The organism is Pseudomonas sp. HMSC063H08 (assembly GCF_001813645.1).
GTDB lineage: Bacteria > Pseudomonadota > Gammaproteobacteria > Pseudomonadales > Pseudomonadaceae > Pseudomonas > Pseudomonas aeruginosa.
Map to the genome: position 1 here is coordinate 536 of NZ_KV813617.1, position 50,243 is coordinate 50,778.

The following is a 50,243-nucleotide window of genomic DNA, read 5'->3' on the forward strand; positions in this document are numbered from 1 at the left end:
CTGCAGGACGATGTCTATCGGCAGAAGCTGCAGGTGATGTTCGGCAAGGGGTCGGCGCGGGATCTCAACCTGCGCCAGGCTGAGCAGTTGCTGACCGAGTTCAAGCGCCTGGGCTGGCAGCCACAGCCCAGCAAGCGAGCAGCCGGCAAGCCGCACAATTGGCGGCAACTGCCAGCGGAGGTCGAGGTGATCGAGGCTCAACTTACCAACATGGGGCTGCCTTGGAGCTACGCCGATGCGATCGCCAAACGCCAGTTTGGCGTAGCCAAAGTGGCCTGGCTGAAGAAGCCTGAACAGCTCAAAGCAGTGTTGGCTGCCCTGCATGTTGAGCAGGAGAAGCGCGGGCTTTTGGGTAGCGTGGAGGAGTTGCTCAAGCTGCTCGGCGAGCATGATCCAAACTGGAGGGTGGATCTGGAACACCTGCCCAAAGGCTGGGAGCGGCGACGTCCAATTCTCAAGAGCCTGGTCGAAACACTGCGTGCAGCAGCGTCTGCTCGGGGGCTCTTGTAATGCAATTGCAGTGCCCCTGCTGCGGCGAGCAGTTTCCGGTAGAGGCCGGGTTCGCAGATACCGACGGCAAGAGGCTGGCGGCGCTGTTTGCCGGCCTCGATCCGAAACTGGGCCGCGCAATACTCAATTACCTACGCCTGTTCAGTCCAGCCAAACGAGGCCTGCGCATGACGCGCGCCATAAAGCTTGTGGAGGAGCTGCTCAACCTGGTCAATACAGGCACAGTGCAAAAGGATGCCCGCTCCAACGACACCAAGCCGGCTTCGCCACGTCTATGGACCACCGGTATCGAACAGATGATCACCGGCCGCGAGCGCCTGCAACTGCCGCTTGAGAACCACAACTACCTGCGCGCGGTGGTGTGGGGCCTGGCCAGTGATCCAGCGCAGGCTCTGGCCGCTTCCTCAAAGCGGCCGCAGGCCGGTGGACCCAGCACCCAGCAATTGCTCCAAGACCAAGTCGGTCGAATTCAGTCCGATATCGTGTTGGGGCTGATTACTAAAGAGGATGGAGAGCGCCAGATCGCGGCGCTGAAGGGGGGAGCATGAAGCAGAGTTCGATTCTGGCGGAAACTCGCCATGAGCTGCTGGACGACATTGCGGCACATACAGCAACAGTACTGTCTGAACATGGTATTGACGCTGGCCTGGCTGAACAGGCCGGCCATGCGGTAGCTGACCATCTGGCGAACCAGTGGCGTGGCGCCACGCTGTACATCCCCTCCGACTATCGCCACCAGGTTACCAAGCGTGATCTCCAGATTCTCTCCGAGTTCAACGGACGAAACCATCACGCCCTGGCCCGGAAGTACGGACTGACGCCCAGTTCTATATATAAGCTGTTAAAGCGTATTCAGGATCGTAAGTTCGAACGTGACCAGGGCAAACTGGACCTCGGCGACGGCCTGGCTTGACCGGCCGCCGCCTTTTCATCCTTGGAAACTCTTTTTCAAAGCCTATCCCACTAAATCCCTTTCCCTTCCTCTATATCCCACAATTTTCTCGCTTTACCCTTCTGGTTTATCTCACTCTCTCTCATTTTGCTGAAAACAGAGCGCCAGCAGAGCGCACCCCCAGCCTTGCCGTGTCGAGTGCCGAACCATGATGAGGACCCATCCCGTCGCCGATCGTGGCGATCTCCATGCCGACCACCTGGACCTGGCCGCCGCCCGTTCCTGGATGTCGAAGGTCTGCGGGCCGCACCGGCTCGAAGCGGCGAGCCCGGGACTGGTGCAGTTCCAGCACCACGGCAACGTGCTGAAGTCGATGTGCACCACCCTCGGCTACATCGGCTACGGCACCGACGTCACCATCACCGTCGAGGATGCCGCGGCGTTCAACGCCTACAGCCTGAGCCTGCCGCTCAGCGGCGAGCAGGAGCTGTGCCGGGGCGGGCTGCGCCTGCTCTCCGACGTCCGCCGCGGGGTGATCATCGCGCCCAACGAGCGCCAGGAGCTGAGCATCGCCGGGGACTGCCGCAAGCTGCAGGTGGTGATCGACCGCACGGCGATGCGCAAGGTCCTGGAGGAGATGTTGCAGCGGCCGATCGATACGCCCTTGCGCTTCGATCCGGAAATGGATGCCCTGGACGGCGCCTCCGCGTCCTGGTGGCGCACCGTGCGGCACATCAGCGAGGAGATGGCGCGCAGCGAACTCTACGCCCAGGCGTTTTTCAGCAGCGACCTGGAACGCGCGCTGATCAAGGGACTGATCCTGGCCCAGCCGAACAACTACAGCGAGGCCCTGCAGCAGGGCCTTGGCGGGCGCCCGCCGCACTACCTGCTGCGCGCTCGCGAGTTTCTCCAGGCCAACGCCCGCGAGACCCTGAGCCTGGAGGACGTGGAACGCGCCGCCGGGGTCTCGCGGTTCAAGCTGTTCGAGGGCTTCCGTCGCTACTTCGGGGTGTCGCCGATGAGCTACCTGAAGCACTACCGGCTCGCCGCGGTGCGCGAGGAGATCCTCGCCAGCGGCGGCGCCCGCAGCATCTCGACGATCGCCCTGGGCTGGGGCTTCAGCCACCTCGGACGCTTCTCCGTGGACTACCGCAAGCGCTTCGAGGAATCCCCGAGCATGACCCAGCGCCGCGCCGCGCGGCGCTCCTGAGAGGGCGTTCAGGCGTCCTCGCGGCCGATCAGCGCCAGGCAGCGCCGCAGGTGCGGGGAGCCGTCGCCCTGGCGCCGGCTGACGATGATCGGCGAGGTCAGGGAGGCGTCGGCCAGGGCCTGGTAGGCGACGTCGTCGCGGTGCTGCAACTGCACCGAGGCCGGCACCAGGGTCGCGCCGAGTCCGGCGGCGACCAGGCCGATGGCGGTCTGCATCTCGTTGGCCCATTGCGTCACGCGCAGGCTCAGGCCGTGGGTGGCGAACAACGCCAGCACGTGGTCGGCGTAGCTCGGCCGCGGCTGGCCGGGGTAGAGCACGAACGGCTCGCGCGACAGGCGCTCCAGGCTCAGCGGCTGGCCGAGCAACGGGTGGCCGGCGGGCAGGGCGGCGACCAGCGGCTCTTCGCTGAGCACGCTCTGGCGGATCGCCGGGTCGTCGATGCGGATGCGTCCGAAACCGATGTCGATGCGCCCGCTCTTCAGCGCCTCGACCTGTTGCAGGGTGGTCATCTCCAGCAGGCCCAGCTCCAGCTCCGGGTCGCCGCGCAGGTGGCGGATCAGCTCCGGCAGCACGCCATACAGCGCCGAGGGCACGAAGCCGATGCCGAACCACTGGCGCTGGCCCTGGCCGATCCGCCGGGTGCTGTCGCAGATGCTCTCCAGTTGGTCCAGGAGCGTCGCGCTCTGTTCGTGGAAGAAGCGCCCGGCTTCGGTCAGGCGCAGCGGCCGGCCGCGCTCCAGCAGGGCCACCCCGAGCATTTCCTCGAGTTGCTGGATCTGCCGGCTCAGCGGTGGCTGGGCGATGTGCAGTTGCTCGGCGGCGCGGGTGAAGTTGAGGGTCCGGGCCAGCGCCTGGAAGTAGCGCAGGTGACGAAGCTCCATGATACCTCCAGGGTATGGTTCGAGAGGAAGATGATATTGGACCCCAGTGAAGAAGGCGATGAATGCTTGGCCGAAACGACGGCGAAACCTGCTCGGTATCGAGCGAGCCTTGAGCGGCGAACCGTCGAAAACCCGACCGCAACCCTGGTGGACCCCCGAGAATGAGCCAAACCGTGATCCAAAGCCTCGAGTCGATCATCGTCGACCTGCCGACCATCCGCCCGCACAAGCTGGCCATGCACACCATGAACCGGCAGACCCTGGTGATCCTCCGCCTGCGTTGCAGCGACGGCATCGAGGGCCTCGGCGAAGCCACCACCATCGGTGGCCTGGCCTACGGCAGCGAGAGCCCGGAGAGCATCAAGAGCAATCTCGACGCGCATTTCGCTCCGTTGCTGCTGGGCCAGCCGGCGGACAACGTGAATGCCGCGATGCAGCGCCTGGACCGGCACATCAGGGGCAACACCTTCGCCCGCTCGGCGGTCGAGACCGCCTTGCTCGACGCCCATGGCAAGCGCCTCGGCCTGGCCGTCAGCGAACTGCTCGGCGGCCGCCTGCACGACAGCCTGGAGGTGGCCTGGACCCTGGCCAGCGGCGACACCGGCCGCGACATCGAGGAAGCCGAGCGGATGCTCGACCTGCGCCGCCACCGGCACTTCAAGCTGAAGATCGGCGCCGGTGAGGTGGATGCCGACGTGGCCCACGCGATCGCCATCAAGCGCGCCCTTGGCGAGCGCGCCAGCGTGCGGGTGGACGTCAACCAGGCCTGGGACGAAGGCGTTGCCCAGCGTGCCTGCGCGACGCTCGGCGACAACGGCATCGCCCTGATCGAACAGCCCATCGCCCGCCACAACCGCATCGGCCTGGCGCGCCTGAGCAGCCGCGGCGGCGCGCCGATCATGGCCGACGAGGCCATCGAGAGCGTCGAGGATGCCTTCCACCTGGCTCGCGAGGGCGCCGCCCCGGTGTTCGCCCTGAAGATCGCCAAGAACGGCGGACCGCGCGCGGTGCTGCGTAGCGCGGCGATCGCCGAGGCGGCCGGGATCGGCCTGTACGGCGGGACCATGCTCGAGGGCGGCATCGGCACCCTGGCCGCCGCCCACGCCTTCGTCACCCTCGACCGCCTGGCCTGGCACAGCGAACTGTTCGGCCCGTTGTTGCTGACCGAGGACATCCTCCTCGAGTCGCCGCGCTACCAGGATTTCCACTTGCACGTGCCGCGTGCGCCGGGTCTCGGCCTGGCGCTCGACGAGGAGCGCCTGGCGCGCTTCCGCCGGCGCTGAAGCCATTCCGCAGACAGAGGAGAAACGACCGATGCTATTCCACGTGAAGATGACCGTGAAGTTGCCCGTCGACATGGACCCGCAACAGGCCGAGCGGCTCAAGGCCGAGGAGAAGGAAATGGCCCAGCGCCTCCAGCGCGAGGGCAGCTGGCGGCACCTCTGGCGGATCGCCGGGCACTACGCCAACTACAGCCTGTTCGACCTGCCCAGCGTCGAGGCGCTGCACGACACCCTGACCCGGCTGCCGCTGTTTCCCTACATGGACATCGAGATCGACGGGCTTTGCCGGCATCCCTCGTCGATCCATGCCGACGACCGCTGAGATTCCCTTCCCACGCCCGACAACAACAAGCAGAGGCAAACGCCATGACCGTGAAGATTTCCCAGACTGCCGACGTCCAGCGCTTCTTCGAAGAGGCCAGCGGCCAGCTCAACGAACGCGGCGATCCGCGCACCAAGGCCCTGGTGCGGCGCATCCTCGACGACACGGCGAAGTTGATCGAAGAGATGCAGGTCACGCCCGACGAATTCTGGAAAGCGGTGGACTACCTGAACCGCCTGGGCAGCCGCCAGGAGGCCGGCCTGCTGGCCGCCGGGCTGGGCCTGGAGCATTACCTGGACCTGCTGCTCGACGCCCAGGACGCCGAGGCCGGCCTCACCGGCGGCACGCCGCGCACCATCGAAGGGCCGCTGTACGTCGCCGGCGCGCCGCTGAGCGACGGCGAGGCACGGATGGACGACGGCCGCGACCCCGGCACCGTGATGTTCCTCCAGGGCCGCGTCAGCGGTCCCGACGGCCAGCCGCTGGCCGGAGCCATCGTCGACGTCTGGCACGCCAATACCCAAGGCACCTATTCCTACTTCGACAGCAGTCAGTCCGAATACAACCTGCGCCGGCGCATCCGCACCGACGCCGACGGCCGCTACCGTGCGCGCAGCATCGTGCCCTCCGGCTACGGTTGCCCGAGCGACGGCCCGACCCAGGAGCTGCTCGACCGCCTCGGCCGCCACGGCCAGCGGCCGGCGCACATCCACTTCTTCGTCTCGGCGCCCGGCCATCGCCACCTGACCACCCAGATCAACCTGGCGGGCGACCGCTACCTGTGGGACGACTTCGCCTATGCCACCCGCGATGGGCTGATCGGCGACCTGCGCTTCAACGACGACCCCGTCGCGGCCCGCGACCGCGGCGTGGAGGGCGGACGCTTCGCCGAACTGGATTTCGACTTCCAGCTCCAGGCCAGCCCGGCACCCGCCGCCGAGCGCCGCAGCCAGCGGCCGCGGGCATTGCAGGGGTAAGGCGGGGAGCGGGGAGGGCGGCTGGTCGCTGGCGACCATGCCGCCTTCTTCCGCCAGGCGCGACGGCGGATAAAAAAAGGCGCCATGACTGGCGCCTCAGGACTTGTCCAAAGGAGCAACCCAAAAAGGACAAGTGTATTGCTCGGTGAAAGGCTGCTCAGCCGTTGCCGTTCTTGCGCTCGGCGCATTTGCTGCGGTCGGTCTTCTGCGCTTGCGCTTCCAGTTGTTGCTTCTGCAGGCGCTTCTCGCGCAGTTCTTTCTGCGCGGCGCGGAATTCGGCGTTGTACTGCCAGGAGCGTTCGCTGCCGTCCTGGGCCTGGGCAGTGGCGGCGCCGGTCGCCAGCAGGGCGGCCAGCAGCATCGGGATGATCTTCATGGCAAACCTCTCGGGTTGGCTCGTCGCCGGGGCGAGGTATTCGTCCCGTTTGAGCAAAGAGTAAGAGCGGACGGATTACCCGAGGGTGAGTGGAAAATTACGTTTCCGATAACTTCGGCGATGCTCCGTTGCATGGCGGAGGAGTCTGCGCGAAGCGCATTAAGTGCGAGTTAAGATTGCGGAAAAGTAATCCCCGCCTCATGTCTGCGTCATTTCCCCGGATCCAGAATCAGCCTCACGGTCAATGCCGGTTGCGGCAGGACTGCGCGGGGGCGCGATCGACCAGAAGTTCACGCACAGCCAGCGCCGCAAGGCATGGCCGCAGAAGAAAAACAGACATGAACCGATCTGGAGCAATCGCCATGCAAGGGGATGGAAAGAAACGACTGTGGACGCTTCCACTGCTGCTGGGCGCTGGAGTGATGGCCTCGGCCGTCGCCGAGGAGAACGCCGAGCGGAGCAAGGAAGGTTTCATCGAGGGCAGCGAGGTCAACCTGCTGCTGCGCAACTTCTACTTCAACCGCGACTTCCGCAAGGGCCAATCGAGCCCGGCGGGCGGCGGCTATACCGAGGAATGGGTGCAGGGCTTCATGGCCAACTTCTCCTCGGGCTTCACCCAGGGCACGCTGGGCGTCGGCATCGACGCCTTCGCCCAGCTCGGCGTGCGCCTGGACAGCGGCGGCGGGCGTTCCGGCGCCGGCGGTAGCGTCGACCTGCTGCCCTATGACGACCAGGGTCGGCCGCAGGACGACTATTCGCGAGCCGGCGGCGCGGTCAAGCTGCGCTGGTACGGCACCGTGCTGCGGGTCGGCGACGTGTTCCCGGAAACCCCGGTGATCCAGTACGGCAACAGCCGGCTGTTCCCCTCCAGCTTCCGCGGCTTTACCCTGGTCAACGACAGCCTGGCGAAGGGCCTGACCCTGCAGGCCGGCAAGCTGAACTCGATGACCCAGCCGAACAGCACCAGCGGCAGCGACGACTTCTACAGCTTCTACACCGGCCGGCGCATCGACTCGCCGTGGGTCGCCTACGCCGGCGGCGACTACCAGGCCACCGAGCACTGGAGCATCAGCCTCTACGGCAGCCGCCAGAAGGACGCCTGGGACCAGTACTACGCCGGCACCAGCTTCAACTATCCGCTGGACGACAAGCTGTCCCTGCTCGGCGGCGCCAACTACTACAAGGTCAAGGACCAGGGCAGGCAGGTGATGGGCGAACTCGACAACGACATCTGGAGCGTGCGCGGCGGCTTCGCCTACGGTCCGCACCAGGTGCTGCTGTCGTACCAGCGCAACAACGGCGACGACGACTTCGACTACCTGCGCCAGACCGACTCCATCTACCTGGACAACTCGATCCAGTACAGCGACTTCAACTCGCCCAAGGAACGCTCGCTGATGCTCCGCTACGACCTCGACATGGCCGCCTTCGGCGTGCCGGGGCTGAGCTTCATGACCCGCTATGGCAAGGGCTGGGACGCCGATTATTCGAATGCCAACAGCGTCTACATGCGCACCGACGCCAACGGCAACCCGCTGACCAACCAGGGCCGCTGGGAACGCGACGTGGAGGTCAAGTACGTGGTGCAGGGCGGCGCGGCCAAGGACCTGGCGTTCCGCGTGCGCCAGGCCACGGTGCGCTCCGACAGCTTCGAGTCGGACCTCGACGAAGTCCGCCTGATCGTCGAATACCCGCTGCAAGTCCTCTGAAGGCGCGCCGCCGCCCCGTCCGGGGCGGCGCTCTGCGACAGCCCGTTGCTGGCGGCTGCGCGGCGGCGCTGCTACTTTCCTCTGGGTAGGCGGGCCGAAGGGCGGTTCCTGGCCGGGCATGGCTTCGACCTGCCGGTGGGCGCCGCGACCCGAACCTCGGCCACGCCATTCCACCCATGCCGCCCGGGCACCGGCGTGCCCGTGGCAGCCCAGGCTACGGGCGCCGCGTAGCCAGCCAAGCGGGAGTCGACATGGCCTCGTGGACCTTGGTGGACGCCAGTGCGATCGCTGTCCGCCATCCCTACACCTTCTACAAACCGGACGCGGAGACCATCGACCGGGTCGCCGCCGGGGAAAGCGTCAAGCTGATCTTCGCCTTCGATACCGACAACCCCGATGCGCCGCGCGCCGAGCGGCTCTGGGTGACGGTCGAGGGCATCGAGGCGGATGGCGCCTTCAGCGGCCGCCTGGACAACTATCCGCAATACATCCGCGACCTGTCGCTGGGCGAGCGCATCGTCTTCGAGGCGCGGCACATCATCAACACCGAGCACGACCCGCGGGAAACGCCGATCTCGCGCTATGCCCGGCGCTGCTTCGTGACGCGCCGGGTGATAGACGAGGGGAAGGCGGTCGGCTACCTCTACCGCGAGGCGCCGGAAGAGGAAAACGACAGCGGCTGGCGGCTGATGGCCGGCGACGAGTCGGACGACTACATGAATACCGCCGGGACCACCGCCTACGTCAGCCTGGGCTCGGTGCTGAACGCCGACGACAGCATCCTGCCGCTGCTCGACGCGCCGCCGGGACGGGCGTTCGAGCGGCTGGCCGACGGTTCCTTCATCGAGGTGCAGGGGCCGGAGGGTTGAGCCTCAGCCAGGCAGCTCGGCGAGGAAGCGCTCCAGGCGCTCGGCCAGGGCCAGGTAGTCGTCGGGACTGCGGTTGCTGCCCATCTTTCCCGACCTGACCCGCCTGGCGTCGCTGCGCTCGCGCTCGGCGCGGCTGGCGAGGGCCAGGCGCAGGGCGCTGGCCCGCGCCGGCGACTCCTCCAGCAGCGGTCGTGCCATGATCCGCGCGGCGTCGGCGTCGCCGTATTGCAGGGCGAGGAGCACCGTATTCGGGTCGGAGACCGCGCCGAGCCGCAACAGGCGTTCGGCCAGGACCGCATCGAGGTGCGCGGCGCCGATCTGCAGGCTGTCCTGGTGCACCGCGACGCCCTGGTCGAGCAGCCATCCGGCGGCCTCCAGGCGCCCGCGGGCGAGGCAGGCCTCCAGCACGCCGCCGCGTCCGCGCAAGGTCTCGGCGAAGTCGCAGCCGGCATCGCGCAGGCGTTGCAGCAGGTCGATATCGCCGTCTTGCGCAGCTTCGGCCAGGGCCAGTTGACGCAGCCTTGGCTCGGCGGCCAGGCTGCCGTCGGCGAGGGCCGGCCGCCAGTCGAGGATGCGCTGGCGCAGCAGGACTTCCAGGCGGCCCTTCAGCGCCTTGCCGGGCTCCCCGGCGGCCTCCAGGGCGTCCAGCGCTTCCAGTAGCTCGTCGGCCACGCCGCAGGCGTTCTCGGCATCGAACGGATCCTGTTCGAAGGACAACAGGCGGAACAGCCCGCCGACATCGTCGGCCAGGCGCGTCAGCGAATCCTGGTGCAGGCGTCCGGCCCAGGCCGGCGGCAGGCCGTGGCTCCAGGCGATTACCGCGCCATGCTCGGGGCCGGGTTCGACGCAGACGTAGAGCCGCTCCAGGTATTCGAAGCCACCGAACGGCAGGTAGGCCAGCTTGCCGTTCCAGTCGCGGCCTTCTTCTGCCGCGGCTTCCGCCGCCAGCTCGCGCTCGTGTTCGATCCAGCCCCAGAGGTCGTGGTAGCCGTCGCTGTCCGGATAGAACAGTTCGCTGAAAGAGAACGGGTGGCGGTGGCCGTCGTAGTCGACTTCCAGGTCATAGCCGAGGCGCCCGCCGAAACAGGTGCGCCAGAGGCGCAGCAGGTCTTCTGGAATCGGTCCGGCCAGGCCTTCGGCAAGACGCTGGACATGTTCGGCGGACACCGGCGGCTGGGCGTCGTATACCACGCAGCCGTCGAACACGGCCAGGCGATGGGCCAGCAGGAGTTGGCGTTCGGCGGGGGAGAGTTCCATTCTCTGTGGTCCTGTCGATTCGGGGCGGCCACTCTAGCACGGCGAGGGTGCGCGTTCCGCAACGCCTTGGCTATCATGCGCGGCTTTCCATCCGCCCTGGCCGGAGTCCGTCGAACCATGCACACCTTGCAGCAACTGCGCAGCGGCGAACTGGCCGGCGCCACGCGCCTGGACCTGTCCTGCGGCCTGCGCGAGTTCCCCCGGGAAATCTTCGAACTGGCCGACTCCCTGGAGGTGCTCAACCTCAGCGGCAACGCCCTGGACAGCCTGCCGGACGACCTCGGGCGGCTGCATCGTCTCAAGGTGCTGTTCTGTTCCGCCAACGACTTCGCCGAATTGCCGGCGGCGGTGGGCGACTGTCCGGCGCTGAGCATGGTCGGCTTCAAGTCCAACCGCATCGAGCGGGTGCCGGCCGCGGCCCTGCCGCCAGCGCTGCGCTGGCTGATCCTCACCGACAACCGCATCGCCACGCTGCCCGAGGAACTGGGCCGCCGGCCGTTGCAGAAGCTGATGTTGGCCGGCAACCGCCTGGAGGCCTTGCCCGAGAGCATGGCCGCTTGCGAAGGCCTGGAACTGCTGCGGATCGCCGCCAACCGTTTCCAGCGCCTGCCGGCCTGGCTGGCGACGCTGCCGCGCCTGGCCTGGCTGGCCTACGCCGGCAACCCGTTGTGCCGTCTGCCGGCGCTGGCCGACAGCGGCATCGCCGCGCTGGACTGGAGCGAGCTGAGCCTGGAAGGGCTGATCGGCGAAGGAGCCTCCGGGGTCATCCATCGCGCCGGCTGGCGCCAGCCGGACGGCTCGACGCGCACGGTGGCGCTGAAGCTGTTCAAGGGCGAAGTGACCAGCGATGGCACCCCTGCCAGCGAGATGGCCGCCTGCCTGGCGGCGGGGCGCCATGCGCAATTGATCGAGGTGCTCGGCCGGCTCGCCGGGCATCCGCAAGGGCGCGACGGGCTGGTGCTGGAGCTGCTCGACGACGCCTATCGCAACCTGGCGGGGCCGCCGAGCCTGGAGTCCTGTACCCGCGACGTCTATCCGCCGGGACTGCGCTTCGAGCTGGCCACGGCGCTGCGCCTGGCGGCCTCGCTCGCCGGGTTGATGGCCCATCTGCATGGACGCGGCATCAGCCATGGCGACTTCTATGCGCATAACATCCTCTGGCGCGAGGATGGCGCCTGCCTGCTGGGCGATTTCGGCGCCGCGTCCTTCCTCCCGGACGACGCCGTGCTTGCCGGCGCCCTGCGGCGTCTGGAAGTGCGTGCCTTCGCCTGCCTGCTGGAGGAGTTGCTCGAGCGCAGTGAGGCGCTGCCGGGGCAGGCCTCGCTACGTGCGGCGCTGGTCGAGTTGCAGCGACGTTGCGCGCTGCCACGGGTGAGCGAGCGGCCGGACTTCGGCGAGATCCAGGCGATCTTGCGCGACCTTGCCGCTCGCAGCCAGGCGTTTCCTCAAGTTCGATGAATTTGCCCGAGATTGACCGCAGGCTGATAAATATCAACGCAGTTCTAGCGGGCTTGGAGCTAGACTGACAAGTATGTCAGGAACGCGGCCAACGAGGGTAAACATGGATTCCTACGGCGTCACTTTCGCAATCATCGTGCTGGGCATGCTCTTCATCGGCACGGGTTTCACCAAGCGCGACACGCCGTTCGGCCTGTTCCTCATGTGGGTCGGGGTGATCTGCATGCTGGCCATCATCAGCTACCGCATCTATATCGCCACCCATTACTGAAGCGCCACCCGCGCCCGCAATGGCGGGCGCGGAGGTCCGCCGCTCAGTCGCGCGTCTCGCCCATGGCCCGGGCATAGCCGGACGGGGCGAAGCGCAGGGTCACCAGCAACATCGCCACCACGCTCGCCGCGAGCAGCAGCCAGGAGGCCTGGAAGCTGCCGGTGGCGTCGCGCAGCCAGCCGGTCAGGTAGGGCACGATGCCGGTGATGATGAAGCCGATGCCCTGCACGAAGGCCGCCAGGCTTCCCGCCGCACGCGGCTCGTGGAGGTGGTCGAGGGTCAGGGTCAGGCTGAGGGCGAAGCAGGCGCCCAGGCCGTAGCCGATCAACGCCACCCACAGCGCCGCGTGCTGCAGCGGCATCGACAGCAGGCCGCAGAAGCCGCCGAGCTGGACCAGCAGCGCGGCCAGCAGCCAGGGCCGGCGGTCGAGGCGGCGGCGAATCAGCAGCGGCACGCTGAGCGCGGCGAGCACCTGGAAGATGGTCATGATCCCGACCAGCCCGCCGCTGTCCTGGGCGCTCCAGCCGAGCTGGCGGTAGTACACCGGCAACCAGGCCACCATGCTGGTGTAGCCGCCGTTGATCAACCCGAAATACACCGCCAGCAGCCAGCCACGGCGATTGCCGAAGAAGTGCCGGACCGGCCCCTCGCCAGCGCTCGGCAGCACCTCCCTCGGCCGCGCGAACATCCACAGCAGCAGCGCCAGCAGGGCCGGTACGGCCCAGGCGCCGAGGCCGGCCTGCCAGCTGGAGAAGTGTTCGGCGATCCGCGGGCTGAGCACCGCCGCGGTTCCGCCGCCGGCCATCAGCGAGGCCGAGTAGAGGCCCATCGCCGCCGGGACCCGCCTCGGGAACCAGCGCTTGACCACGCCCGGTACCAGCGCCTGGATGATCGCCACGCCGCTGCCGGCCAGCGCGGCACTGGCGATCAGCGCCAGCCCGCTATCCAGTTCCAGGCGCCAGAGGCAGGCCGCGGCGATGGCCAGCAGTCCGCAGACGATGCCGCGGTGCTCGGCCAGCCAGCGCCCGAGCCAGGGCAGCAACAGCGCCACCAGGCCCATGCAGAGCACCGGCAACACCGTCAGCAGCGACGCACCCTGGAAGCCGAGACCGGTGCCGGCGGTGATTTCCTCGAGCAGCGGGCCGATGCCGGTGAGGATCGGTCGCAGGTTGATGCCGAGGCAGAAGATCACCAGCAGGCCGACCCAACTGACCTCCGCCGCGCCGACGCCGGTGGCGGCCTGGCCGCCGGAAGGGATTCGCGCGCTCATGCCTGGCGTTGCCGCCATTGCCGGTACAGACCCTCTTCGCCGGCAGGACGCAGGGCGCGTAGCGGCAGGCTCTGCCGCTGTGGCGGGCGCGCCATCTCGGCGTAGAGCGTGGCCGTGGACAGGCCGAACGCTTCGCCGTCCTCGTTGGAATAGGCGAACCAGGCCGCCTGGATGCCGCAGAGATGCATGGCGGCCAGGCACATCGGGCAGGGATGGCCGCTGGCGTAGATCACGCAACCGTCCAGGCGCGGGCTGCCGAGCGCCTGGCTGGCCTGGCGGATCGCCTGCAGCTCGGCGTGGGCGCTGGGATCGTGGGTCTCGTGGATCTGGTTGACGCCGCGGGCCAGGACCCGCCCGTCGCGCACCAGCACGGCGCCGAACGGGCGGCCGCCGGCCTCGACGTTGGCGCGGGCGAGGGCGATGGCCTCGCGCATGAAGGTTTCATCGGACATGTCTTTCTCCTTCGCTTTCATTGGGCGCCGGCGGCCAGCAGCAGCCGCTCGATCCCGCCCTGGCCGCGCTGGCGGGCGTGGGCCAGCGGGCTGACGCCGTCGGCATCGGCCAGGTTGACGTCGGCGCCGGCGTCGATCAGCAGGCGCACGATCTCCTGGTGGCGCGGACCGCCGTCACTCAGCAGGATCGCCTCGAGCAGCCCGGTCCAGCCGAGCTTGTTGACATGGTTGGGATCGACCCCGGCTTGCAGCAGCGTCTTCACCACTTCCACATGGCCGCGTTCGCAGGCCGGGATCAGCGCGGTGCCGCCATAGCGGTTGGTACTCTTCAGGTCGGCGCCGTGGAGCAGGGTCAGGCGCAGGATTTCCAGGCGGCCCTCGGCGCCGGCCAGCAGATACGGACTGTCGAGCCGGCTGTTCTGCCGGTTGACGTCGGCGCCGGCCTCGATCAACTGGCGCGCCACCGCCAGGTGGTCGTTGGCGGTGGTCAGCAGCAGCGGGGTGCTACCGTCGGCGCTGGGCGCGTCGACCTCGACCTTGCGTTCGAGCAGGCTGGCGACCTGCGCGGTATCGCCGCGACGCGCGGCTTCGAGCAATGCTCCGGCGTCGCTCGCGCCGGCGCCTCCGCTGAATGCTGCGCAGACCAGCATGGCTCCGCTCCTGCATAGATTGGCCAGGGACATGTCGATGGGCTCCGATAGGCGTTGGCGAAAAGTATGGCGTCGATGTCATGTATGCTGAAATTAAATGATGTAATGCCTTTCAGTGGGAGTGTGCATGCTCGATCTGGTCCTGCTCCGTACCTTCGTCAGCGTTGTCGACACCGGCAACTTCACCCGCGCCGGCGAACACCTGCACCTGACCCAGTCCACCGTCAGCCAGCAGGTCATCCGCCTCGAACAGAACCTCGGTTGCCGCCTGCTCGACCGCAGCCAGCGGCAGGTCTTGCCGACCGAGGAAGGCGAGCGCCTGCTTGGCTACGCGCGGCGCCTGCTGCGGCTCTCGGACGAGGCCAGCGAGGCCCTCAGCCCGGCCCATGGCGACGGTGTGCTGCGCCTTGGCGTGCCGGAAGACCTCGCCGGCGAAGTGCTGATGCCGGTGCTGACGCGCTTCACCGAAGAGCGTCCGCGACTGCGCCTGGAGGTCGAGAGCGGTCTCAGCCATCACCTGCTGCGCCTCTATCGCAGCGGCGAGCTGGACCTGCTGCTGGTCAAGCAGTGGGGGGCCGACAGCGACTGCCATGCACGCTGGGCCGAGCCGCTGGGCTGGTTCGGCAGCGCCGCGCGGCCGTTCGGCGAGGGTTCGCCGGAGGAGCCGGTGCCGCTGGTGGTGTTCCCGGTCGGCGCGCTGTATCGCCAGGAGATGATCCATGCCCTGGAGAGCATCGGGCGTCGCTGGCGCATCGGCTATTCCAGCGCCAGCCTGGCCAGCCTGGTGGCCGCGGTCGGCGCCGGACTGGGGGTCAGCCTGCTGCCGCTGGGCTGCGTCGGGCCCGAGCATCGCCTGCTTGGCGCGCAGGCCGGCTTCCCGCCCATCGCTGGCCTGGAGCTGGCGCTCTACGCGCGGCCCGAGCTGGACAGCGCCGGGCGCACCCTCCGCGACCGCCTGCGCGACCTCTGCGATGCACGCCTGGAAGGGTTGCAGGGCGAGCGCTGAGCACTGTCTCCGGGCTATGATCCGGCTCCCTCAGCGAATGGACACGGAAGCCCGCCACATGTCCCGACCCAACCTGCAAGTCGACCTGCTGGTCGAGTCCTTCAACTACAAGGCCTGGTCCGACCGCCGCACCCTCGATGCCATCGCCCGGATCGAGGCCGAGGCGTTCCCGGCCTCGCTGGCCTTCGCCTTGCAACAGCTCAATCACATGGCGATCGTCGAGGAACTGTTCAGGGCGCGCCTGCTGGGCGAGTCGGCGCCCCACCAACAGACCAACAGCGAGGTGGTGCCTGGCTACGACGTCCTGCGTCGCCGGCTGGAGGATTCGGCCGCCTGGTTCGCCGGCTATGTCGCCGAGCTGCCGCTGGAGCGTCGCGGCGAATGGCTGCGCTTCCGCTTCGCCGATGGCCGCGACGGCGGTATGACGCGCCAGGAGATCCTCTTCCATATCGTCAACCATGGCACCTACCATCGCGGCGCCATCGGTCATGCCCTCGACCTGGCGGGCGCGCCCCGGCCGGCGGATACCTACACCCTGTATATCCACTCCGCGCAGCCGGAGCGGCGGGAATAGCCCGCGGCAATGGCCGCCGAGCCTCTACGCCATCGCCGAGAAACGACGTGGGGCTCGACCGAGCGTCCGCCCCGCGCTGCGCATAAAAAAGCCCCGCGACCAGGAGCTGCAATCGCGGGGCTGGAGTGGCCGATTTCCATCGGCCGGGGATAGCCGGTTCAGGCGCTGGGTTGCCAGCCACCGCCGAGGGAGCGGTAGATCGCCACGATGCCGCGGTACAGCTCGACCTCGGCCTGGGCCTGGGCATCTTCGGCGGAGAGTTGCTCGCGTTCGGCGTCCAGCAGCACCAGGAAATCGGTGGTGCCTTCGCGGTAGCGGATCGCCGCCTGTTGCGCGGCGGCGCGGCTGGCTTCCGACTGGCGGACCAGCGAGACCAGGCGCTCCTGGCGCTTGCCATAGTCGCTGAAGGCATTCGCCGATTCTTCCAGGGCCAGCAGCACCTGCTGTTCGTAGCTGGCCAGCGCGGCGTCGGCGTCGGCCTTGGCGCCGCGCAGGCGGGCACGCACGCTGCCGAGGTCGAAGGCGGCCCAACTGATGCTCGGGCCGACGCTCCAGGCGCGGGCGGCGCTTGAGCCGATCTGCGAGCCCCGCCCGGCGGTGAAGCCGAGGAAGCCGCTGAGGCTGACCCGCGGGAACAGGTCGGCGGTGGCCACGCCGACGTCGGCGGTGCTGGCGGCCAGGCGCCGTTCGGCGGCGCGGATGTCCGGTCGGCGGCGCAGCAGCTCGCCGGGATCGCCGATCGGCAGGGCCTTGGTGATCGCCGGCAGGTCGCGCGGCGAAAGGTCCACTGTCAACTCTTCCGGCCGTTGGCCGAGGAGGGTGGCGATACGGTGCCTGGCGCGCTCGGCTTCCGCCTGCAGTTGCGGCACGCTGGCGGCGGTGGCCGCCAGGCGCGCATCGGCGCGCAGTACGTCGAGTTCGGCACCGACCCCGGCGTCGCGCAGTTGCTCGGTGAGCTGGCGCGACTCCTTCTGGTTCTCCAGGTTGCTCAGGGCAATCTTCTCGCGCAGTTGCGCGCCGCGCAGCTGGCCGTAGGCGTCCACCAGCTCGGCGATCAGGCTGACCTGCAGTTGCTGCAGGTCAGCCTCGGCCGCTTCGCTGAGGGCGTCGCTGGACTCCAGCTGACGGCGGATGCGCCCGAACAGGTCAAGCTCCCAGGCGCTATCCAGGCCAAGGTCGTAGCGCTCGCTGTTGACCCGGTCCTCGGTCACTCCCGGTTGCTGGCCCTTGCCGATGTCGGCGCTGGCGCGGCTGGTGACCACCGGGAAGCGATCGTTGGCCACGTCGTCGCGCAGGGCGCGGGCGGCGCGCAGGCGGGCGAAGGCCACGCGTAGGTCGCGGTTGCCGCTCAGCGACTGCTCGACCAGTTGGTTCAGAGTCGGATCGTCGAACTGTTTCCACCACAGGCTTTCGAAGCGACTGCGGTCGTAGGGCTTGCTCGCCGTGGCGTCGATCTTCGCCGCCGCGGTGTCGGGGGTCCGGTAGTCCGGACCCACCGTGCAGGCGCTGAGCGCCAGCAGACTGAACAGACCCAGGGCGGGCGCGAGCCCGCTCCGGATCGACTGCGCGTGAATCATGCATGCACCTCTGGCAGACCTTTGTCGTTGGCGGCGCGGCGCGCTTCGCGGTTCTCCACGAAGCGGCGGATGAGGACGTAGAACACCGGCGTCAGCAGCAGGCCGAAGAAGGTCACCCCGATCATCCCGGAGAACACCGCCACGCCCATCGCATGGCGCATCTCGGCGCCGGCGCCGGTGGAGATCACCAGCGGCACCACGCCCATGATGAAGGCGATGGACGTCATCAGGATCGGCCGCAGGCGCAGGCGGCAGGCTTCCAGCACCGCGGCGACGCGGTCCATGCCTTCCTCCTGCTTGTCCTTGGCGAACTCGACGATCAGGATCGCGTTCTTGCACGCCAGCCCCACCAGAACGATCAGGCCGATCTGGGTGAAGATGTTGTTGTCGCTGCCGGCCAGGATCACCCCGGTGATCGCCGACAGCAGGGTCATCGGCACGATCAGGATCACCGCCAGCGGCAGGCTCCAGCTCTCGTACTGGGCGGCCAGCACGAGGAAGGCCAGCAGCACGCAGAGCGGGAAGACGAACAGCGCGGTATTGCCGGCGAGGATCTGCTGGTAGGTCAGCTCGGTCCACTCGTAGGTCATGCCGTTGGGCAGTTCCTCCTTCAGCAGCTTCTCGATCGCCGCCTGCGCCTGGCCGGAGCTGTAGCCCGCGGCCGGGGCGCCGTTGAGTTCGGCGGTGATGAAGCCGTTGTAGTGCATCACACGGTCCGGACCGGAGGTGTCGCTGACCTTGATGAAGGACGCCAGCGGGACCATCTCGCCGAGGTTGTTGCGCACCTTCAGCTGGCCGATCTGCTCGGGTTCGAGGCGGAACTGCTGCTCGGCCTGGACGTTGACCTGATAGGTACGGCCGAAGCGGTTGAAGTCGTTCGCGTACAGCGAGCCGAGGTAGACCTGCAGGGTGTCGAAGATGTCGCTGATCGCCACGCCGTGGGTCTTGGCCTTCTCGCGGTCGATGTCGGCGTCGATCTGCGGCACGTTGACCTGGTAGCTGGAGAACACCGAGCTGGGTTCCAGCTCAGGCAGCGCACGGGCCTTGGTGATGATGTTCTGGGTCTGCTTGAACAGCTCCTCGTAGCCCTGGTTGCCACGGTCCTCGATCTGCAGGCGGAAGCCGCCGATGGTCCCCAGCCCCTGTACCGGCGGCGGCGGGAAGATCGCGATGTAGGCGTCCTGGATGTCGGCGTACTTGGCGTTCAACGCGGCGGCGATGGCCCCGGCCGACTGGCTCGGGTCCTTGCGCTCGTCGAACGGCTTCAGCGGGGTGAACACGATGCCGCTGTTCGGGCTGTTGGTGAAGCCGTTGATCGACAGGCCGGGGAAGGCCACCGAGTCCGCCACGCCGGGCTGCGCCAGGGCGATCTCGGACATCTGCTTGATCACCGCCTCGGTACGGTCCAGGCTGGCCGCATCGGGCAACTGGGCGAAGGCCACCAGGTACTGCTTGTCCTGCTGCGGGACGAAACCGGTCGGCGTGCTGGAGAAGCCGAAGTAGGTCAGCACCATCAACCCGCCGTAGACCAGCAGGGCGATCGAGCTGCCGCGCAGGACCCGGTTCACCGTGCCGACGTAGCCATGGCTGGCGCGGTCGAAGAAACGGTTGAACGGACGGAACAGCCAACTGCCGAGGAGCTTGTCGAGGAACACCGAGAAGCGGTCCTTCGGCTCGTGGTGGCCCTTGAGCAGGACCGCCGCCAGCGCTGGCGACAGGGTCAGCGAGTTGAACGCCGAGATCACCGTGGAGATCGCGATGGTCAGGGCGAACTGGCGGTAGAACTGCCCGGTAAGGCCGGAGATGAACGCGGTCGGGATGAACACCGCGCAGAGCACCAGCGCCGTGGCAATGATCGGCCCGGTCACCTCGCGCATGGCACGCTTGGTGGCTTCCACCGGCTTGAGGCCGAGGCCGATGTTGCGCTCGACGTTCTCCACCACCACGATGGCGTCGTCCACCACGATGCCGATGGCCAGCACCAGGCCGAACAGCGACAGCGCGTTGAGCGAGAAGCCGAGCATGTGCATCACCGCGAAGGTGCCGATCAGCGACACCGGCACCGCGGCCAGCGGGATGATCGAGGCGCGCCAGGTCTGCAGGAACAGGATCACCACCAGCACCACCAGCACCAGAGCTTCGAACAGGGTGTGCACCACCGCCTCGATGGAGCCGCGGACGAAGATGGTCGGGTCGTAGACGATGGAGTAGTCCATGCCTTGCGGGAAGCTGTGCTTCAGCTCGGCCATCTTCTCCCGCACCAGGTTGGAGATCTCGATGGCGTTCGAGCCGGGACGCTGGAAGATCGGGATCGCCACCGCCGGCTTGTTGTTCAGCAGCGAGCGCAGGGCGTACTGGTTGGAGCCCAGCTCGACCCGGGCGATGTCGCGCAGACGGGTGATCTCGCCGTTGGCGCCGGCGCGGATGATGATGTTCTCGAACTCTTCCTCGGTGACCAGGCGACCCTGGGTGTTGATCGACAACTGGAAGCTGGTATCGCTCGGCGCCGGCGGCGCGCCCAGGGTGCCGGCGGCGACCTGGCGGTTCTGCTCGCGGATGGCGTTGACCACGTCGGTGGCGGTGAGGTTGCGCGAGGCGACCTTGTTCGGGTCCAGCCAGACGCGCAGCGAATAGTCGCCGAGGCCGAACAACTGGACGTCGCCGACGCCGTCGAGGCGGGCCAGTTCGTCCTTCACGTTGAGCACCGCGTAGTTCGACAGGTAGAGCATGTCGTAGCGGTTATCCGGCGAGGTCAGGTGCACGACCATGGTCAGGTCGGGCGAGGCCTTGTCGACGGTGATGCCGAGCCGGGTCACTTCTTCCGGGAGCTTCGGCTCGGTCCGGGTGACGCGGTTCTGCACCTGCACCTGGGCGTTGTCCAGGTCGGTGCCGAGGGCGAAGGTGATGGTCAGGGTCAGCTTGCCGTCGGAGGTCGACTGGGAGGACATGTAGAGCATGTTCTCCACCCCGGTGATCGCCTGTTCCAGGGGAGAGGCGACGGTCTCGCCGATGACTTTCGGGTTGGCGCCGGGGAAGTTGGCGCGGACCACGACGGTCGGCGGCACCACTTCCGGGTATTCGCTGATGGGTAGCTGGAACAGGGAGATGGCGCCGCCGATCAGGATCAGCAGCGACAGCACCGCGGCGAAGATCGGCCGCTGGATGAAGAATTGGGAGAAATTCATCGGTTCTTCCTATCGCCGCGCTCAGCCGCGCGGCTCGTTGCGAGTGGCGTTGTCCTTGGACGCCGCCACCTTCGGTGGTTCGCTGTCGCCGACCGACTGCCGCAGGCGCGCGAGGGTGGCCAGGGTGTCGGCGCTGGCCATCTCGACCTTCTGCGGATCCACCTGCATGCCCGGGCGGACCCGCTGCAGGCCATTCACGACGATCCGGTCGCCCTTGCTCAGGCCGCTGCGGACGATGCGCAGGCCCTCCAGCTTCGGTCCCATCTCGACGGTGCGGTAGACGGTCTTGTTGTCGCCATCCAGGACCAGCACGAACTTCTTGCCCAGGTCGGTGCCGACCGCTTCGTCCTTGATCAGGGTGGCGGCGTAGGTCTTGCTGCCGACCAGCTTCAGGCGCACGTAGAGGCCGGGGGTGAACTCGCCCTTGGCGTTGTCGAACACGGCGCGGCCGCGGATGGTGCCGGTACGCGGGTTGACCTGGTTGTCGAGGAAGTCCAGCCGGCCCAGGTGCGGGTTGCCGTCCTCGCTGCTCAGGCCGAGGTACACCGGGCTCTCGCTGCGCGTGTCGCGACCGGCCTGGCGGGCCAGCTCGACGTACTTGAGGAACACGCGCTCGTCGGCGTCGAAGTAGGCGTAGACCTTGTCGGTGCTGACCAGGGTGGTGAGCAGGGTCTCCCCGGAGTTGACCAGGTTGCCGGCGGTGACCTCGGCGCGGCTGACGCGACCGTCGATCGGCGCGGTGATCCGGGTGAAGCTCAGGTTCAGGCGTGCCGCGTCCAGTTGCGCCTGGGTCGCGGCGACCGCCGCCTTGGCTTCCTGGGCGGCGGTGGTGCGGGCGTCGGCGAGTTCCGCGGAGATCGCGTTGCTGGCGCGCAGGCGTTCGCCGCGCTGGGCTTCGTTGACGCTCCGCGCCTGGGCCGCGCGGGCCTGTTGCAGCTGGGCTTCGAGGCGCTTGACCTCGGCCTCGAACGGGCGCGGGTCGATCTGGAACAGCAGGTCGCCTTTCTTCACCAGGGCGCCTTCATGGAAGGCCACGCGGTCGATGTAGCCCGATACCCGCGGGCGCAGCTCCACCGACTCCGGGGCCTCCAGGCGGCCGGTGAATTCGTCCCACTCGTTCAGCGGTTGTTCGATGACTTCGGCGACGCTGACCTTGGGCGCCGCCATGCCTTGGGTGGTTTCCGGGGCCTTGCCGCAGGCGCTCAGGACCAGTACGGCCGCGAGTGCGAGGGGGTAGCGCCAGGAGAAGTGGGATGACTGTTCCATGCTTGACTCCGCCAGTCGGTTTTTCGGGATTGGCGAAGTCTGCGGGCTGCTCCGGCAGGGAACTAATCGAACGATGAGATTTTGATTATCACGAACAGTGATACATGGTTTTTCGTTTTCTGTAACAGTCGATGGTTATGGACAGTGCTTTCGATGGAATAAGCCACAGGCTCGCGGTGCGCGATCGATTTCCCCGTTGCGACGCCTCGTGCAGGTAGCCGCCGGAGGGCTCAGAGACTGTCCGGATCGCCGATGAACATGCTGATCCGCGAGCGCAGCCAGCGTTCCGCCGGGTCGTTGTCCTGGGCGCCGCGCCAGGCCATCGACAGTTCGAAGGCGCGGGTCTCGAACGGCGGGTCCTCGGCGCGCAGGCCGCCGGCGGCGATCAGCGCCTGGGCGGCGTAGTCGGGCACGGTGGCGATGATGTCGGTGCCGGCGAGGAGGGTGCCGAGGCCGTTGAACTGCGGCACCGCCAGGACCACCTTGCGCTTGCGGCCGAATTTCTCCAGTTCCTCGTCGACGAAGCCGCTGAGGTCGCCGGCGAAGGACACCAGCGCGTGCGGTCGCGCGCAGTAGTCGTCGAGGGTCAGCTGGCCGGGCGCGGAGTCGGCGCGGAGGATCTTCGGCTTGCTGCGGCGCACGGTCTTGCGCTTGGCGTTGGCCGGCAGTTCGTCGGTGTAGCTGACGCCCACCGAGATCTCCCCCGAGGCCAGCAGGTTCGGCATCAATAGATAGTTGGCGCGGCGCACGACGAGGACGATCCCCGGCGCCTCCGCGCGCAGGCGGCGGAGCAGGGGCGGCAACAGGCCAAACTCGACGTCGTCGGAAAGGCCGATGCGGAACACCGCGGTGCTGGTCGCCGGATCGAACTCGCTGGCGCGGCTCATGGCGGTGGAGATGGAGTCCAGCGCCGGCGACAGGTGGGCGAAGATTTCCTGGGCTCGCGCGGTGGGCTCCATGCTGCGTCCGGTACGGACGAACAGCGGGTCGTCGAACAGCGTGCGCAGGCGCGACAGCGCGGCACTGATGGCCGGCTGGCCGAGGAACAGTTTCTCTGCGGCGCGGGTCACGCTGCGTTCGTGCATCAGGGTCTCGAACACGATCAGCAGGTTCAGATCGACGCGGCGCAGGTCGTTTCGGTTCATGGCGTTCCTCGTTTCCAGGGGCTAGAGGCTGCAACCGCGGGGGCTCGCCGTCAAGCCTTGCGTGCGAGACGGGGCGGGGCCTGGCGAGGTGCCGGAGGGGCATAGGATCACTGACAGGCATAGCCATTATCAATAACGACGGGTGGTTTTGTCAGGCATGGGCGGATACAGTCACAACCCATGAGGTTATTCACCCCGTGATGCACTGCAGAGGTTTGCGATGTCCCGAGTGATCCGTTTTCATCAGTTTGGCCCGCCAGAGGTCCTCAAATGCGAAGAGCTGCCGACCCCGGCGCCGGCCGCAGGGGAAGTCCTGGTGCGTGTCCAGGCGATCGGCGTGAGCTGGAAGGATGTGCTCTGGCGTCAGAACCTGGCCCCGGAGCAGGCTGCGCTGCCGTCCGGTCTCGGCTTCGAGCTGGCCGGCGAGGTGCTGGCGGCCGGCGCCGGCGTCGGCGACCTGCCGCTGGGTTCCCGCGTGGCCAGTTTCCCCGCCCATACCCCCGATCATTATCCGGCCTATGGCGACGTGGTGCTGATGCCACGCGCGGCCCTGGCGGTCTACCCCGAGGTACTCACCCCGGTGGAGGCCAGCGTCTACTACACCGGCCTGCTGGTGGCCTATTTCGGCCTGGTCGACCTGGCCGGGTTGAAGGCCGGGCAGACCGTGCTGATCACCGAGGCGGCGCGCATGTACGGACCGGTCTCGATCCAGTTGGCCAAGGCTCTCGGCGCGCGGGTGATCGCTTCCACCAAGTCCGCCGAGGAGCGCGAGTTCCTCCGCGAGCAGGGCGCCGACAAGGTGGTGGTGACCGACGAGCAGGACCTGGTCCTGGAAGTCGAGCGCTTCACCGAGGGCAAGGGCGTCAATGTCATCCTCGACGAATTGGGCGGCCCGCAGATGACCCTGCTCGGCGATGTCTCCGCCACCCGCGGCAAGCTGGTGCTGTATGGCTGCAACGGCGGCAACGAGTCGGCGTTCCCGGCCTGCGCCGCGTTCAAGAAGCACCTGCAGTTCTACCGCCACTGCCTGATGGATTTCACCGGTCATCCGGAGATGGGCCTGGAACGCAACGACGAGTCGGTGAGCAAGGCCCTCGCGCACATCGAGCAACTGACCCGCGATCGCCTGCTCAAGCCGGTGGTCGACCGGGTATTCGAGTTCGACCAGGTGGTCGAGGCGCATCGCTACATGGAAACCTGTCCGAAGCGTGGCCGGGTGGTGATCCACGTCGCCGATTGAGGACGACCCGCAGCGAAAGAGCCCGGCCAGCGAGCCGGGCTTTTTCGTGGGCGCGGTTTCAGATCCACAGATCGTTGACGGCCGTCCGCTCGCCGCCCTGGTCGCCGGTGTTGCGCACGCCGCAGGGCTCCACCAGGAGCATGCGCACCTCGCCCTCGGCGAACGGCTTGTGCTCCACGCCGCGCGGCACCACATACATCTCGCCGGGGCCCAGGTGCACCGCGCCGTCGCGGAAATCGATGCGCAGGCGACCGGCGAGGACGATGAAGGTCTCGTCGGTGTCGGCGTGGCTGTGCCAGACGAAGTCGCCTTCGATCTTCACCAGCTTGAACTGGTAGTCGTTCATCTGGGCGATCACCCTGGGTTGCCAGCGGTCGTCGAACAGGGCGAGCTTGGCGGCGAAGTTGATCGCTTGGGTTGTGCTGGTGGACATCGGTGCGCTCCGGTGGTTGGTCTCTGGCGCCAGGGTAGGCGGCTACGGAGCGGGCGGTCTTGGATGATCGTGCAACCTGGCTAGGCGCGGCCGAGCATACGCAGCCAGCGTGCCGGCGGCAGGCCGTAGCTCTGGCCGAAATGGCGGGTCATGTGGCTCTGGTCTGTGAAACCGGCGGCAAGCGCGGCTTCGGCCAGCGTCTGGCCGCCGAGCATCAGCCGGCGGGCGATGTCCAGCCGGCGCTGGATCAGGTAGCGGTAGGGGCTGGTGCCGAACAGCGCGCGGAAATCGCGCGACAGGCTCCAGCGTTCGCGCTGGGCGACCTGCGCCAGTTCGTCGAGGCTCAGCGGGCGCTCCAGGTGCGCGTGGATGTACTGCCGGGCGCGCTCGGCGGCGACGAAGTCGAAGTGGCGCCTGCCGCGCGCCCGGTTGCCGGCCACGGCGTCGAGGGCGTGGGCCAGTTCGAACAGGGCGTCCTGTTCTTCCAGCGGCTCCAGCGGGGTATCCATGGCCTGTAGCAGGGCCCGGCTGGCGGCGATCAGGCGCGGGTCGTCGGACAAGCCCCCGCGCACGAACGGCAGCGGCCGGCCGCCGAGGGCCTGCTGGATCAGCGCCGGCTCGACGTAGAGCATCCGGTAGCGGAACCCTTCCTGGCTGCCGGCCTCGCCGTCGTGCAGCTCGTCGGGATGCAGCACCAGGCAGCCGCCCGGCAGGCTGTGGCGCTGGCTGCGGCGATAGCGGAAGCTCTGCACCCCGGCCAGGGTCTGGCCGATGGCATAGGTGTCGTGGCGATGCGGATCGTAGCCGTGGCCGGCGAAGTAAGCCTCGATGCGTTCCACCGCACCGTGTTGCGGGGCGCGTCGAACCCAGTCGCGGGGCGTATTGGCGTGGCTCATGGGGAAAGGCTCGTGGCGCGGAAGGTTCAGGCTAGCGCTTCGTTGGCGCGACTGGAATAGCCGGACGGCGTCTCGCCGAATACTGCGCGGAAGGCACTGGCGAAGCTGCTCGGGCTTTCGTAGCCGAGCGACCAGGCGATCTCGCCGACCGCCTGGCCCGCTGCCAGCCGTTCGACGGCCGCGTGCAGTCGCGCCAGTTGCCGCCATTGCGCGAAGCTCATGCCGGTCTCGGCGCCGAACAGCCGGCTCAGGCTACGGCTGCTGAGGCCCGCCCAGCGTGCCCATTCGGCCGCCGGCCGCGGATCGCCGGGGTTGGCCAGCAATGCCTCGGCGATCCTGCGCAGGCGCGAATCCCCCGGATAGGGCAGGCGGGTCCGCTGGGGCACGGCGTGGCGCAGCTCGTCCAGCAGCACGCGCAGCAGGTTCTCGCGTTCGGTGTTCCAGGCGGAGCCGGTCGGCCAGCGGGTGGCGCGTTCGACGATCAGCGCCACGAAAGCCGAGCAGGCGAGCACGCCGGGGTGCCGGGGCAGGTCGCGGCAGTGTTCGGCGGCGAGGTAGGCGCTCCAGCCTGCCAGGCTGCCGTGGGAGTGCGCCGAGTGTGGGTGACCCGGTGGGATCCAGGCGATCTGGCGCGGAGGCAGGGCCTGGCGGCCATGCTCGTCCTCGACCACCAGAAGGCCGCGCTCCAGGCAGTAGAGCTGGCCGCAGGCATGGCGGTGGGAGGCCGTGCGGCTGGCTGCGCGGTCGATGCGCAGGGCGAAGAGCGGGACGGGCAGGGGTTCCGGAAGCATTTGGCGGAAAAACGACGATGATTGGCTTGGAATGGATAATAGGCCATTCGACTGAGGATGTAGCCTGGCGGCTCATCATTCTTGCCTGGAGCACGCCATGAAGGCCGAAGACATCCTTCCCGACCGACAGGACCGCATCCGCCTGGGCGGCGTGGAGATACGCAAGGGCAGCGTCGGCGCGTTCATCGCCAACGCCCGGCTGCTGCTTGAGGAGGAACTGCCCGCGGCGCAACGGCGGCAGGCTGAAGAAGACCTGCGCGCCTTGCTGCCGGCGATCCGGGCACTGGGGCTGCTGGAACTCTTCGAACTGCGCGACGCGCGACTGCGGACGCTGGTGGCGGATTGGGAAAACGCCGCTGGCCGCTCCTGAGAGCGGCACACGGGCACTGGAGGTATCAGTCGTCGATGCAGCTTTCGATCAGGCGTTGCAGGGCTTCGCGCTCACTGACCGGCGTGCGCATCGGCATGTGCGCGAGGCTGCCGTCGCGGCGCTCGATGATGTACTCGGTCTCGAAGTGCAGGGTGCAATCCTCGAGGCTCACATAGGTGACGCCATAGGTCGGGGCCTTGCGGGAGCGGGCTGAGAGCATGGATGCCTCCTTGGGCTCATTTCTTCTCGCTGGTCGGCGCGGGCGCGCTGGCCTGAACCGGGCGAGTAGGGGTCACTGCATTGCTGTAGAACGCGGAAGCGGCGAAGTAGCTGGCGAGGGCGCTGAAGCTGGACATGATCGGTTCTCCTGGGGAAGGGTGGGCGTCTGCCCTTGGAGAGCATGTTTGCCCAGCGGGAGAACCGGCAGAAGTAAAAAGCCTGCATGGTGTATATCGAGCGCGGTGATGGATCAAGCGACCCCCTCCAGCCTTGCGACTGTTCGCCGGTGTTACCATATGACGTGTTTTTTTCTCAGGAATTCCCATGGCCAAGCGTGGACGCCCCTGCGGCTTCGATCGTGAACAGGCATTGCGCCGGGCGCTCGACGTGTTCTGGGAGGCCGGCTACGAAGGCGCGACCATGGCCGCGCTGAAGGAGGCCATGGGTGGCATCTGCGCGCCGAGCATGTATGCCGCCTATGGTTCCAAGGAGGCGCTGTTCCGTTCGGCGGTGGAACTCTACCTGAGCCAGGAGTGCCAGCTTTCCAAGGGCGCCTTCGCCCTGCCGACGGCGCGCGAGTCGATCGCCGCGCTGCTGGAAAGCGCCGCCGTCAGCTACACCACCGAAGGCAAGCCGCGCGGTTGCCTGGTCGACCTCAGCACGACCAATTTCTCGCCGGCCAACAAAGGCGTCGAAGACTACCTGCGCGATCACCGGCGGCGCGCCGCGCGCCTGCTGCGCGAGCGTTTCGCACGAGGCGTGGCCGACGGCGACGTGCCGGCCGGAGCCGATCTCGACGCGCTCACCAGTTTCTACAGCAGCGTGCTTCAGGGCCTGTCGATCCAGGCCCGCGACGGCGCCAGCCGCCAGCAGTTGCTGGCCATCGGCCGCTGCGCGATGGCGGCCTGGGATTCCCTGCTGGCGGTCGAGGCCGCCTGACGCCACAGCGCGCCTTGACTGGAAAAAGCCCATGGATTCTCCGTGGGCAAAAACTATAACGCGTGATATAGAATTGATCCAAACCCCGGGCGAGGTCCTTCCGCGCGTGTCTCGCGCCCCGGCCATCGCCCGCTGCCGATTGGAGCTTTCATGACAACGCTTGCTGATATTCCCCTGTCCATGCTCGACCTGGTGCCGGTGCGCACCGGCGGCAGCGTGGCCGAAGCCCTGCACAACTCCCTGGACCTGGCGCGCCATGTGGAGCGCCTGGGCTTCAACCGTTTCTGGCTGGCCGAGCACCACAACATGGATGGCATCGCCAGCTCCGCCACCGCGCTGCTGATCGGCCATATCGCCGGCGGCACCTCGCGGATCCGCGTCGGCTCGGGTGGGGTGATGCTGCCGAACCATGCGCCGCTGGTGGTGGCGGAAAACTTCGGCACCCTGGAGACGCTCTACCCGGGCCGCATCGACCTCGGCCTTGGCCGCGCCCCCGGCGCCGACCAGGCGACCATGCGCGCCTTGCGTCGCGACCGCCTGGGCAACGGCGACGACTTCCCCGAGCAGGTCGCCGAGCTGGAAATGCTGCTCGGCCCGCGCCGTTCCCAGCAGAGCCTGCTGGCGGTGCCGGGCGAGGGTACCCAGGTGCCGATCTGGCTACTCGGTTCGAGCCTGTTCAGCGCTCACCTGGCGGCGCAGAAAGGCTTGCCCTATGCCTTCGCTTCGCATTTCGCACCGCGTTACCTGCACGAGGCGCTGCGCATCTACCGCAGCAACTTCCAGCCCTCGGCGGTACTCGACAAACCTTACGCGATGATCGGCGTGCCGCTGATCGCCGCACCTACCGACGAAGAGGCCGAGTTCCTCGCCACTACCGCCTTCCAGCGCGTGCTGGCGCTGATCCGCGGCGAGAGCCTGAAACAGAAGCCGCCGGTGGAAAGTATGGCGCCGTTGTGGCTGCCCCACGAGCAGGATGCGGTCGGCAGCTTCTTCGGCCTGGCGGTGATCGGCGGTCCGGAGAAGGTTCGTGCGCGTCTGGAGATCCTCCTGGAGCAGACCGGCGCCGACGAGCTTATCTTCACCAGCGACTTCTACGAGCACGCCCATCGGCTGCGCTCTTGCGAAATCGTCGCGGAGCTGAAAGGGGCGTGATCCGGGGCCTGTAGGGAAAATGATGTAGACCTGCGTGCGGTAGGGTCTTTCGGCGATAGGTTTTTTGGTTCTAAACTTAGAACTAAAAACAATAAGTCAGAGAGGAACCCTGCCATGCCGGTTGCACACCGACTGCTGTTTTCATTGACCGCCTTGCTGGCGGCGACGGCCCAGGCCGCCGTCGACGGCCAGAAACTCTATACCCAGGGCGGCGCCAACCCGGCCGCCGCGGCCTGCGTCACCTGCCACGGCGCCGATGGCATGGGCCTGGCCGCCGCCGGCTTTCCACGCCTGGCGGGCCTTCCCGCCGCCTACCTGAGCAAGCAACTGCATGACCTCAAGCAGGGCGGCAGTCGCGAGCACCCGGTGATGAAGGGCATAGCCGATGCTCTCGGCGACGACGAGATCCAGGCGCTCGCCACTACCCTCGCGGCAATGCCGGCGCCCAAGCCGGTGGCGCTGTCGCGCGTGGCCGCCCCGCGCAGCCCCGGCGAGACCCTGGCGGTGCGTGGCGCCTGGGAGCGCAACATTCCCGAGTGCGTGACCTGTCACGGTCCGGCCGGCAGCGGCGTGGGGGAGGCCTTCCCGCCGTTGCAGGGGCAGGGCGAGATGTACCTGAGCAACCAGTTGCGCGCCTGGCAGCTTGGCACTCGCCGCAACGACCCGAACGATCTGATGGGACATATCGCCAAATCCCTCAGCGAAGAGGAGATCCGCAGCGTCAGCCAGTTCTTCGCCACCCTCGGTCAGGCAGGAGGCCAGCCATGAACATGCCGTCGATCCTTTCCCTGGCCGTCGCCGGCCTGCTGGTCGCTCCCGTCCACGCGGCAACGGCGCCCTCGGAGCCGTTCCAGCCGCCGGCGGAAAGCAGCCTCCCGGACAACGCCTTCGGCGAAATGGTCCGCCAGGGCCAGGCGTTGTTCGTGGAAACCCGGAAGAACGCGCCGCATCTGGTCGGTAACCAGCTCAACTGCGTCAACTGCCATCTCGACCAGGGCCGCCGGGCCAACTCCGCGCCGCAGTGGGCGGCCTACCCGGTCTATCCGGCGTTCCGCGCCAAGAACAACAAGGTCAATACGTTCGCCGAGCGCCTGCAGGGCTGCTTCCAGTTCAGCATGAACGGCAAGGTGCCGGCGGCCGACAGCCCGGAGATCAAGGCCCTGACCGTCTACGCCTATTGGCTGGCGAGCCAGGCGCCGACCGGGGTCAGCCTGCCCGGACGCGGCTATCCGGACGTGGCCCCGCCGGAAGGCGGCTACAGCATCGAGCGCGGCGCCAAGGTCTATGCCGCGCAGTGCGCGATCTGCCACGGCGCCGACGGCCAGGGCCAGATGGCTCTGGGGCAGACGGTGTTCCCACCGCTGTGGGGCGCGCAGTCGTTCAACTGGGGCGCGGGCATGCACCGCATCAACACCGCGGCCTCCTTCATCAAGTACAACATGCCGCTGGGCAAGCCCGGTACCCTCAGCGACCGCGACGCCTGGGACGTCGCCGCCTTCATGAACAGCCACGAGCGCCCGCAGGACCCGCGCCTGGTGGACGGTTCGGTGGAGAAGACGCGGCAGAAGTTCCATGCCAACGACGGCGTCAACCTGTACGGACAGAAGGTCAACGGCGTGCTGCTGGGACAGGGAATCTGACCCTCGTGGCCTGGCGTCCGCAGGACGGAGACCCGGTCCGGCGGAAGCAGGTCGGCGCGGGGGTAGGGCGGATAACGCCAACGGCGTTATCCGCCGATGCCTGGGCCTCGGTCCGGCGGATAGCCGCGGGCGGCTATTCGCCCTACGGGAGTCGGTTGGCGGGTGGGCCCGCGCATCACTCGCGCAGCGGCATTTCCAGCGTCACCCGCAGGCCGTCCGCGCGGCTGTCGAAGTCCAGCCGGCATTGGCAGCGTTGCACGATAGCCTGGACGATGGCCAGGCCGAGCCCGCTGCCGCCGCTCTTGCCGTGGCGCCAGAAACGCCGGGTGAGGTGCGGCAGGTCGGTTTCGGCGATGCCCGGACCGTGGTCGCGGACGTGGAAGCGCGCGCAGCCTTGCGCGGTTTCCACCGCCAGCTCCACCCGGGTGCCGGCGGCGGTGTGGCGCAGGGCGTTGTCCAGCAGGTTGCGCAGCGCGGCGATGGCCAGCACCGAGGGGACTTCCAGCGGCGCCTCGGACAAGCCGTCGGCCAGCTTCAGTTCGAACATCCGCTCATCGCCGTGGCCGGCGTCGTGCATGGCCACCCGGGCGGCGTCCTCGGCGCTGCACTGCACGCCGTCGTCGAACGACAGGCTGCCTTCCACCCGCGCCAGCAGCAACAACTGGTCCAGCGTCCGGTGCAGACGGTCGGCGCCTTCCTCGGCGTGGGCCAGGGCCTGCTCGGCGGCGGCGCCCTCGGTCATGCGCGCGACCTGCAGGTGGGTCTTGATCGCGGTCAGCGGGCTGCGCAGCTCGTGGGCGGCATCGCCGGTCAGGCGTCGCTCGCGTTCGATGGCCTGGGCGATGCGCTGGAACAACTGGTTCTGGGTTTCCACCAGCGGCTTCAGTTCGCTCGGCAGGGCCGCTAGCTCCAGTGGCTCCAGCGAGTCGGCGCCACGTCGGGTGAGGGCGTCGCGAATCCGCTTGAGCGGCGCCAGACCCTGGCCGGCGCCGAGCCAGAGCAGGGCCAGGCTGCCGAGCAGGGCGACCGTCACCGGCACCGCGGCGGCCACCACCACCGAGCGTTGCAGCACGTCGCGCTCTTCCAGGCGGTCGGCGGTGCTGACCCGCAGGTCGCCGGCCTGCACGGTGAAGCTGCGCCACAGCACGCCGTTGATTTCCTGGTCGCGGAAGCCGCTGGCGGTGCTGTCCAGCGCCCGCTCCGGGGTGGCATGGCTCTGCGCCAGGACTTCGCCGCGCAGTGAGCTGACCTGGCAGGCCATGCCGTTGGGAATCCCCAGTTGCTCCGCGCTCAGGCGCGTGGTCTGGCCGTCCGCCGGCTGCGGCTGCGGCAACTGCTGGAGCAGGCCGGCAACCATCCGCGCCGAGGCCGCCAGGCGTTGGTCGAAGGAGCGCATCATCTGCCCGCGCAGGTCGCAGAGCATCCAGGCCGCGGCCAGCGACCAGAGCAGGATGAAGGCCGAGCCGAGGATCAGGGTCAGGCGCAGGCGCAGGCTCATGCGTCGTCTCCGTCGCCGCGCGCCGGCCCGAGGCGGTAGCCGAGGCCGCGCACGGTCTGCACGATGGCGTTGCCGAGCTTGCGCCGCAGGTGATGGATGTGGACGTTGAGGGCGTTGCTCTCGACCTCGTCGCCGAAGCCATAGACGCTATCCTTGAGCTGCTCGCCGCTGAGGATCCGCCCGCGGTTGTTGAGCAATGCCTGCAACAGCGCCTGTTCGCGTCGCGACAGCTCCACGGGGCGACCGTCGAGCCAGGTTTCGCGGGTGCTCGGATCGTAGCTGAGGCGACCGTGTTCGATGACGTTGACGCAGCGCCCGGCGGAGCGCCGCTGCAAGGTATGCAGGCGGGCGCCGAGTTCGCGCAGGTCGAAGGGCTTGAGCAGGTAGTCGTCGGCGCCGGCCTGCAGCCCGGCGACCCGGTCGGTCACCGCGTCGCGCGCGGTCAGCACCAGCACCGGCAGGTCGACGCCCTGCTGGCGCAGGCGTTGCAGCAGGCGCAGGCCGTCCTCGTCGGGCAGGCCGAGATCGAGGACCAGCACGTCGAAGCGCGCCACCTGGAGCAGCGCCTGGGTATCGGCGGCGCTGGCCACCCGGTCCACGGTCAGGCCCTGGGCGTTGAGGCCGGCGACGATGCCGCTGGCGATCAGGTCGTCGTCTTCGGTGAGCAGTACATGCATGGCGGTATCGCTGGTTAAAGGGATAGGAGTCTGAAGCGGGCGAATTAAGCCAGGATTATGCCCCGCCCGGCGCGTCGCCGGGGGTTTCCCGTGGCCGCGTTAACGGCCTGTTAATCGTCGCTGGCCATGCTGCCGCCGAGTTCATCGTAGAAGGCGTTATCCATGCGTGTGTTGATCCTGCTCCTGATGCTCCTGCTGCCGGGCCTGTCCCAGGCGCAACCGGGCGACGACCTGTTCGCGCCGCGCGGCGCGACGCAGACGGATTTCCTGCCGGTGGAGAAAGCCTTCCGCTTCACCTGGGAGCGCCTCGACGACGGCCAGGTGCAACTGCGCTGGCAGATCGCGCCGGGCTACTACCTGTACCAGAAGCGCCTGCGCTTCGACGGACTCGACCCGGCCTTGCAGCCGCAGCTGCCGCCGGGCGAAAGCCACAGCGACGAGTTCTTCGGCGAGTCGCAGGTCTATCGCCAGAGCCTGGAACTGACCCTGCCGGCGGCCGCCGCCGGACAACTGCGCCTGGGCTGGCAGGGCTGCGCCGACGCCGGCCTGTGCTATCCGCCGCAGAGCCAGGCGCTCGATCTGGGCGGTACCGGCCCTGCCGCCGCCGCCGTCGCCGGGACGAGCGGCGAAGTCGCCGAGGACCAGGGCCTGGCCGGCAGCCTGCAGGCCGGCAACCTGGCCTGGAGCCTGTTGCTGTTCTTCGGCCTCGGCCTGTTGCTGGCGTTCGCTCCCTGTTCGCTGCCGATGCTGCCGATCCTCGCCGGGCTGGTGGTCGGCAGCGGCGCCGGCCCTCGTCGCGGCCTGCTGCTGGCCGGTAGCTACGTGCTGAGCATGGCGCTGGTCTACGCCGGACTCGGGGTGGTCGCGGCGCTGCTTGGCGGCAACCTGCAGGCCTGGCTGCAACAGCCGTGGCTGCTGGGCAGCTTCGCCGCGCTGTTCGTGTTCCTCGCGCTGCCGATGTTCGGCTTCTTCGAACTGCAACTGCCGGCGGCCCTGCGCGACCGCCTCGACGGTCTCAGTCGCGGCCGCAAGGGCGGCAGCCTGGCCGGTGCCGCTGCGCTCGGCGCGTTGTCCGGGCTGCTGGTGGGACCGTGCATGACCGCGCCGCTGGCCGGCGCCTTGCTCTATATCGCGCAGACCGGCAATGCCCTGCATGGCGGCCTGGTGCTGTTCAGCCTGGGCCTCGGCATCGGCATGCCGCTGTTGCTGCTGGTGACGGTCGGCAGCCGCTTCCTGCCCAAGCCCGGTCCCTGGATGAACCTGGTCAAAGGCGTGTTCGGCTTCCTTTTCCTCGGCACCGCCTGGATACTCCTGCGTCCGCTGCTCGGCGAGGCGCTGTGGATCGGCCTTGGCGGCGCGTTGCTGCTGGTCCTGGCCTACGCCGCGCTGCACACGGCGCGAGGCCTGGCGCGGCACGCGGTGCTGTTCGGCGCGGCGGGCTGCATCTTCGGTCTCTGGGGCGCGGCGATGTTGCTGGGCGCCGCGGCCGGGGCCGACGACCCCTGGCATCCGCTACAGGTGTATGCGGCGGCGAACCGGGGCGCTACGCCGACGGCCAGCGCCCACGAGGCGTTCCTCACGGTGAGCCAGCCGGCCGAGCTGGACCGTCAGTTGGCTGCGGCCAAGGCCGAGGGACAATGGGTGCTGCTCGACTACTACGCTGACTGGTGCGTGTCCTGTCGGATCATGGAGAAACAGGTGTTCGCCAAGCCCGATGTGCTCGCCGCCCTGCAGGGCGTGCGCCTGCTGCGGCTCGACGTGACCGCGGACAACGCCGCCAGCCGCGAGCTGCTGCACCGCTACCAGGTACCCGGCCCGCCGAGCCTGATCTGGATCGGCCCGGAAGGCGAGGAGCGCCGCGCGCGCCGGTTGACCGGCGAAGTCGACGCCGGCGGCTTCCTCGCCCATTGGCAGGCGACCCGGGAGCGCGGCTGATGCTGAGTTTTTCCCTGGGGCCGCTGGTGGTCTCGCTGCAACACCTGCTGCTGTTCCTCGCCCTCGGCGCCGCGCTGCTCGGTGGTTGGCTGGCGGCGCGCGGCGGCGGGCGCAACGCCGAGCCGGTGCTGTTCAACCTGTTGTTGCTCGGCCTGCTGGTGGCGCGCCTGGCCTTCGTGGTGCGCTACTGGCCGCAGTACCGTGGCGACTTCGCACAGATGCTGGATATCCGCGATGGCGGTTTCCTCGCCTGGCCAGGCCTGCTCGCCGCTGTGCTCGGCGCGCTGTTCTGGGCCTGGCGGCGACCGGCGCTACGTCGCTCGCTGGGTGTCGGCGCCAGCCTCGGACTGGCGTTCTGGCTGCTTGGCAGCCTGGGCCTGGGCATCTACGAGCGCGGTACGCGCCTGCCCGAACTGAGCCTGCGCAACGCCGCCGGCGAGTCGGTGCAACTGGCCGATTTCCGGGGCCGCCCGCTGGTGATCAACCTCTGGGCCAGCTGGTGCCCGCCGTGTCGGCGCGAGATGCCGGTGCTGCAACAGGCGCAGGCGGAGAATCCCGACGTAGTGTTCCTCTTCGCCAACCAGGGCGAGAGCGCCGAGACCGTGCGCCATTTCCTCCAGGGCGAGAACCTGCGCCTGGACAACCTGCTGTTCGACAACGGCGGGCAGCTTGGCCAGCAGGTCGGCTCGGTCGCCTTGCCCACCACCGTTTTCTACACCGCCGAGGGCCGCCTGCTGGGCAGCCATCTCGGCGAACTGTCCCGCGGCAGCCTGGCGCGCTACCTCGAAGCCTTCGAGCCGGCCGCTGCCGCCCCCGCAACCAGGAGTTCCGAATGAGACTGCCGCGCAACCTGATCACCCTTGGCCTGGGCCTGACCCTCCTCAACGCCGGCCTGGCCACGGCGGCGGAGGAGCTGCCGGCGCCGATCCGCATGGTCCAGGAGAAGGGCGCCCGCATCCTCGGCAGCTTCGACGCCCCGGATGGCCTGCGCGGCTACGCCGCCGAATACCAGAACCAGGGCATGGCGCTGTACCTGACGCCCGACGGCAAGCACGTACTCACCGGCCACCTGTTCGACGCCCAGGGCAAGGACCTCAGCCGCGAACCGCTGGAGCGCCTGGTGTATGCGCCGCTGGCCAAGGAAATGTGGCAGAAGATGGAGCAGAGCGCCTGGATCGCCGATGGCCGTGCCGACGCGCCGCGCGTGGTCTACCTGTTCAGCGACCCGAACTGCCCGTACTGCACCATGTTCTGGGAGCAGGCGCGACCCTGGGTGGATGCCGGCAAGGTGCAGTTGCGGCATATCATGGTCGGCATCATTCGCGAGGACAGCGAAGCCAAGTCCGCTGCGCTGCTGGCCAGCAAGGACCCGCAGAAGGCCCTGCACGACCATGAGCAGGCGGGCAAGGCCAGCACCCTGAAGCCGCTGGCGAAGATCCCGGCGGCGGTGCGCAAGCAGCTCGCCGGCAACATGGAACTGATGGAGTCGATGGGCGCCGCGGCGACCCCGGCGATCTTCTATCTCAATGCCGAGGGGCGCATGCAGCAGCAACAGGGCGCGCCGCAGCCGGACCAGTTGGCGGAGATCCTCGGTCCGCGTTGATCCTCCGGGCCGGCGCCGAGCCGCCGGCCATCTATACTCCCTGCGTTACGCCAACCCAGCGGAGCGAGGGCCATGGACGACGCATTCAGCGAGGAAGGCAGCGCGCAGCCGCGCCATGACGCTCAGCGTCCGGCGCTCGCTCCGCGGAGCGACGGTTTCGACATCCACACCTACCATCCCGACTTCGTCGCCGATCCCTATCCGCTGTTGCGGCTGATCCGCTCCCGTGCGCCGGTCTGCCGCGACCAGGCCTCGATCTGGTGGATCAGTCGCTATGCCGATGTCTCGGCGTGCCTGCGCGACCGCCGTTTCTCCGCCGACCCCGCTCGCCTTGGCGCCGCCGGCGTCCGCCAGGGCGGCGCCAGCTGGTTCGGCCACCAGCAATTGCAACCGCTGGCGCGCTTCTACGACAACTTCATGCTGTTCAACGACGCGCCGCGGCACACCCGCCTGCGCAGGCTGTTCGCTCCGGCCTTCGGCCCCGACGCCGTGCGCCGCTGGGAGGCGTGCATCGAGGCGCTGGTGGAAGAGCTCCTCGACAGCTTGCTGGAGCGCCGCGAGCCCGATCTGCTCAGGGACTTCGCCGAACCGCTGACGATCCGGGTGGCCGCCGAGCTGTTCGGCTTTCCCCGCGAAGACACCGGGCAACTGCTGCCCTGGGGCCGTGACCTGGCCGCCGGGCTCGATCTCGCCGCCAGCCACGGCGATGCCGGGCAGATCAACCGCAGCGCGGCCGCCTTCAGCGACTACCTGCAACGCCAGGCGCGCGGCTGGAGCGATGGCTCTTCGCGCCCGCCGTCCGGCGCGGCGCCGAGCATCCTCGACGGTGCCGCGATGCTGGAGGCCGGACTGGGCCTCGAGGACCTGGTAGCGGCCTATGCCATGGTGTTCATGGCCGCGTTCGAAACCACCATCAGCATGGTCGGCAACGCTACGCTGGCGCTGCTCACCCATCCCGACCAGCTCGACCTGCTGCGGCGGTGCCCGGAGCTGGCGGCGAACGCGGTGGAGGAACTGCTGCGCTTCGACGGCGCGGTGCGCGGCGGCGTGCGTTGCACCCTGGAGGAGGTGGAGATCGGCGGCCAGCGGATTCCGCCTGGAGAGAAGGTCTGGCTGAGCTTCCTCGCGGCGAACCGCGACCCGGAGATGTTCGCCGCCCCCGACCGTCTGCAATTGCAGCGAGCGAACGCCAAGCAGCACGTGGCGTTCGCCCATGGTCCGCACTACTGCCTGGGCGCGTACCTGGCCCGGCTCGAATTGCAATGCGCATTGCGCGGCCTGGTGCGTCGCCGTTTCACCCTGGCCTCGGAACCGACGGACCTGCGCTGGCGGCGCAGCTCGGTGTTCCGCACCCTGGAGCGCTTGCCGATCGTCCCGGAAGGCGACGCTCAGAAGACCTGCGAGTAGCGCAGGATCAGCCGGCTGCCCTCGCTGCGGTTGCGTGCGCCGTATTCGTGATAGGCATTGAGGAACAGCCGCGACTTGCCCCAGCCGAACATCAGCGCCGGGCCGATGGCATCGACCTGCTCGCGGGAGTCCGGGCGGTCGTGCCCGTCGACCCGCTCGTCGGTGATCTGTCGCAGGCTGTAGCCGGACAACCCGACTCGCCAATGCGCATCCAGCGCCAGCGATACCGAGTAGTTGGCGTGGAACGCCTGGCCCGGCTGCAGGTAGTCGTCGGCCAACGGCGGCGCCGGGTCGCGATTCTTGCCCGGCAACAGGTACTGCAGGCGAGCGCTGGCTTCCCAGCCTTCGGCGAATTCCCAGGTCAGCGCGTAGTGCGGGTTGAAGCTCCAGTGGTTGCTGCCGGGATTGATCGCCCGATGCCTGTCATAGCGCCCGGTGGGTAACTGGAAGGCGAGGTTCAGGCGCTGCCAGTAGGGCCGGCCGAACAGCTCGGTCTGCGGCCATTGCAGGATGAACGGACTGACGATCAGGTTGCCGAGGCCGTTGGCGCTGCCAGCGTGGGGTTCGAAGTCGGGATCGGCGAGCAGCACCGGGACGAGGATTTCCGCGCCGTAGTAGGCGCCGAACAGCTGGTGCTGGCTGATGTGGGCGAAGTGGCTGGTGGCGAGCAGGGTGCGCAGGCGATTGTCGAGCGGGCGCCGGTGACCGTTGGCGTCCATGAAGTCGTCGGCCTCGTAGATATTCACGAACTGCTGGAACAGCGTGCCGGGCAGGGCCTTGCCGTCGAGGAAGGAGGTCTGGCCGAGGTTCATCCCCGGCAGCGCGGCGATAGCCTGGAACGAGGGCAGCAGCAGGGGCAGGGCCAGCAGGCTGGCCCGGATGCGGGTGGTCATGGGCGTGTCCTTCTTGTTGTTGTTTTCCACGGGGCAGCGCGTCAGTCCGGCAGGTAGTCGGGCTGGCGCTCGGGGCTGGCGCGCTGGAAGGCTTCGAGCGCCAGGCAGCGCCCCTCCAGTTCGAGCAACGCCGGGTAGGGCGCCAGGTCACAGCCCATGCGCCGGGCGTTGGCCAGTTGCGGCACCAGGCAGCACTCGACGATGCCCGCTGCGGCGCCGGCGAAGAAGGCGCCGCGACGGTGTCGGTTCAGCAGGGTCTCCGCCGCCGCCAGGCCCTCGGCGACCCAGTGCGCGTACCAGCGCTGGCGGTCCTCGGCGTCTATGCCGAGGACCTGGGTCAGGTACTTGAGCACCCGCACGTTGTTCAGCGGATGGATGTCGCAGGCCACCAGCAGGGCCAGTTCCAGCGCCTGGGCGCGATGCAGTGGGTCGAGAGGGATCAGGCGCGGTTCGGGCTGCACGGCGTCGAGGTAGTCGATGATCGCCAGCGACTGGCTGAACCGGCGGCCGTCGGCGTCGACCAGGGTCGGCAGCGCGCCCATCGGGTTGCGCTGGCGGTCGGCCGGGCGCAGTTGCTCGCCCTGCCGCAGGTTGACCGGCACTACCTGGTAATCCAGGCCTTTCAGGGCCAATGCGATACGCACCCGATAGGACGTGGAGCTGTTGAAGAAGCTGTAGAGCTGCATGGAAAGTCCTGTTCAGAGAGTGGTGGGAGAAGGCCTGACCCGGCGCCGGCCCAGGCGATGCACGGCCACGGCGGCGAGCAGCGCCGGGATCACCAGCAGGGCGAGGATGCCGCTGAAGCCCAGGCCCAGGCCGAGCAGGGCGCCGCCGCTGAGGGAGCCGACGATCGAGCCGATGCGGCCCAGGCCGAGGGCCCAGCTGACCCCGGTGGCGCGGCTGCGGGTCGGATAGAAATCGGCGGCCAGGGCGTTGGCGCCGACCTGCGAGCCGCTGATGCAGAAACCGACGCCGGCGACGCACAGCGCCAGCAGGGCGAAGCTGTGGTAGAGGCTGGCGATGCCGAGGATGAACAGGGCGCCGCCGACGTAGGCCAGGCTCAGCACCCGGTGCGCGTCGAAGCGATCCATGGCGCTGCCCAGGAGGAGTGCGCCGAGGGTGCCGCCGAGCTGGAACATGGCGCTGATCGTCGCCGCCTCGCCGAGACTGAAGCCGGTGCCGCCGATCAGCGTCGGCAGCCAGTTGGTCAGCAGGTAGATGATCAGCAGGCCCATGAAAAAGGTGGCCCAGAGCAGCAGGGTGCCGCCGCGCAGCTCGGCGCCGAGGATCTGCCGCAGGGGCGAGGTGCCGTCGGACTCGTCGGCGGGCAGTTCGAGGCGCCCGGCCCAGCCGTCGGGCTGGCGCCCCAGGCGTTCGAGGATGCGCCGCAGGCGCGCCGCGTCCGGTGCGCGGCGGGCGAGGAAGCGCACCGACTCCGGCAGGCATGCCCAGAGCAGCGGCAGGCTCGCCAGGGGCAGGCCGCCGCCGAGCAGCAGCACGCTTTCCCAGCCCAGCGCCGGGACCATCCGCGCGGCGAGCAGGCCGCCCAGCGCCGAGCCGAGGGTGAAGCCGCAGAACATCGCGGTGACCATCAGCGCGCGGTGCCGGCGCGGGCAGTATTCGGAGGTCAGGGTGATCGCGTTGGGCATCGCCCCGCCCAGGCCGAGGCCGGTGAGAAAGCGCAGAAGGGCCAGGGTTTCCACCGAACCGGCGTAGGCCGAGGCAAGGCTCCAGCCGCCGAAGAACAGCACCGAGAGCAGGAGTACGCTCTTGCGTCCGAAACGGTCGGCCAGCGGGCCGGCGGCGAAGGCGCCGAGGGCCAGGCCGGCCAGCGCGGCGCCGAGGATCGGGCTGAGTTGCGCCGGGCTCAGTTGCCAGTCGTGGGCCAGGGCCGGGGCGATGAAGCCGATGGCGGCGGTGTCGAATCCGTCCATGGCGACGATCAGGAAGCACAGCGACAGGACTCGCAACTGGAAGGCGGAAACCGCCTGCGCATCGATGAAAGCCTGGACGTCGATCTTGTTGTTCTTGTCGGGCGTAGGCATGAGCGTTCCTCGGCCGTCGCCGCGGCGACGGCCCGGATGAAGGGCAGGGTGGGCCCGCGCCGTGCGCGGGCGGTGGGTCAGACCACGCGGACGCTGAGTTCGCCGAGGCCGTCGATGGCGCCGAGCATCCGCTCGCCGCGCTCGACCGCGCCGACGCCTTCCGGGGTGCCGGTGAAGACCAGGTCGCCGGGGCGCAGCTCGAAGAAGCGCGACAGGTAGCTGACGGTTTCCGCCACCGACCAGATCAACTGGTCGATGTCGCTGCGCTGGCGATCCTCGCCGTCGACCTGGAGGCTGATGGCGGCGTGGCGCGGATGGCCGACCTGGCTGGCAGGGTAGAGCGGGCCGATCGGCGCCGAGCGGTCGAAGGCCTTGCCGATCTCCCAGGGCCGGCCCATCTCGCGCATGCGCATCTGCAGGTCGCGGCGGGTCATGTCCAGGCCCACCGCGTAGCCCCAGACGTGTTGCTCGGCCTGCTCCAGGGGGATGTCGCAGCCGCCCTTGCCGATCGCCGCCACCAGTTCGATCTCGTAGTGGTAGTTGCCGGTCTGGCTCGGGTAGGCCAGCTCCAGGGTGCTGCCGGCGGCGACCGGGACCACCGCGTCGGCCGGCTTGCAGAAGAAGAACGGCGGCTCGCGCTCGGGATCGAAGCCCATTTCCCGGGCGTGGGCGGCGTAGTTGCGGCCGACGCAGTAGACCCGCCGCACCGGGAAGGTCTGGTCGCTGCCATGGATGGTGAGGCTGACGGGCGCTTCGGGCGCGAAGAGATGGCTCATGGGACGGGTCCTTCAGTGGGCGAGGGGTTTGCGGGATTCGCGGAGGATGCCGAGCGCCTGCTGCACAGGGCGGTCGGAGAAACTGAACAGCACGCAGTCGGTGGCGCCGGCTTCCAGGCGCAGCTCGGCCCAGGAGGGCACGACGAACAGATCCTTGGCCTCGAAGGCGAAGCGCCGGCCGCCGATCTGCGCCACGCCGCTGCCTTCCACCACCGAATAGACGCTGGCGTCGGTGCTGCGCGCGGGCTGCCCGAGGAAGCCGGCCGGCAGCAGTTGCAGGCAGGTGGCGATGGTCGGCATGGCCCAGCCGCCGGTGGCCGGGTTGACGTAGCGCAGCTTGTGGCCTTCCCAGGGATCGGGCCGTTCGAGGCGCGCCAGGCGCTCGAGGACCTCGCGGCTGCGCGCGTAGGGGTAGCTGAACAGCGGCGAGGTCGGCGTCGTCGGCTGGTGGCGCAGCGGCAGCATGTTGCTGCCGTAGCGGGCGAGGCTGTCGCCTTCGCCACGTCGCAACGGCTGCACCGGTTCGCCGTAGCTCTCGGCGAAGGTGGCGCCGAAGAAACGCAGCATCGGGATGTCCAGGCCGTCCAGCCAGACCACCGGCTCGCCGCCTTCCGCGGCGGGGCGGTTGCCGTGGTCGTGCCAGGTCCAGGACGGGGTGATGATGAAGTCGCCCGGCTCCATGCGGGTGCGTTCGCCGTCCACCGAGGTGTAGGCGCCGTAGCCCTCGACGACGAAGCGCAGGGCCGACTGGGTGTGCCGGTGGCTGGGGGCGATCTCGCCCGGCAGGATCAGTTGCAGGCCGGCGTAGAGGCTCGGGGTGATCGCCGACTGGCCGGGAAGGTCCGGGTTCTCCAGCACCAGCACGCGGCGCACCGCTTCCTCGGCGCTGATCAGGTCGCCTGCCTCGAGCAGGAACGGGCGCAGTTCGCGATAGCGCCACAGCGCCGCCTGGCAGCCGCCGGCGGGTTGCGCCGGGACCAGGCTGTGCAGGGCTTCCCAGAGCGGGGTGAGGTGCTGCTGGCGGATGCGTCGATAGAAGTCGGCGCGCTTCTCGGTGGAATTGTCGTTATGCATACCGATGAATCTCCGGCGGGAGGAGGCGGGGCCGCCTCGGTCTGGTAGTCATTATTCGAGGTGAAGGCATAACCGAATAATGATATTTAGACATCGACCTATACGTATTCGAGGATGGCTTGCGATGGACTGGACCCGCCGCCTGCGCCTGCAACACCTGCAACTGCTGGTCAGCCTGATGGAGACCGGCAACCTCAGCGGCACCGCCCGGGCCGCACACACCACCCAACCGGGCCTGTCGAAGTGGCTCAAGGAACTGGAGGAGGACGTCGGCGCGCCGCTGTTCGAGCGCCACGCCCGCGGCCTGCGCCCGACGCCCTACGGCATGACCCTGTTCAACCACGCCCAGCGCGTGCTCACCGAGATGGAGCGGGCGCGGCAGAACCTCGAGGCGATGCGCAGCGGCAGCGGCAGCCGGGTGCTCCTCGGCACGTCGCCGGCCTCCGCGCCGAGCCTGGTGCCGCGCGCATTGCGGGCGTTCCTCGGACGCTACCCCGGGGCCCAGGTGGAACTGCTCGAAGGCACCATGAACGGCCTTCTCGAACGGCTGGAGAAACGCCAGCTCGATGTGGTGGTGGGGCGCCTGGACAACTATGCGCCGCGCGCCAGCCTGCGCTGCGAGGTGCTCTACAGCGAGGCGATCGTGGTGATGGCGCGGCCCGGTCACCCGCTGGCCCAGGCCGCCGCGCTGGACTGGGAAGACGTGCGGCGCTACGACTGGATCGTCTGGCCGCCCGGCTCGCCGATCCGCAGCAAGCTCGACATGGCCCTGACCCAGGGCGGCCGGCAGCCGCCGGCCTACCGCCTGGAGTCATCGTCGATGCTGGCCAACATCGAATTGTTGCGTGGCAGCGACATGCTATCCATCGGCTCGGCGCGGGTGGTCGAGCACCTCGCCGGGCTCGGCCTGGTGGCCAGGCTGGCGCTGGAGATTCCCGGCGAGGGCGCGGTGGGCATGTGCTGGCGCGACGAACCGCATCGCGACCGCGCCAGCGAAGACCTGCTGGCCTGCCTGCGCGAAGGCGCGGCGGCCGAGTAGGGCGCCGGCCGGCGGGTGCTATTGCAAAAAGGCCGCGGCTTCTCGACAATGCGATTCATTATCATTCATGTGTCGCCCCGACTTTCCCATGTCCGCCCCGATCCTTCTCAGCGCCCACCATCGCGCCATGCATGCGCTGTACAGCGAGCACCATGGCTGGTTGCAGAACTGGTTGCGCGGCAAGCTGGGCTGCGCGGCGGACGCGGCGGACCTGGCCCAGGACACCTTCCTGCGCATCCTGCTCAAGCGCGAACTGCGCGAGATCGGCATGCCGCGCGCGTTCCTGCGGACCATCGCCCGCGGCCTGGTGATCGACCACTGGCGTCGCGAGGAACTGCAGCGCGCCTACCTCGAAAGCATCGCCCACCTGCCCGAGGCACAGGCGCCGTCGCCCGAGGCGCGGGAACTGGTGCTGGAACTGCTGGAGGAAATCTCGCGGATGCTCGACGGGCTCAAGCCGAAGGTCCGCACCGCCTTCCTCCTGGCACAGTGCGAAGACCTCAGCCACCGGCAGATCGCCGAACGCATGGGGGTTTCCCAGCGTAGCGTCGAGCGCTACGTGGCCGAGGCGCTGTACCACTGCTACCTGCTGCGCTACGGCGAATGAGCGGAGCCGTGGACGGGACGCGCGGTAGGGTCGACGAAGCGGTGGTCAGGCAGGCCATCCACTGGCTGGTCCGCCTGCGCTCGCAGCCGGGCGACGATCGCCTGCAGCGCGCCTGCGCGGCCTGGCGCGCGGAGCACGGCGAGCACGAGCGGGCCTGGCAGCAGGTCAGCGCGCTCAACGAAGAACTGCACGGACGCTTCAAGGCGCTGCCCGGCGGGGTCGCCTACGGCACCCTGGACAGCAGCGCGCAGCGCCTGCAGCGGCGCCAGGCGCTGAAACTGCTGTCGCTGCTGGTGGCTGGCGGCGCCGTGGCCTGGGTCGGTCGCGACAGCCTGCCCTGGCAGCGCCTGAGCGCCGACTACAGCACCGCCACCGGCGAGCGACGCAGTATCGAGCTGGTCGACGGCACCCGCCTGCAACTGAACACCGACAGCGCGGTCGACGTGCGCTACGACGCCGGCCAGCGCCTGATCCTCCTCGCCCGCGGCGAGATCTTCCTCGCCAGCGGCGCCGATACGCAATCGCCCACGCACAGGCCGCTGCGGGTACGTACCGCGCAAGGGCTGTTCGAGGCCCTCGGCACCCGTTTCAACGTACGCCTGCAAGATGCCGCCACCTGTCTCAGCGTCAGCGAGGGTTCGGTGCGCATCGATGCCTTCGGCGCGCGTCCGCTGCAGGCTCCGGTGGCCGAGGCGGGGCAGAGCTATCGGATCGCCGCCGACGGCGTGCGGCGCCTCGAACGGCCGCAGATGGACGCCGTGGCCTGGGCCGATGGCCTGATCGTCACCCGCGACATGCGCCTGGCCGACTTCCTCGCCGAGGTCGCCCGCTACCGCAACGGCTACCTCGGCTGCGCCGCGGAGGTCGCCGACCTGCGCCTGTCCGGGGTCTACCGCCTGGACGACACCGACAAGCTGTTGCAGGTGCTCGCGCGGACCCTGCCGGTGCGCCTGCAGCGGCATACCCGCTGGTGGGTGAGGGTGGTCGCCGCCTGAGTCGCGCCGGCGGCCGCGTGGACGCTTGCTTCCGCCCAGAGCGAAACGCACTGAAAATTATTTTCATTATTTTTGTCGGCTTTCCGCGACTGGTCCGGCTTTACCGATTGAACACCCTTCAACGACTCCAACGGATTCCGTTCATGACCGCCACCGCCGTCGTCCTCCGCAATGCCCCGTCGTCCCTCGATTTCCCCCGCGCCTCGCGCCTGAGCCGTTCGGTGCGCGCGGCCCTGCTGTCGCTGGCCATGGCGGCCGGCGCGGCGCCGCTCTGCGCCTCGGCCGCCGAAGCGGCGGCGGAACAGGCACGGCCCTATGCGATCCCCGCCGGACAGTTGGGTGACGTGCTCAACCGCTTCGCCCGCGAAGCCGGCATCACCCTCTCGGCCACTCCGGCGCAGACCGGTGGCTACAGCTCCCAGGGGTTGCGCGGCAGTTTCACCGTGCAGCAGGGCCTGGCCCGGCTGCTCGCCGACACCCCGCTGGAAGCGGAAGACCAGGGCGACGGCAGCTTCGTCTTGCGCGAGGCGCCGGCAAAGGACGGCGACGTGCTGAACATGCAGGCGGTGGAGGTCTTCGCCCTCGGCAACAACCTGGGCAGCACCGATGGCTACCTGGCCACCCATAGCCAGATCGCCACCAAGACCAGCAAGCCGCTGCTGGAAACCAGCCAGACCGTCTCGGTGATCACCCGCGAGCAGATCGACGACACCGCCTCCAAGACCGTGCAGCAGGCGATGCGCTATACCCCCGGCATCTTCACCGGCCAGGTCGGCGCCTCCAACCGCTACGACTACGTGGTGATGCGCGGCTTCGCCGACAACAGCGTGGACAACATCTACCTCGACGGCCTCAAGGCCATGGGCGACAGCGGTACCTTCAGCTCGATGCAGGTCGACCCGTACTTCCTCGAACGCATCGATGTGCTCAAGGGCCCGTCCTCGGTGCTCTACGGCCGTAGCCTGCCGGGCGGCCTGGTGGCGCTGACCAGCAAGAAGCCGTTGTACGAGGACTACCGCCAGATCACCGGCAGCATCGGCAACATGGGCCAGAAGGAGATGGGCTTCGACTTCAGCGGGCCGCTCGACGAGGAGAAGCGCATCGCCTACCGCCTGGTCGGTCTCGGCAAGGGCTCGGACACCCAGTTCGATCACGTCAAGGAGGAGCGCTACGCCATCGCCCCGACCCTGGCCATCGACTTCAGCGATGACACCACCCTGACCCTGCAAGGCTACCTGCAACACGATCCCAACGGGGGCTACCACGGCGGCGTACCGGCCGACGGCACCCTGTCGCACCACAACGGCCGGCACATCTCCCGCGAGTTCTTCGATGGCGAGCCGAGCAAGGACGACTTCGACCGCACCCAGCGGATGTTCGGCTACCAGCTGGAGCACCGCATCGACGACGTCTGGTCGGCGCGGCAGAACTTCCGCTACCTGGACTCCGACGTCGACCTGTCGCAGGTCTACGCCTACGGCTGGAGCGCCAGCGAGCCGAACAAGCTGAACCGCTACTTCAGCGGCGCCCGCGAGCACCTGCAGGCGTATATCGTCGACAACATGCTGCAGGCCGAATTCGCCACCGGCGCGGCGCGCCACACCCTGCTCACCGGCCTCGACTATCAGCGCCGGCGCACCGTGGTCGACTGGCGTTCCGGCTCGGCCTCGGCGCTGGACGCGTTCAACCCGGTCTACGGCGACGACGCCATCAGCTATTTCCCGGACGACAACCACACCCGCCGCCTGGAGCAGACCGGCGTCTATCTCCAGGACCTGGTCGACATCGACCAGTGGCGCTTCTCGCTCGGCCTGCGCCAGGACTGGGTCAGCGTCACCGACAAGAACCGCAGCACCGGCAGCAAGGCCGACGACGACTGGGAGAAATTCACCGGGCGGATCGGCGCGCTGTACCTGTTCGACAACGGCCTGGCGCCCTACGTCAGCTACTCCGAGTCGTTCAACCCGAACGCCTATTCCGACGCCTCCGGCACGCCCCTGGCGCCCACCGAGGGCAAGCAGTGGGAACTCGGCCTGAAGTTCCAGGCGCCGGGCAGCAACAGCTTCTACACCGCCTCGCTGTTCCATATCACCCAGGAAAACGTCGCCTCCAAGGAGCCCCAGGACAACTTCTACACCTCGGTCGGCGAAGTGCGCTCCCAGGGGCTCGAACTGGAGGCCCATACCCAGCTCAGCGACAACCTGAAGCTGCTCGGCAGCTACACCTACACCGACATCACCTACACCAAGTCGCTGGACGGCAACCAGGGCCATACGCCGAACCAGGCGCCCAAGCACATGGCATCGCTGTGGGCCGACTATGCCTTCGACGCCGGCCCGCTCAGCGGTCTGAGCATCGGCGGCGGCGCGCGCTACGTCGGCGAGACCTGGGCGGACAAGGAAAACACCTTGCGGGTGCCGGACTACACCCTGGTCGACGCGCGGATCGGCTACGACCTCGGCAAGCTCGGCCTGAAAGGCCTGGACGTCAGCCTCAATGCCAACAACCTGCTGGACAAGGACTACGTGGCGTCCTGCTACAGCCTGGACTTCTGCTACTTCGGCGAGAAGCGCAACGTCACCGCGACGGTGAACTACCAGTTCTGACCGTCCACCCGGGCCCCGGCGCCAGCGCCGCGGTACCGGCCAAGCAGCCCGGCGCGCAACGTACGCGCCGGGCATTCGCCGGCGTCGCCGGCCGTACCCTGGTTACCTGGAGCCCCCATGCGCCCCGTCCTGGTCCTGCTGCACCGCTATGTCGGTCTGGCTACCGCGCTGTTCCTTTTCCTCGCCGGTCTCACCGGCAGCCTGCTGGCCTTCCATCATGAAATCGACGAATGGCTGAACCCCGGCTTCTACGCCGTGGGCGAGGGCGGCGAGCGCCTTTCCCCGGGCAGCCTGGTGCAACGCGTCGAGTCACGCTATCCGCGACAACTGGTGTGGTACATGGAGTATCCCGAGGCGGGCGGGCATCCGGCGTTGCTCGCCACCGTGCCGCGCGAGGCCGGCGCCAAGGTCGAGCACGACGTGTTCTACCTCGACCCGGTCAGCGGCGAGGAAGTCGGCAAGCGCCTCTGGGCGGCCTGCTGCTTCCAGCCGGCGAACCTGGTTCCCTGGGTCCTGGAGTTCCACCACAACCTGACCCTGCCGGGGAACTGGGGCCTGTACCTGATGGGCGGGGTGGCGATGTTCTGGTTCCTCGACTGCTTCGTCGGCGCCTGGCTGACCCTGCCGCGCGGCCGGCCGTTCTGGAGCAAGTGGGCGACCGCCTGGAAGATCAAGCGCGGCAACGCCTACCGCTTCAACTTCGACCTGCATCGCGCCGGCGGCCTCTGGCTCTGGCTGCTGCTGGCGCCGGTGGCGCTGAGCAGCGTCGCCCTGAACCTGCCGAGCCAGGTGTTCAAGCCGCTGGTATCGCTGTTCTCGCCGATCGAACCGAGCGTCTACGAGGCGCGCGGGCGGCTGCCCAGGGAGCAACTGGGGGAGACCCGCCTGGACTACGACCGCACCTTCCAGTTGGCCAGCGTCGAAGCGGCGCGGCTGGGCATCGCCGAGCCGATCGGCGAGCTGTACTACAGCTTCGAATACAACTTCTTCGGCGCCGGCTTCGGCGACCACGACGACCCCATGGGCAAGTCCTGGCTGTTCTTCCACGGCAGCGACGGCCGCCTGCTCGGCCAGGAAGTCGCCGGGCAGGGCAGTTGGGGAGAGCGTTTCTACCGCTTGCAGTACCCGATCCACGGCGGGCGCATCGCCGGCCTGCCGGGACGCATCGCCATCGCCGCCCTCGGCCTGGCCATCGCCGGGCTGTCGCTGACCGGTGTCTACATCTGGTGGCGCAAGCGCCGGGCGCGCCACTGGAACGGCCGCTAGACGGCTGTTAGTCTGGCTGCCTCCCACACCACCAGAGGATGGACGAATGAACGCAAGGATCGCCGCATTGGGACTGCTCCTGCCCCTGGCCGCCGGCAGCGCCGTGGCCGCGGAGGAGGGCAGCTCGGTCAAGGACGCGGCCAAGGCCGCGGTGTCCTCGGCCATCGAGACTGGCAAGAACCTCCTCGGCGGGGTCAGCGAGGGCATCACCAGCGGCCGCCAGTCGGCCCAAGGCGCTGATGGCGCCAAGGTGGTCTCCGACAACGCCGGCTTCGCCGAGATCGGCCAGGTCGAAGTGCTCAAGACCGAGCCGCGCGACCAGCAACTGGCCGTCACCCTCGGCTTCAAGAACGACGGCGACGCCACCGTGCGCCTGATCAACCTGACCCAGACCGGCGCGCTGCTGGTGATCGACAACGATGGCTACTCCAACGCCCTGGTCGCCCTCGCCAACCCCGACGACGTCACCGTCCCGGCCAAGGCCGGCATCCGCCAGACCTTCGTCTTCGAAGGCGGCGCGGAAGGGATCAAGGCGGTGCGCCTGTGGGGCAAGGACCTGCCGGTGAAGTGAATTCGAGTCTGCGTCAAAGCAGCCCCGCCTTGGCGGGGCTTCTTTCTGCCGGGCCACGAGCGCAAATAATCAGCTCACCAGAACCCGGCCGAGCGCTGCCTGGAGACCGATAGGTCCTTCCCATTACGAAAATGACGACATCGCATCGATCCTGAAACGTCCGTACAGCCAGGACGACGCAATGAAGGCAAAGTGCCATTCCCTCCTGTCCCTGTTTGGATTAGCATTCCTACTTTTGGACTAATCCCCCCTCAACACGCCCATGTCGTTTAGCTATGCGGTGGATATTGAAGGGAACTCGCAGGACATCGGATGTTGCGTTCTAGCTATCGAGCGGTTGTCGCTGGCTTGGTTTTACTGCCGCTGCTTGCCAGCGCCGCCCCCTTCACCTCCCCCGGTGACCGCGACCTGATCCGCGACCGCCAGCAGCG

At 68.4% G+C, this 50,243-nt stretch carries 52 protein-coding genes; 30 read left to right on the top strand and 22 right to left on the bottom strand.

Annotated elements, in window-relative coordinates:
* The 4 genes from HMPREF2924_RS29210 to HMPREF2924_RS29225 all read left to right on the top strand — a co-directional run.
* The coding region (locus HMPREF2924_RS29210) for a regulatory protein GemA (RefSeq protein WP_070700841.1) at positions 1–510 on the top strand (510 nt) is incomplete at its 5' end.
* Positions 510–1,058 (top strand): hypothetical protein, encoded by a 549-nt coding sequence (locus HMPREF2924_RS29215; protein ID WP_003117363.1) that lies wholly within the window; start codon positions 510–512, stop codon positions 1,056–1,058. The genes HMPREF2924_RS29210 and HMPREF2924_RS29215, both read left to right, overlap by 1 nt.
* On the top strand, positions 1,055–1,423 hold the full coding sequence (locus HMPREF2924_RS29220; RefSeq protein ID WP_003127781.1) for a Mor transcription activator family protein: 369 nt from the start codon (positions 1,055–1,057) through the stop codon (positions 1,421–1,423). The genes HMPREF2924_RS29215 and HMPREF2924_RS29220 overlap by 4 nt, the downstream gene beginning before the upstream one ends.
* 187 nt (positions 1,424–1,610) lie before the next feature.
* Positions 1,611–2,612 carry an AraC family transcriptional regulator gene (locus HMPREF2924_RS29225; RefSeq protein WP_023094703.1) on the top strand — a complete coding sequence of 334 codons (1,002 nt, stop codon included), beginning with the start codon at positions 1,611–1,613 and terminating at the stop codon, positions 2,610–2,612.
* Positions 2,613–2,620: 8 nt separating this feature from the next.
* Here the strand turns inward: HMPREF2924_RS29225 and HMPREF2924_RS29230 are convergent, their stop codons facing one another.
* Entirely contained in the window at positions 2,621–3,493 is an 873-nt protein-coding gene (locus HMPREF2924_RS29230; protein ID WP_003089870.1) for a LysR family transcriptional regulator, read from the bottom strand.
* 161 nt (positions 3,494–3,654) lie between these two features.
* Between HMPREF2924_RS29230 and HMPREF2924_RS29235 the strand changes: the two genes are divergently transcribed.
* Genes HMPREF2924_RS29235 through catA form a run of 3 tightly spaced genes read left to right on the top strand, consistent with a single transcriptional unit; the run spans position 3,655 to position 6,075 of the window.
* The gene (locus HMPREF2924_RS29235; protein WP_003131300.1) at positions 3,655–4,776 is read left to right on the top strand and encodes a muconate cycloisomerase family protein; all 1,122 of its coding nucleotides are present in this window, start codon (positions 3,655–3,657) and stop codon (positions 4,774–4,776) included.
* Between the two features lie 31 nt (positions 4,777–4,807).
* A complete protein-coding gene (gene catC / locus HMPREF2924_RS29240; protein ID WP_003089864.1) occupies positions 4,808–5,098 on the top strand; it encodes a muconolactone Delta-isomerase in 291 nt (96 codons plus the stop codon).
* 44 nt (positions 5,099–5,142) lie between these two features.
* Complete coding sequence (gene catA, locus HMPREF2924_RS29245; RefSeq protein WP_003131302.1) at positions 5,143–6,075, top strand: catechol 1,2-dioxygenase; 933 nt, start codon at positions 5,143–5,145, stop codon at positions 6,073–6,075.
* Between the two features lie 157 nt (positions 6,076–6,232).
* Here catA and HMPREF2924_RS29250 read toward each other — a convergent pair whose 3' ends face one another.
* On the bottom strand, positions 6,233–6,451 hold the full coding sequence (locus HMPREF2924_RS29250) for a hypothetical protein (RefSeq protein WP_003089862.1): 219 nt from the start codon (positions 6,449–6,451) through the stop codon (positions 6,233–6,235).
* 362 nt (positions 6,452–6,813) lie between these two features.
* On the opposite strand from HMPREF2924_RS29250, the gene HMPREF2924_RS29255 reads away from it, so the two are divergent.
* Positions 6,814–8,160, top strand: a complete 1,347-nt coding sequence (locus tag HMPREF2924_RS29255) for an OprD family porin (RefSeq protein ID WP_003131304.1) — start codon at positions 6,814–6,816, stop codon at positions 8,158–8,160.
* A 251-nt stretch (positions 8,161–8,411) separates the two neighbouring features.
* Positions 8,412–9,029 carry an immunity protein Imm33 domain-containing protein gene (locus tag HMPREF2924_RS29260; protein WP_003089860.1) on the top strand — a complete coding sequence of 206 codons (618 nt, stop codon included), beginning with the start codon at positions 8,412–8,414 and terminating at the stop codon, positions 9,027–9,029.
* Between the two features lie 3 nt (positions 9,030–9,032).
* Here HMPREF2924_RS29260 and HMPREF2924_RS29265 read toward each other — a convergent pair whose 3' ends face one another.
* Positions 9,033–10,286: an SMI1/KNR4 family protein gene (locus HMPREF2924_RS29265; RefSeq protein ID WP_003131306.1), complete on the bottom strand. Its 1,254-nt coding sequence runs from the start codon at positions 10,284–10,286 to the stop codon at positions 9,033–9,035.
* A 117-nt stretch (positions 10,287–10,403) separates the two neighbouring features.
* Here HMPREF2924_RS29265 and HMPREF2924_RS29270 point away from each other — a divergent pair, with 117 nt between their 5' ends.
* Positions 10,404–11,744: a leucine-rich repeat-containing protein kinase family protein gene (locus tag HMPREF2924_RS29270; protein WP_023084198.1), complete on the top strand. Its 1,341-nt coding sequence runs from the start codon at positions 10,404–10,406 to the stop codon at positions 11,742–11,744.
* 103 nt (positions 11,745–11,847) lie between these two features.
* Positions 11,848–12,015, top strand: a complete 168-nt coding sequence (locus tag HMPREF2924_RS29275) for a hypothetical protein (protein ID WP_003089849.1) — start codon at positions 11,848–11,850, stop codon at positions 12,013–12,015.
* A 43-nt stretch (positions 12,016–12,058) separates the two neighbouring features.
* On the opposite strand, the gene HMPREF2924_RS29280 is transcribed toward HMPREF2924_RS29275, so the two are convergent.
* From HMPREF2924_RS29280 to HMPREF2924_RS29290, 3 genes are read right to left on the bottom strand one after another with little or no spacing between them, the layout of a single operon-like run.
* Complete coding sequence (locus HMPREF2924_RS29280) at positions 12,059–13,285, bottom strand: CynX/NimT family MFS transporter (protein WP_003131310.1); 1,227 nt, start codon at positions 13,283–13,285, stop codon at positions 12,059–12,061.
* The gene (locus HMPREF2924_RS29285; protein WP_003109548.1) at positions 13,282–13,737 is read right to left on the bottom strand and encodes a nucleoside deaminase; all 456 of its coding nucleotides are present in this window, start codon (positions 13,735–13,737) and stop codon (positions 13,282–13,284) included. The genes HMPREF2924_RS29280 and HMPREF2924_RS29285 overlap by 4 nt, the downstream gene beginning before the upstream one ends.
* A 17-nt stretch (positions 13,738–13,754) precedes the next feature.
* Positions 13,755–14,387, bottom strand: a complete 633-nt coding sequence (locus HMPREF2924_RS29290; protein ID WP_003131312.1) for an ankyrin repeat domain-containing protein — start codon at positions 14,385–14,387, stop codon at positions 13,755–13,757.
* 127 nt (positions 14,388–14,514) lie between these two features.
* On the opposite strand from HMPREF2924_RS29290, the gene HMPREF2924_RS29295 reads away from it, so the two are divergent.
* Positions 14,515–15,393, top strand: a complete 879-nt coding sequence (locus HMPREF2924_RS29295) for a LysR substrate-binding domain-containing protein (RefSeq protein ID WP_003089840.1) — start codon at positions 14,515–14,517, stop codon at positions 15,391–15,393.
* A gap of 58 nt (positions 15,394–15,451) precedes the next feature.
* Positions 15,452–15,967, top strand: coding sequence for a DinB family protein (locus HMPREF2924_RS29300; protein ID WP_003131313.1), 516 nt, complete (start codon positions 15,452–15,454; stop codon positions 15,965–15,967).
* 158 nt (positions 15,968–16,125) lie between these two features.
* Here HMPREF2924_RS29300 and oprN read toward each other — a convergent pair whose 3' ends face one another.
* The 4 genes from oprN to mexT form a co-directional block, all read right to left on the bottom strand.
* Positions 16,126–17,544 (bottom strand): multidrug efflux RND transporter outer membrane subunit OprN, encoded by a 1,419-nt coding sequence (gene oprN / locus HMPREF2924_RS29305; protein WP_003089836.1) that lies wholly within the window; start codon positions 17,542–17,544, stop codon positions 16,126–16,128.
* On the bottom strand, positions 17,541–20,729 hold the full coding sequence (mexF, locus tag HMPREF2924_RS29310; RefSeq protein ID WP_003089834.1) for a multidrug efflux RND transporter permease subunit MexF: 3,189 nt from the start codon (positions 20,727–20,729) through the stop codon (positions 17,541–17,543). Before mexF ends, oprN begins: the two co-directional genes overlap by 4 nt.
* A 21-nt stretch (positions 20,730–20,750) precedes the next feature.
* Positions 20,751–21,995, bottom strand: coding sequence for a multidrug efflux RND transporter periplasmic adaptor subunit MexE (mexE, locus tag HMPREF2924_RS29315; RefSeq protein ID WP_003103549.1), 1,245 nt, complete (start codon positions 21,993–21,995; stop codon positions 20,751–20,753).
* Between the two features lie 230 nt (positions 21,996–22,225).
* Positions 22,226–23,140 carry a multidrug efflux system transcriptional regulator MexT gene (gene mexT, locus HMPREF2924_RS29320; RefSeq protein WP_003089829.1) on the bottom strand — a complete coding sequence of 305 codons (915 nt, stop codon included), beginning with the start codon at positions 23,138–23,140 and terminating at the stop codon, positions 22,226–22,228.
* Positions 23,141–23,360: 220 nt separating this feature from the next.
* On the opposite strand from mexT, the gene mexS reads away from it, so the two are divergent.
* Positions 23,361–24,380, top strand: a complete 1,020-nt coding sequence (mexS, locus tag HMPREF2924_RS29325; protein WP_023091717.1) for an oxidoreductase MexS — start codon at positions 23,361–23,363, stop codon at positions 24,378–24,380.
* 58 nt (positions 24,381–24,438) lie between these two features.
* Here mexS and HMPREF2924_RS29330 read toward each other — a convergent pair whose 3' ends face one another.
* From HMPREF2924_RS29330 to HMPREF2924_RS29340, 3 genes are all read right to left on the bottom strand, one after another.
* Positions 24,439–24,813 (bottom strand): cupin domain-containing protein, encoded by a 375-nt coding sequence (locus tag HMPREF2924_RS29330; RefSeq protein ID WP_003089825.1) that lies wholly within the window; start codon positions 24,811–24,813, stop codon positions 24,439–24,441.
* Between the two features lie 80 nt (positions 24,814–24,893).
* Complete coding sequence (locus tag HMPREF2924_RS29335; RefSeq protein WP_003089822.1) at positions 24,894–25,709, bottom strand: AraC family transcriptional regulator; 816 nt, start codon at positions 25,707–25,709, stop codon at positions 24,894–24,896.
* A gap of 26 nt (positions 25,710–25,735) precedes the next feature.
* Positions 25,736–26,500, bottom strand: coding sequence for an AraC family transcriptional regulator (locus tag HMPREF2924_RS29340; protein ID WP_003089818.1), 765 nt, complete (start codon positions 26,498–26,500; stop codon positions 25,736–25,738).
* Positions 26,501–26,597: 97 nt separating this feature from the next.
* On the opposite strand from HMPREF2924_RS29340, the gene HMPREF2924_RS29345 reads away from it, so the two are divergent.
* Positions 26,598–26,870, top strand: a complete 273-nt coding sequence (locus HMPREF2924_RS29345) for a hypothetical protein (RefSeq protein ID WP_003089816.1) — start codon at positions 26,598–26,600, stop codon at positions 26,868–26,870.
* Positions 26,871–26,895: 25 nt separating this feature from the next.
* On the opposite strand, the gene ptrC is transcribed toward HMPREF2924_RS29345, so the two are convergent.
* Positions 26,896–27,090, bottom strand: a complete 195-nt coding sequence (gene ptrC, locus HMPREF2924_RS29350; protein WP_003089814.1) for a type III secretion system co-regulatory protein PtrC — start codon at positions 27,088–27,090, stop codon at positions 26,896–26,898.
* 16 nt (positions 27,091–27,106) lie between these two features.
* Complete coding sequence (locus HMPREF2924_RS36850; RefSeq protein WP_003089810.1) at positions 27,107–27,226, bottom strand: PA2485 family small membrane protein; 120 nt, start codon at positions 27,224–27,226, stop codon at positions 27,107–27,109.
* A gap of 187 nt (positions 27,227–27,413) precedes the next feature.
* On the opposite strand from HMPREF2924_RS36850, the gene HMPREF2924_RS29355 reads away from it, so the two are divergent.
* From HMPREF2924_RS29355 to HMPREF2924_RS29370, 4 genes are all read left to right on the top strand, one after another.
* Positions 27,414–28,028, top strand: coding sequence for a TetR/AcrR family transcriptional regulator (locus tag HMPREF2924_RS29355; RefSeq protein WP_003089808.1), 615 nt, complete (start codon positions 27,414–27,416; stop codon positions 28,026–28,028).
* Between the two features lie 150 nt (positions 28,029–28,178).
* Positions 28,179–29,180 (top strand): LLM class flavin-dependent oxidoreductase, encoded by a 1,002-nt coding sequence (locus HMPREF2924_RS29360; protein ID WP_003113297.1) that lies wholly within the window; start codon positions 28,179–28,181, stop codon positions 29,178–29,180.
* A gap of 114 nt (positions 29,181–29,294) precedes the next feature.
* Positions 29,295–29,948 (top strand): c-type cytochrome, encoded by a 654-nt coding sequence (locus HMPREF2924_RS29365; RefSeq protein ID WP_003131328.1) that lies wholly within the window; start codon positions 29,295–29,297, stop codon positions 29,946–29,948.
* On the top strand, positions 29,945–30,820 hold the full coding sequence (locus HMPREF2924_RS29370; protein WP_003103565.1) for a c-type cytochrome: 876 nt from the start codon (positions 29,945–29,947) through the stop codon (positions 30,818–30,820). Before HMPREF2924_RS29365 ends, HMPREF2924_RS29370 begins: the two co-directional genes overlap by 4 nt.
* A 175-nt stretch (positions 30,821–30,995) precedes the next feature.
* On the opposite strand, the gene HMPREF2924_RS29375 is transcribed toward HMPREF2924_RS29370, so the two are convergent.
* Both HMPREF2924_RS29375 and HMPREF2924_RS29380 read right to left on the bottom strand, forming a co-directional pair.
* Positions 30,996–32,318 carry an ATP-binding protein gene (locus HMPREF2924_RS29375; protein ID WP_003124554.1) on the bottom strand — a complete coding sequence of 441 codons (1,323 nt, stop codon included), beginning with the start codon at positions 32,316–32,318 and terminating at the stop codon, positions 30,996–30,998.
* Complete coding sequence (locus HMPREF2924_RS29380; RefSeq protein WP_003103570.1) at positions 32,315–32,995, bottom strand: response regulator; 681 nt, start codon at positions 32,993–32,995, stop codon at positions 32,315–32,317. Before HMPREF2924_RS29380 ends, HMPREF2924_RS29375 begins: the two co-directional genes overlap by 4 nt.
* 162 nt (positions 32,996–33,157) lie before the next feature.
* On the opposite strand from HMPREF2924_RS29380, the gene dsbD reads away from it, so the two are divergent.
* The 4 genes from dsbD (at position 33,158) to HMPREF2924_RS29400 (ending at position 37,940) form a co-directional block, all read left to right on the top strand.
* Positions 33,158–34,930 (top strand): protein-disulfide reductase DsbD, encoded by a 1,773-nt coding sequence (gene dsbD / locus HMPREF2924_RS29385; protein WP_003131329.1) that lies wholly within the window; start codon positions 33,158–33,160, stop codon positions 34,928–34,930.
* Positions 34,930–35,766, top strand: coding sequence for a TlpA family protein disulfide reductase (locus tag HMPREF2924_RS29390; RefSeq protein WP_003089792.1), 837 nt, complete (start codon positions 34,930–34,932; stop codon positions 35,764–35,766). Before dsbD ends, HMPREF2924_RS29390 begins: the two co-directional genes overlap by 1 nt.
* Positions 35,763–36,533 carry a thiol:disulfide interchange protein DsbG gene (gene dsbG / locus HMPREF2924_RS29395; protein WP_003089790.1) on the top strand — a complete coding sequence of 257 codons (771 nt, stop codon included), beginning with the start codon at positions 35,763–35,765 and terminating at the stop codon, positions 36,531–36,533. Before HMPREF2924_RS29390 ends, dsbG begins: the two co-directional genes overlap by 4 nt.
* 72 nt (positions 36,534–36,605) lie before the next feature.
* The gene (locus HMPREF2924_RS29400; RefSeq protein WP_003131330.1) at positions 36,606–37,940 is read left to right on the top strand and encodes a cytochrome P450; all 1,335 of its coding nucleotides are present in this window, start codon (positions 36,606–36,608) and stop codon (positions 37,938–37,940) included.
* Here the strand turns inward: HMPREF2924_RS29400 and HMPREF2924_RS29405 are convergent.
* The 5 genes from HMPREF2924_RS29405 to gtdA all read right to left on the bottom strand — a co-directional run bounded on the left by HMPREF2924_RS29405 (position 37,922) and on the right by gtdA (position 42,728).
* Positions 37,922–38,833, bottom strand: coding sequence for a SphA family protein (locus tag HMPREF2924_RS29405; protein ID WP_003131332.1), 912 nt, complete (start codon positions 38,831–38,833; stop codon positions 37,922–37,924). The two genes, HMPREF2924_RS29400 and HMPREF2924_RS29405, sit on opposite strands and share 19 nt — an antisense overlap.
* Positions 38,834–38,874: 41 nt before the next feature.
* A complete protein-coding gene (gene maiA, locus HMPREF2924_RS29410) occupies positions 38,875–39,519 on the bottom strand; it encodes a maleylacetoacetate isomerase (protein WP_003113293.1) in 645 nt (214 codons plus the stop codon).
* Between the two features lie 12 nt (positions 39,520–39,531).
* Positions 39,532–40,878, bottom strand: a complete 1,347-nt coding sequence (locus HMPREF2924_RS29415; RefSeq protein WP_003131333.1) for an MFS transporter — start codon at positions 40,876–40,878, stop codon at positions 39,532–39,534.
* A 77-nt stretch (positions 40,879–40,955) separates the two neighbouring features.
* Positions 40,956–41,654, bottom strand: coding sequence for a fumarylacetoacetate hydrolase family protein (locus tag HMPREF2924_RS29420; RefSeq protein ID WP_003131334.1), 699 nt, complete (start codon positions 41,652–41,654; stop codon positions 40,956–40,958).
* Between the two features lie 12 nt (positions 41,655–41,666).
* Positions 41,667–42,728, bottom strand: coding sequence for a gentisate 1,2-dioxygenase (gtdA, locus tag HMPREF2924_RS29425; RefSeq protein ID WP_003131335.1), 1,062 nt, complete (start codon positions 42,726–42,728; stop codon positions 41,667–41,669).
* A gap of 124 nt (positions 42,729–42,852) precedes the next feature.
* Between gtdA and HMPREF2924_RS29430 the strand changes: the two genes are divergently transcribed.
* From HMPREF2924_RS29430 to HMPREF2924_RS36710, 7 genes are all read left to right on the top strand, one after another.
* Positions 42,853–43,767 (top strand): LysR family transcriptional regulator, encoded by a 915-nt coding sequence (locus HMPREF2924_RS29430; protein WP_003089777.1) that lies wholly within the window; start codon positions 42,853–42,855, stop codon positions 43,765–43,767.
* Between the two features lie 88 nt (positions 43,768–43,855).
* Positions 43,856–44,374: a sigma-70 family RNA polymerase sigma factor gene (locus tag HMPREF2924_RS29435; protein ID WP_003089775.1), complete on the top strand. Its 519-nt coding sequence runs from the start codon at positions 43,856–43,858 to the stop codon at positions 44,372–44,374.
* A gap of 8 nt (positions 44,375–44,382) precedes the next feature.
* Entirely contained in the window at positions 44,383–45,369 is a 987-nt protein-coding gene (gene foxR, locus HMPREF2924_RS29440) for an anti-sigma factor FoxR (protein WP_003131336.1), read from the top strand.
* Between the two features lie 143 nt (positions 45,370–45,512).
* Entirely contained in the window at positions 45,513–47,975 is a 2,463-nt protein-coding gene (foxA, locus tag HMPREF2924_RS29445) for a ferrioxamine receptor FoxA (protein ID WP_003131339.1), read from the top strand.
* A gap of 117 nt (positions 47,976–48,092) precedes the next feature.
* A complete protein-coding gene (locus HMPREF2924_RS29450; RefSeq protein WP_003089766.1) occupies positions 48,093–49,241 on the top strand; it encodes a PepSY-associated TM helix domain-containing protein in 1,149 nt (382 codons plus the stop codon).
* 46 nt (positions 49,242–49,287) lie between these two features.
* Positions 49,288–49,812 carry a hypothetical protein gene (locus HMPREF2924_RS29455; protein ID WP_003089762.1) on the top strand — a complete coding sequence of 175 codons (525 nt, stop codon included), beginning with the start codon at positions 49,288–49,290 and terminating at the stop codon, positions 49,810–49,812.
* A 312-nt stretch (positions 49,813–50,124) separates the two neighbouring features.
* Positions 50,125–50,243: hypothetical protein (locus HMPREF2924_RS36710; protein WP_238578880.1), on the top strand; the 119-nt coding region annotated here is incomplete at its 3' end.

Excerpts from the sequence above, each read along its gene's own strand:
- dsbG (WP_003089790.1), top strand. The coding sequence starts at position 35,763 with ATGAGACTGCCGCGCAACCTGATCACCCTTGGCCTGGGCCTGACCCTC.
- HMPREF2924_RS29450 (WP_003089766.1), top strand. The coding sequence starts at position 48,093 with ATGCGCCCCGTCCTGGTCCTGCTGCACCGCTATGTCGGTCTGGCTACC.
- HMPREF2924_RS29250 (WP_003089862.1), bottom strand. The coding sequence starts at position 6,451 with ATGAAGATCATCCCGATGCTGCTGGCCGCCCTGCTGGCGACCGGCGCC.
- mexS (WP_023091717.1), top strand. The coding sequence starts at position 23,361 with ATGTCCCGAGTGATCCGTTTTCATCAGTTTGGCCCGCCAGAGGTCCTC.
- HMPREF2924_RS29375 (WP_003124554.1), bottom strand. The coding sequence starts at position 32,318 with ATGAGCCTGCGCCTGCGCCTGACCCTGATCCTCGGCTCGGCCTTCATC.
- HMPREF2924_RS29265 (WP_003131306.1), bottom strand. The coding sequence starts at position 10,286 with ATGGAACTCTCCCCCGCCGAACGCCAACTCCTGCTGGCCCATCGCCTG.
- HMPREF2924_RS29380 (WP_003103570.1), bottom strand. The coding sequence starts at position 32,995 with ATGCATGTACTGCTCACCGAAGACGACGACCTGATCGCCAGCGGCATC.
- ptrC (WP_003089814.1), bottom strand. The coding sequence starts at position 27,090 with ATGCTCTCAGCCCGCTCCCGCAAGGCCCCGACCTATGGCGTCACCTAT.
- HMPREF2924_RS29295 (WP_003089840.1), top strand. The coding sequence starts at position 14,515 with ATGCTCGATCTGGTCCTGCTCCGTACCTTCGTCAGCGTTGTCGACACC.
- foxA (WP_003131339.1), top strand. The coding sequence starts at position 45,513 with ATGACCGCCACCGCCGTCGTCCTCCGCAATGCCCCGTCGTCCCTCGAT.
- HMPREF2924_RS29335 (WP_003089822.1), bottom strand. The coding sequence starts at position 25,709 with ATGAGCCACGCCAATACGCCCCGCGACTGGGTTCGACGCGCCCCGCAA.
- dsbD (WP_003131329.1), top strand. The coding sequence starts at position 33,158 with ATGCGTGTGTTGATCCTGCTCCTGATGCTCCTGCTGCCGGGCCTGTCC.
- HMPREF2924_RS29235 (WP_003131300.1), top strand. The coding sequence starts at position 3,655 with ATGAGCCAAACCGTGATCCAAAGCCTCGAGTCGATCATCGTCGACCTG.
- HMPREF2924_RS29340 (WP_003089818.1), bottom strand. The coding sequence starts at position 26,500 with ATGCTTCCGGAACCCCTGCCCGTCCCGCTCTTCGCCCTGCGCATCGAC.
- HMPREF2924_RS29400 (WP_003131330.1), top strand. The coding sequence starts at position 36,606 with ATGGACGACGCATTCAGCGAGGAAGGCAGCGCGCAGCCGCGCCATGAC.
- oprN (WP_003089836.1), bottom strand. The coding sequence starts at position 17,544 with ATGATTCACGCGCAGTCGATCCGGAGCGGGCTCGCGCCCGCCCTGGGT.
- HMPREF2924_RS29405 (WP_003131332.1), bottom strand. The coding sequence starts at position 38,833 with ATGACCACCCGCATCCGGGCCAGCCTGCTGGCCCTGCCCCTGCTGCTG.
- catA (WP_003131302.1), top strand. The coding sequence starts at position 5,143 with ATGACCGTGAAGATTTCCCAGACTGCCGACGTCCAGCGCTTCTTCGAA.
- gtdA (WP_003131335.1), bottom strand. The coding sequence starts at position 42,728 with ATGCATAACGACAATTCCACCGAGAAGCGCGCCGACTTCTATCGACGC.
- catC (WP_003089864.1), top strand. The coding sequence starts at position 4,808 with ATGCTATTCCACGTGAAGATGACCGTGAAGTTGCCCGTCGACATGGAC.
- HMPREF2924_RS29415 (WP_003131333.1), bottom strand. The coding sequence starts at position 40,878 with ATGCCTACGCCCGACAAGAACAACAAGATCGACGTCCAGGCTTTCATC.
- HMPREF2924_RS29370 (WP_003103565.1), top strand. The coding sequence starts at position 29,945 with ATGAACATGCCGTCGATCCTTTCCCTGGCCGTCGCCGGCCTGCTGGTC.
- HMPREF2924_RS29225 (WP_023094703.1), top strand. The coding sequence starts at position 1,611 with ATGATGAGGACCCATCCCGTCGCCGATCGTGGCGATCTCCATGCCGAC.
- HMPREF2924_RS29330 (WP_003089825.1), bottom strand. The coding sequence starts at position 24,813 with ATGTCCACCAGCACAACCCAAGCGATCAACTTCGCCGCCAAGCTCGCC.
- HMPREF2924_RS29220 (WP_003127781.1), top strand. The coding sequence starts at position 1,055 with ATGAAGCAGAGTTCGATTCTGGCGGAAACTCGCCATGAGCTGCTGGAC.
- maiA (WP_003113293.1), bottom strand. The coding sequence starts at position 39,519 with ATGCAGCTCTACAGCTTCTTCAACAGCTCCACGTCCTATCGGGTGCGT.
- HMPREF2924_RS29280 (WP_003131310.1), bottom strand. The coding sequence starts at position 13,285 with ATGAGCGCGCGAATCCCTTCCGGCGGCCAGGCCGCCACCGGCGTCGGC.
- HMPREF2924_RS29435 (WP_003089775.1), top strand. The coding sequence starts at position 43,856 with ATGTCCGCCCCGATCCTTCTCAGCGCCCACCATCGCGCCATGCATGCG.
- HMPREF2924_RS29270 (WP_023084198.1), top strand. The coding sequence starts at position 10,404 with ATGCACACCTTGCAGCAACTGCGCAGCGGCGAACTGGCCGGCGCCACG.
- HMPREF2924_RS29365 (WP_003131328.1), top strand. The coding sequence starts at position 29,295 with ATGCCGGTTGCACACCGACTGCTGTTTTCATTGACCGCCTTGCTGGCG.
- mexF (WP_003089834.1), bottom strand. The coding sequence starts at position 20,729 with ATGAATTTCTCCCAATTCTTCATCCAGCGGCCGATCTTCGCCGCGGTG.
- HMPREF2924_RS29215 (WP_003117363.1), top strand. The coding sequence starts at position 510 with ATGCAATTGCAGTGCCCCTGCTGCGGCGAGCAGTTTCCGGTAGAGGCC.
- HMPREF2924_RS29260 (WP_003089860.1), top strand. The coding sequence starts at position 8,412 with ATGGCCTCGTGGACCTTGGTGGACGCCAGTGCGATCGCTGTCCGCCAT.
- HMPREF2924_RS29290 (WP_003131312.1), bottom strand. The coding sequence starts at position 14,387 with ATGCTGGTCTGCGCAGCATTCAGCGGAGGCGCCGGCGCGAGCGACGCC.
- HMPREF2924_RS29360 (WP_003113297.1), top strand. The coding sequence starts at position 28,179 with ATGACAACGCTTGCTGATATTCCCCTGTCCATGCTCGACCTGGTGCCG.
- HMPREF2924_RS29430 (WP_003089777.1), top strand. The coding sequence starts at position 42,853 with ATGGACTGGACCCGCCGCCTGCGCCTGCAACACCTGCAACTGCTGGTC.
- HMPREF2924_RS29455 (WP_003089762.1), top strand. The coding sequence starts at position 49,288 with ATGAACGCAAGGATCGCCGCATTGGGACTGCTCCTGCCCCTGGCCGCC.
- HMPREF2924_RS29255 (WP_003131304.1), top strand. The coding sequence starts at position 6,814 with ATGCAAGGGGATGGAAAGAAACGACTGTGGACGCTTCCACTGCTGCTG.
- mexT (WP_003089829.1), bottom strand. The coding sequence starts at position 23,140 with ATGAACCGAAACGACCTGCGCCGCGTCGATCTGAACCTGCTGATCGTG.
- HMPREF2924_RS36850 (WP_003089810.1), bottom strand. The coding sequence starts at position 27,226 with ATGTCCAGCTTCAGCGCCCTCGCCAGCTACTTCGCCGCTTCCGCGTTC.
- HMPREF2924_RS29300 (WP_003131313.1), top strand. The coding sequence starts at position 15,452 with ATGTCCCGACCCAACCTGCAAGTCGACCTGCTGGTCGAGTCCTTCAAC.
- HMPREF2924_RS29230 (WP_003089870.1), bottom strand. The coding sequence starts at position 3,493 with ATGGAGCTTCGTCACCTGCGCTACTTCCAGGCGCTGGCCCGGACCCTC.
- HMPREF2924_RS29420 (WP_003131334.1), bottom strand. The coding sequence starts at position 41,654 with ATGAGCCATCTCTTCGCGCCCGAAGCGCCCGTCAGCCTCACCATCCAT.
- HMPREF2924_RS29285 (WP_003109548.1), bottom strand. The coding sequence starts at position 13,737 with ATGTCCGATGAAACCTTCATGCGCGAGGCCATCGCCCTCGCCCGCGCC.
- HMPREF2924_RS29390 (WP_003089792.1), top strand. The coding sequence starts at position 34,930 with ATGCTGAGTTTTTCCCTGGGGCCGCTGGTGGTCTCGCTGCAACACCTG.
- HMPREF2924_RS29345 (WP_003089816.1), top strand. The coding sequence starts at position 26,598 with ATGAAGGCCGAAGACATCCTTCCCGACCGACAGGACCGCATCCGCCTG.
- HMPREF2924_RS29355 (WP_003089808.1), top strand. The coding sequence starts at position 27,414 with ATGGCCAAGCGTGGACGCCCCTGCGGCTTCGATCGTGAACAGGCATTG.
- mexE (WP_003103549.1), bottom strand. The coding sequence starts at position 21,995 with ATGGAACAGTCATCCCACTTCTCCTGGCGCTACCCCCTCGCACTCGCG.
- HMPREF2924_RS29275 (WP_003089849.1), top strand. The coding sequence starts at position 11,848 with ATGGATTCCTACGGCGTCACTTTCGCAATCATCGTGCTGGGCATGCTC.